This is a genomic window from Curtobacterium sp. MWU13-2055, assembly GCF_023242305.1.
Lineage (GTDB): Bacteria > Actinomycetota > Actinomycetes > Actinomycetales > Microbacteriaceae > Curtobacterium.
In genome coordinates this window covers 57672-114606 of record NZ_JALLIO010000001.1, presented here as the reverse complement: position 1 = coordinate 114606, position 56935 = coordinate 57672, and the positions used below count along the sequence as shown (strand labels likewise).

53 protein-coding genes (2 of these 53 only partly in view) are annotated in these 56935 nt (G+C 72.0%); 30 read left to right on the top strand and 23 right to left on the bottom strand.

Annotated features, from left to right (window positions below):
• On the top strand, positions 1 to 632 hold the 3' end of the coding sequence (locus M4960_RS00520) for an extracellular solute-binding protein (RefSeq protein ID WP_248703220.1). Its footprint begins 1024 nt before the window's first position; the window shows 632 of its 1656 coding nt (coding positions 1025–1656); its start codon lies off the left edge, out of view; the stop codon is at positions 630 to 632.
• A gap of 86 nt (positions 633 to 718) precedes the next feature.
• Here the strand turns inward: M4960_RS00520 and M4960_RS00515 are convergent, their stop codons facing one another.
• Both M4960_RS00515 and M4960_RS00510 read right to left on the bottom strand, forming a co-directional pair.
• On the bottom strand, positions 719 to 2164 hold the full coding sequence (locus tag M4960_RS00515; protein WP_123294245.1) for an amidase: 1446 nt from the start codon (positions 2162 to 2164) through the stop codon (positions 719 to 721).
• Positions 2165 to 2219: 55 nt separating this feature from the next.
• Positions 2220 to 3086 carry a 3-hydroxyacyl-CoA dehydrogenase family protein gene (locus M4960_RS00510; RefSeq protein WP_248703219.1) on the bottom strand — a complete coding sequence of 289 codons (867 nt, stop codon included), beginning with the start codon at positions 3084 to 3086 and terminating at the stop codon, positions 2220 to 2222.
• 80 nt (positions 3087 to 3166) lie between these two features.
• Between M4960_RS00510 and M4960_RS00505 the strand changes: the two genes are divergently transcribed.
• From M4960_RS00505 to M4960_RS00495, 3 genes are read left to right on the top strand one after another with little or no spacing between them, the layout of a single operon-like run.
• Positions 3167 to 3931: an acetoacetate decarboxylase gene (locus tag M4960_RS00505; protein WP_111086964.1), complete on the top strand. Its 765-nt coding sequence runs from the start codon at positions 3167 to 3169 to the stop codon at positions 3929 to 3931.
• A 9-nt stretch (positions 3932 to 3940) separates the two neighbouring features.
• Complete coding sequence (locus M4960_RS00500) at positions 3941 to 4624, top strand: TetR/AcrR family transcriptional regulator (protein ID WP_248703218.1); 684 nt, start codon at positions 3941 to 3943, stop codon at positions 4622 to 4624.
• Positions 4621 to 5508, top strand: a complete 888-nt coding sequence (locus M4960_RS00495; RefSeq protein ID WP_248703217.1) for an alpha/beta hydrolase fold domain-containing protein — start codon at positions 4621 to 4623, stop codon at positions 5506 to 5508. The genes M4960_RS00500 and M4960_RS00495 overlap by 4 nt, the downstream gene beginning before the upstream one ends.
• A gap of 104 nt (positions 5509 to 5612) precedes the next feature.
• Here M4960_RS00495 and M4960_RS00490 read toward each other — a convergent pair whose 3' ends face one another.
• Positions 5613 to 6512 carry an NmrA family NAD(P)-binding protein gene (locus M4960_RS00490; RefSeq protein WP_248703216.1) on the bottom strand — a complete coding sequence of 300 codons (900 nt, stop codon included), beginning with the start codon at positions 6510 to 6512 and terminating at the stop codon, positions 5613 to 5615.
• A gap of 98 nt (positions 6513 to 6610) precedes the next feature.
• Here M4960_RS00490 and M4960_RS00485 point away from each other — a divergent pair, with 98 nt between their 5' ends.
• Positions 6611 to 6949 carry a hypothetical protein gene (locus M4960_RS00485; protein WP_248703215.1) on the top strand — a complete coding sequence of 113 codons (339 nt, stop codon included), beginning with the start codon at positions 6611 to 6613 and terminating at the stop codon, positions 6947 to 6949.
• Between the two features lie 97 nt (positions 6950 to 7046).
• Here M4960_RS00485 and M4960_RS00480 read toward each other — a convergent pair whose 3' ends face one another.
• Both M4960_RS00480 and M4960_RS00475 read right to left on the bottom strand, forming a co-directional pair.
• Positions 7047 to 7352 (bottom strand): EthD family reductase, encoded by a 306-nt coding sequence (locus M4960_RS00480; RefSeq protein WP_248703214.1) that lies wholly within the window; start codon positions 7350 to 7352, stop codon positions 7047 to 7049.
• Between the two features lie 84 nt (positions 7353 to 7436).
• On the bottom strand, positions 7437 to 7853 hold the full coding sequence (locus M4960_RS00475; RefSeq protein WP_123937737.1) for an HIT family protein: 417 nt from the start codon (positions 7851 to 7853) through the stop codon (positions 7437 to 7439).
• An 81-nt stretch (positions 7854 to 7934) separates the two neighbouring features.
• On the opposite strand from M4960_RS00475, the gene M4960_RS00470 reads away from it, so the two are divergent.
• Together M4960_RS00470 and M4960_RS00465 are read left to right on the top strand one after the other, a co-directional pair.
• Positions 7935 to 9599 carry an ABC-F family ATP-binding cassette domain-containing protein gene (locus tag M4960_RS00470; RefSeq protein WP_248703213.1) on the top strand — a complete coding sequence of 555 codons (1665 nt, stop codon included), beginning with the start codon at positions 7935 to 7937 and terminating at the stop codon, positions 9597 to 9599.
• 27 nt (positions 9600 to 9626) lie between these two features.
• Complete coding sequence (locus M4960_RS00465; protein WP_248703212.1) at positions 9627 to 10547, top strand: L,D-transpeptidase; 921 nt, start codon at positions 9627 to 9629, stop codon at positions 10545 to 10547.
• On the opposite strand, the gene M4960_RS00460 is transcribed toward M4960_RS00465, so the two are convergent.
• Both M4960_RS00460 and M4960_RS00455 read right to left on the bottom strand, forming a co-directional pair.
• Positions 10544 to 11071, bottom strand: coding sequence for a gluconokinase (locus M4960_RS00460; protein ID WP_248703211.1), 528 nt, complete (start codon positions 11069 to 11071; stop codon positions 10544 to 10546). The two genes, M4960_RS00465 and M4960_RS00460, sit on opposite strands and share 4 nt — an antisense overlap.
• Positions 11068 to 12618: a GntP family permease gene (locus M4960_RS00455; RefSeq protein ID WP_248703210.1), complete on the bottom strand. Its 1551-nt coding sequence runs from the start codon at positions 12616 to 12618 to the stop codon at positions 11068 to 11070. Before M4960_RS00455 ends, M4960_RS00460 begins: the two co-directional genes overlap by 4 nt.
• 206 nt (positions 12619 to 12824) lie before the next feature.
• Here M4960_RS00455 and M4960_RS00450 point away from each other — a divergent pair, with 206 nt between their 5' ends.
• Entirely contained in the window at positions 12825 to 13523 is a 699-nt protein-coding gene (locus tag M4960_RS00450) for a FadR/GntR family transcriptional regulator (protein ID WP_131846445.1), read from the top strand.
• A gap of 356 nt (positions 13524 to 13879) precedes the next feature.
• Here M4960_RS00450 and M4960_RS00445 read toward each other — a convergent pair whose 3' ends face one another.
• From M4960_RS00445 to M4960_RS00425, 5 genes are all read right to left on the bottom strand, one after another.
• Positions 13880 to 14482 carry a GNAT family N-acetyltransferase gene (locus M4960_RS00445; RefSeq protein WP_123294233.1) on the bottom strand — a complete coding sequence of 201 codons (603 nt, stop codon included), beginning with the start codon at positions 14480 to 14482 and terminating at the stop codon, positions 13880 to 13882.
• Between the two features lie 9 nt (positions 14483 to 14491).
• A complete protein-coding gene (locus tag M4960_RS00440; protein ID WP_248703209.1) occupies positions 14492 to 15175 on the bottom strand; it encodes a uracil-DNA glycosylase in 684 nt (227 codons plus the stop codon).
• A 5-nt stretch (positions 15176 to 15180) separates the two neighbouring features.
• Complete coding sequence (locus M4960_RS00435) at positions 15181 to 15900, bottom strand: Type 1 glutamine amidotransferase-like domain-containing protein (RefSeq protein WP_248703208.1); 720 nt, start codon at positions 15898 to 15900, stop codon at positions 15181 to 15183.
• Complete coding sequence (locus tag M4960_RS00430; protein WP_173168683.1) at positions 15897 to 16430, bottom strand: phosphoribosyltransferase; 534 nt, start codon at positions 16428 to 16430, stop codon at positions 15897 to 15899. Before M4960_RS00430 ends, M4960_RS00435 begins: the two co-directional genes overlap by 4 nt.
• A 69-nt stretch (positions 16431 to 16499) precedes the next feature.
• Positions 16500 to 17273 carry an SDR family oxidoreductase gene (locus M4960_RS00425; RefSeq protein ID WP_248703207.1) on the bottom strand — a complete coding sequence of 258 codons (774 nt, stop codon included), beginning with the start codon at positions 17271 to 17273 and terminating at the stop codon, positions 16500 to 16502.
• A 118-nt stretch (positions 17274 to 17391) separates the two neighbouring features.
• Here M4960_RS00425 and M4960_RS00420 point away from each other — a divergent pair, with 118 nt between their 5' ends.
• The 6 genes from M4960_RS00420 to M4960_RS00395 all read left to right on the top strand — a co-directional run bounded on the left by M4960_RS00420 (position 17392) and on the right by M4960_RS00395 (position 25012).
• On the top strand, positions 17392 to 18480 hold the full coding sequence (locus M4960_RS00420; RefSeq protein ID WP_123294229.1) for an acyltransferase family protein: 1089 nt from the start codon (positions 17392 to 17394) through the stop codon (positions 18478 to 18480).
• Positions 18481 to 18759: 279 nt separating this feature from the next.
• Positions 18760 to 20091, top strand: coding sequence for a bifunctional o-acetylhomoserine/o-acetylserine sulfhydrylase (locus M4960_RS00415; RefSeq protein ID WP_111086406.1), 1332 nt, complete (start codon positions 18760 to 18762; stop codon positions 20089 to 20091).
• Positions 20092 to 20372: 281 nt separating this feature from the next.
• Positions 20373 to 21575 carry a homoserine O-acetyltransferase gene (locus tag M4960_RS00410; protein ID WP_248703206.1) on the top strand — a complete coding sequence of 401 codons (1203 nt, stop codon included), beginning with the start codon at positions 20373 to 20375 and terminating at the stop codon, positions 21573 to 21575.
• Between the two features lie 198 nt (positions 21576 to 21773).
• Complete coding sequence (locus tag M4960_RS00405; RefSeq protein ID WP_131879752.1) at positions 21774 to 22931, top strand: sensor histidine kinase; 1158 nt, start codon at positions 21774 to 21776, stop codon at positions 22929 to 22931.
• Positions 22928 to 24253 (top strand): hypothetical protein, encoded by a 1326-nt coding sequence (locus tag M4960_RS00400; RefSeq protein ID WP_248703205.1) that lies wholly within the window; start codon positions 22928 to 22930, stop codon positions 24251 to 24253. Before M4960_RS00405 ends, M4960_RS00400 begins: the two co-directional genes overlap by 4 nt.
• 87 nt (positions 24254 to 24340) lie before the next feature.
• A complete protein-coding gene (locus M4960_RS00395) occupies positions 24341 to 25012 on the top strand; it encodes a response regulator transcription factor (protein WP_111086410.1) in 672 nt (223 codons plus the stop codon).
• Positions 25013 to 25343: 331 nt separating this feature from the next.
• Here the strand turns inward: M4960_RS00395 and M4960_RS00390 are convergent, their stop codons facing one another.
• Together M4960_RS00390 and M4960_RS00385 are read right to left on the bottom strand one after the other, a co-directional pair.
• Positions 25344 to 26609: an MFS transporter gene (locus M4960_RS00390; RefSeq protein WP_248703204.1), complete on the bottom strand. Its 1266-nt coding sequence runs from the start codon at positions 26607 to 26609 to the stop codon at positions 25344 to 25346.
• A 306-nt stretch (positions 26610 to 26915) separates the two neighbouring features.
• Positions 26916 to 27101, bottom strand: coding sequence for a hypothetical protein (locus M4960_RS00385; RefSeq protein ID WP_173168690.1), 186 nt, complete (start codon positions 27099 to 27101; stop codon positions 26916 to 26918).
• A gap of 124 nt (positions 27102 to 27225) precedes the next feature.
• On the opposite strand from M4960_RS00385, the gene M4960_RS00380 reads away from it, so the two are divergent.
• Positions 27226 to 27420, top strand: a complete 195-nt coding sequence (locus M4960_RS00380) for a hypothetical protein (protein WP_173168691.1) — start codon at positions 27226 to 27228, stop codon at positions 27418 to 27420.
• A gap of 89 nt (positions 27421 to 27509) precedes the next feature.
• On the opposite strand, the gene M4960_RS00375 is transcribed toward M4960_RS00380, so the two are convergent.
• A complete protein-coding gene (locus tag M4960_RS00375; RefSeq protein ID WP_123294222.1) occupies positions 27510 to 27818 on the bottom strand; it encodes a thiamine-binding protein in 309 nt (102 codons plus the stop codon).
• Positions 27815 to 29080 (bottom strand): hypothetical protein, encoded by a 1266-nt coding sequence (locus tag M4960_RS00370; protein ID WP_248703203.1) that lies wholly within the window; start codon positions 29078 to 29080, stop codon positions 27815 to 27817. Before M4960_RS00370 ends, M4960_RS00375 begins: the two co-directional genes overlap by 4 nt.
• 84 nt (positions 29081 to 29164) lie before the next feature.
• On the opposite strand from M4960_RS00370, the gene M4960_RS00365 reads away from it, so the two are divergent.
• Positions 29165 to 29875, top strand: coding sequence for a YceI family protein (locus M4960_RS00365; protein ID WP_248703202.1), 711 nt, complete (start codon positions 29165 to 29167; stop codon positions 29873 to 29875).
• A gap of 264 nt (positions 29876 to 30139) precedes the next feature.
• Here M4960_RS00365 and M4960_RS00360 read toward each other — a convergent pair whose 3' ends face one another.
• Positions 30140 to 31000 carry an ADP/ATP-dependent (S)-NAD(P)H-hydrate dehydratase gene (locus M4960_RS00360; RefSeq protein WP_248703201.1) on the bottom strand — a complete coding sequence of 287 codons (861 nt, stop codon included), beginning with the start codon at positions 30998 to 31000 and terminating at the stop codon, positions 30140 to 30142.
• A gap of 24 nt (positions 31001 to 31024) precedes the next feature.
• Here M4960_RS00360 and M4960_RS00355 point away from each other — a divergent pair, with 24 nt between their 5' ends.
• The 4 genes from M4960_RS00355 to M4960_RS00340 all read left to right on the top strand — a co-directional run bounded on the left by M4960_RS00355 (position 31025) and on the right by M4960_RS00340 (position 35336).
• The gene (locus M4960_RS00355; protein ID WP_173168694.1) at positions 31025 to 31657 is read left to right on the top strand and encodes an HAD family phosphatase; all 633 of its coding nucleotides are present in this window, start codon (positions 31025 to 31027) and stop codon (positions 31655 to 31657) included.
• 10 nt (positions 31658 to 31667) lie between these two features.
• Positions 31668 to 32750 (top strand): NADH:flavin oxidoreductase/NADH oxidase, encoded by a 1083-nt coding sequence (locus M4960_RS00350; RefSeq protein WP_248703200.1) that lies wholly within the window; start codon positions 31668 to 31670, stop codon positions 32748 to 32750.
• A gap of 157 nt (positions 32751 to 32907) precedes the next feature.
• Positions 32908 to 34302, top strand: coding sequence for a hemolysin family protein (locus M4960_RS00345; protein WP_123294217.1), 1395 nt, complete (start codon positions 32908 to 32910; stop codon positions 34300 to 34302).
• On the top strand, positions 34299 to 35336 hold the full coding sequence (locus tag M4960_RS00340) for a hemolysin family protein (protein ID WP_123294216.1): 1038 nt from the start codon (positions 34299 to 34301) through the stop codon (positions 35334 to 35336). The genes M4960_RS00345 and M4960_RS00340 overlap by 4 nt, the downstream gene beginning before the upstream one ends.
• 351 nt (positions 35337 to 35687) lie before the next feature.
• Here the strand turns inward: M4960_RS00340 and M4960_RS00335 are convergent, their stop codons facing one another.
• Positions 35688 to 37127 (bottom strand): GuaB1 family IMP dehydrogenase-related protein, encoded by a 1440-nt coding sequence (locus M4960_RS00335; RefSeq protein WP_248703199.1) that lies wholly within the window; start codon positions 37125 to 37127, stop codon positions 35688 to 35690.
• Between the two features lie 166 nt (positions 37128 to 37293).
• Between M4960_RS00335 and M4960_RS00330 the strand changes: the two genes are divergently transcribed.
• Positions 37294 to 41046 (top strand): multifunctional oxoglutarate decarboxylase/oxoglutarate dehydrogenase thiamine pyrophosphate-binding subunit/dihydrolipoyllysine-residue succinyltransferase subunit, encoded by a 3753-nt coding sequence (locus M4960_RS00330; protein ID WP_248703198.1) that lies wholly within the window; start codon positions 37294 to 37296, stop codon positions 41044 to 41046.
• An 18-nt stretch (positions 41047 to 41064) separates the two neighbouring features.
• On the opposite strand, the gene M4960_RS00325 is transcribed toward M4960_RS00330, so the two are convergent.
• The 3 genes from M4960_RS00325 to M4960_RS00315 are packed head-to-tail and all read right to left on the bottom strand — an operon-like array spanning position 41065 to position 42563.
• A complete protein-coding gene (locus M4960_RS00325) occupies positions 41065 to 41505 on the bottom strand; it encodes a GNAT family N-acetyltransferase (protein ID WP_123294768.1) in 441 nt (146 codons plus the stop codon).
• Positions 41506 to 41556: 51 nt separating this feature from the next.
• Positions 41557 to 41799 (bottom strand): zf-HC2 domain-containing protein, encoded by a 243-nt coding sequence (locus M4960_RS00320; protein WP_111086426.1) that lies wholly within the window; start codon positions 41797 to 41799, stop codon positions 41557 to 41559.
• Positions 41796 to 42563 carry a sigma-70 family RNA polymerase sigma factor gene (locus tag M4960_RS00315; protein ID WP_123294769.1) on the bottom strand — a complete coding sequence of 256 codons (768 nt, stop codon included), beginning with the start codon at positions 42561 to 42563 and terminating at the stop codon, positions 41796 to 41798. Before M4960_RS00315 ends, M4960_RS00320 begins: the two co-directional genes overlap by 4 nt.
• Positions 42564 to 42674: 111 nt before the next feature.
• On the opposite strand from M4960_RS00315, the gene aroA reads away from it, so the two are divergent.
• From aroA to hisN, 4 genes are all read left to right on the top strand, one after another.
• Complete coding sequence (gene aroA, locus M4960_RS00310) at positions 42675 to 44054, top strand: 3-phosphoshikimate 1-carboxyvinyltransferase (protein WP_248703197.1); 1380 nt, start codon at positions 42675 to 42677, stop codon at positions 44052 to 44054.
• A gap of 3 nt (positions 44055 to 44057) precedes the next feature.
• Positions 44058 to 45131: a ribosome small subunit-dependent GTPase A gene (gene rsgA, locus M4960_RS00305; RefSeq protein ID WP_248703196.1), complete on the top strand. Its 1074-nt coding sequence runs from the start codon at positions 44058 to 44060 to the stop codon at positions 45129 to 45131.
• A 360-nt stretch (positions 45132 to 45491) separates the two neighbouring features.
• Positions 45492 to 46664, top strand: coding sequence for a hypothetical protein (locus M4960_RS00300; protein ID WP_248703195.1), 1173 nt, complete (start codon positions 45492 to 45494; stop codon positions 46662 to 46664).
• 18 nt (positions 46665 to 46682) lie between these two features.
• Entirely contained in the window at positions 46683 to 47465 is a 783-nt protein-coding gene (gene hisN, locus M4960_RS00295; RefSeq protein WP_123294773.1) for a histidinol-phosphatase, read from the top strand.
• Positions 47466 to 47524: 59 nt separating this feature from the next.
• Here the strand turns inward: hisN and M4960_RS00290 are convergent, their stop codons facing one another.
• Entirely contained in the window at positions 47525 to 49015 is a 1491-nt protein-coding gene (locus M4960_RS00290; protein ID WP_248703194.1) for an MFS transporter, read from the bottom strand.
• 487 nt (positions 49016 to 49502) lie between these two features.
• On the opposite strand from M4960_RS00290, the gene M4960_RS00285 reads away from it, so the two are divergent.
• The 5 genes from M4960_RS00285 to M4960_RS00265 all read left to right on the top strand — a co-directional run bounded on the left by M4960_RS00285 (position 49503) and on the right by M4960_RS00265 (position 56116).
• Positions 49503 to 52199: a LuxR family transcriptional regulator gene (locus tag M4960_RS00285; protein ID WP_248703193.1), complete on the top strand. Its 2697-nt coding sequence runs from the start codon at positions 49503 to 49505 to the stop codon at positions 52197 to 52199.
• Positions 52200 to 52677: 478 nt separating this feature from the next.
• Positions 52678 to 54492: a glutamine--fructose-6-phosphate transaminase (isomerizing) gene (gene glmS / locus M4960_RS00280; protein WP_123294776.1), complete on the top strand. Its 1815-nt coding sequence runs from the start codon at positions 52678 to 52680 to the stop codon at positions 54490 to 54492.
• A complete protein-coding gene (locus M4960_RS00275) occupies positions 54492 to 54605 on the top strand; it encodes a Rax2 family protein (protein ID WP_240347339.1) in 114 nt (37 codons plus the stop codon). Before glmS ends, M4960_RS00275 begins: the two co-directional genes overlap by 1 nt.
• A gap of 131 nt (positions 54606 to 54736) precedes the next feature.
• On the top strand, positions 54737 to 55450 hold the full coding sequence (locus M4960_RS00270; RefSeq protein ID WP_185021100.1) for a M50 family metallopeptidase: 714 nt from the start codon (positions 54737 to 54739) through the stop codon (positions 55448 to 55450).
• Positions 55451 to 55582: 132 nt separating this feature from the next.
• Complete coding sequence (locus M4960_RS00265) at positions 55583 to 56116, top strand: NUDIX hydrolase (protein ID WP_123294778.1); 534 nt, start codon at positions 55583 to 55585, stop codon at positions 56114 to 56116.
• Between the two features lie 91 nt (positions 56117 to 56207).
• On the opposite strand, the gene M4960_RS00260 is transcribed toward M4960_RS00265, so the two are convergent.
• On the bottom strand, positions 56208 to 56935 hold the 3' portion of the coding sequence (locus M4960_RS00260) for an amidohydrolase family protein (RefSeq protein WP_248703192.1). The gene runs 583 nt beyond the window's last position; only the last 728 of its 1311 coding nucleotides appear in the window; its start codon lies off the right edge, out of view; it ends in the stop codon at positions 56208 to 56210.

The following is a 56935-nucleotide window of genomic DNA, read 5'->3' as shown; positions in this document are numbered from 1 at the left end:
TCATGCACCTCGACGGCATCTCCGCCCTGCTCGACGTGTCCATGCCGAAGGGCATCGTCACGGGCGGCATCGTGCCCTTCGGTGCGACGGGCGGCCCCGGTGCGAACTACCAGGGCACGTCGAGCTTCTCGTTCGCCGCTCTGAAGAAGACGACGCCCGAACGCATCAAGGCCCAGCTCCGGCTCATCGACTACCTCTCCGCGCCGTTCGGGTCGAAGGAGGCGTTCACGCTGACCCACGGCGAGAAGGGCGTCCACCACACCGGCAGCGGCCCGGACGCGACGCTGACGAAGGTCGGCGAGCAGACCATCAACGCCAGCGCGCTGTACCGACTCGGCGCCGGCCCGCAGGTGCTGAACACCGCGGTCCGCATCGACGAGCAGCTGCGGCAGTCGCACCAGTACCAGACCAAGACGCAGGACATGCTCGTGAAGAACCCGGTGGACGGCTTCTACTCCCCCTCGGCCGCGGCGACGGCGTCGGCGAGCACCGCGTTCAACAGCGTGTGCAACGACTACGTGCTCGGGCGGACGAACCTGGCGAAGGTGAAGGCCGCACGGGCGACGTGGGTGTCGGCCGCCGGGGACAAGATGCGCCGCGAGTACTCCGAGGCGATCGAGAAGCAGAGCTAGCCCGGGCGGCGGCGGGTCTGGCCGACTCGGATCGACATCATCGACGTCGTACGACGACGATGATGTCGTCTCGCATCGACCCCCGGTCAGGCGGTCCAGGCAGCCGGGTGCCGCCGCTGCCAGCGCAGCCGCCGCTCGAGCTGGGCCCCGATCGCGAGCAGCACCCGCTCGCCCCCGGGACGCCCGATCAACTGGACGCCCATCGGCAGGCCGCCGCCGTCCGGGTGGTCGTCGGCGGTGACCCCGACGGGCAGGGTGATCGCGGGCAGCCCGGCCACGTTCGCCATCGAGGTCCACGGCGAGTACGCGCACTGGCGGCGGAAGTCCTCGTCCGGGTCGTCGCCGTACCAGCCGAGCGGCCGCGGGGTCAGTGCGAGGGTCGGTGACAGGACGGCGTCGAACCGGTCGAACGCACCGATCAGCGTCGCCGAGAACGTGTCCAGCACGGTCATCGCGTCGAGCACCTGCGTGCCCGTGAGCCGCTGTCCCCGCTCCACGAGCCACGCCACCAGCGGCGTGAGCGCCGTCAGGTCGATGCCGGGGACCATCGGCAGCCGCGCCGCGGAGCTCTCCCACGCCACCCGGAACGCGTCGGCGTACGGCGCCCGCGGCATCTGCACGTCCTCGACGCCGTGCCCCAGTTCGCCGAGCACCCGCACAGCGGTCTCGACGGCAGCGCGCGCCGCGGGGTCGACCACGACGTCGACGGTGTCGTCCCACGGTGAACCGTCGAGCAGCCCGACGACGAAGCGTCCCTCACCGCGGACGGCCGCCGCGGTGAACGGGCCGTCACCGCGGGACGGCGTGACCAGGGCGTACGGCGACGGTTCCGGCAGCCCGGTCGGCGCGACGAGGGCGTCGAGCAGCATCCCCGCGTCCGCGACGGACCGGGTCAGCGGCCCGGCGACGGAGAGCCCGCCGACACCGGAGCGACCGGGCATCGACGGCACCCGCCCGCGGCTCGGCTTCAGGCCGACGAGTCCGGTCGCGGCGGCCGGGATCCGGACCGATCCCCCGCCGTCGGACCCGACGGCCGCGGGCAGCAGCCCGGCCGCCACGGCGACCGCCGCCCCGCTCGACGACCCCCCGGGCGCGCGGGTCGTGTCGTAGGGGTTCCGCGTCACGCCGAACCGCGTCTCCGACGACGAGGACATCCCGAACTCCGGCGACGCCGTCTTGCCGAGGCTCACCGTGCCGGCGGCGTCGAGCGCCGCGACGAGCGGGTGGTCGGCCCCGGCAGGGCGCTCCGGCAGACTCGCGGTGCCGGAGCGCGTGGGGACCCCGGCGCGGTCGTACAGGTCCTTGTCGGCGGACGGGAGGCCCCACAACGGTCTGGACGTCGGCACCAGGTGCCCGAGACGGTCGGCTCTCGTGCGCGCGGCGTCCCCCGTGACCGTCACGAACGCACCGAGGGCCGGGTCGAGTCGCTCGATGCGGGCGAGGTAGTGCTCCGTCACCTCGAGCGCGGTCGCCTCCCCCCGGCGGATCCAGTCCCAGAGTTCCTGCGCGGCGAGGTGGTGGAGTTCGAACACGGTTCCCGAGCCTAGGCGGCGACGGTGCCGGTCGTGCGTCAGTGCTGGTCGACCGTCAGTGCTGGTCGTACGCGTAGAAGCCGCGGCCGGTCTTCACGCCCAGGTGCCCCGCGTCGACGTACTGCCGGAGCAGCTGCCGCGGACCCTCGGGCAGATGCGGGTCCTCCGCCGCGTAGTGCTCCTCGATGTCCAGGACGACGTCGAGCCCCACCTGGTCCATCATCCGGAACGGCCCCGCGGGCGAACCGGTGTTCACCGCGAACATCGCGTCGACGTCCTCCGGCGTGGAGACCCCGTCGGCGACGACGGCCAGGGACTCGCGCTTGATGGCCGCCCAGATGCGGTTGAAGATGAACCCGGTCGACTCCTTGCGGGCGACGAACGGCCGGACGCCGTAGGTCGGCAGGACCTCGAGCAGCAGGTCGATGACCGCGGGGTCGGTCTCCCCGTCACTCATCAGGTCGACGGCGTTCTGCGTAGGCGGCATGTAGAAGTGCATGTTCAGCACGCGCTCGGGGTGCTCGACCTCGTCGATCACGAGTCGGCTCGCGTACGACGACGAGTTGCTCGCCAGGATCGTGTCCGCCCCGACAGCGCGGTCGAGCTGTCCGAACACCGTCGTCTTGAGGTCGAGGCGCTCCGGGATCGCCTCGACGACGAGCCACGCACCGGCGACGGCCTCGTCCAGGTCGTCGAACGCGCGGACGGTGCCGACCGCGCCCCCGTCCCGCGCCGCGGCGAGCGCCGGGAGCTCGCGCTCGACGTACTCGACGGCGGCCCTGCGGACCGGCTCGGCGAGGTCGTACACGCGGGACTCGCCGCCGGCGCTGGCGAACACCAGGGCGATGCGACGACCGAGGGTCCCACCGCCGATCACGGTGACGGGTCGGTTGCGGATGTCGGTCGGCAGGGAGAAGCCCATGGTGTCCTTCGTTCTCGGGTGTAGGTTCGATACACAACGTACTCAGTACGGAACGTATTGCAACTCGACAAGGAGTTCCCATGCAGGCCTCGGACGTCCTCCGCCACGCCACCACACCCCTCACCGCGCCGGTCTACCCGCTGCGCCCGACGCGCTTCACCGACCGCGAGTACTTCAACGTCGTGTACCGGACCGACCCCGACGCCCTCCGCGCCGTCGTGCCGGAGCCGCTGCAGGTCGACGCGCCGCTGGTCCGGTTCGAGGTCATGAAGATGGGTGACGTCGACGGCTACGGCCCCTACGTCGAGTCCGGTCAGGCGATCCAGGTCACCCACGACGGCGAGGTCGGCGAGTACCTGCACGCCATGTACCTCGACAACTCCGCGGCGACGCTCGCCGGGCGCGAACTGAGCGCCTACCCGAAGGTGCTCGGGACCCCGGGGTTGCGCGTCGACCAGGGCGCCCTCGTCGGCACGCTCGACCGCGGTGCCGAACGCGTGGCGACGGCGACCATGGCGTACCAGTGGGAACCGATGGACCCGGTCGAGGCCGCGGCGCAGATCACGGTGCCGACCTGGATGGTGAAGCTCGTCCCCGACGTGACGACCCTGGGGCTGCGCGCCGCCGATCTCGTGCGGACCGAGATCACCGACATCGTCGTGAAGGGGGCCTGGACCGGACCTGCCCGCCTGCAGCTGTTCGAGCACGCCCTCGCGCCGATGGCCGACCTGCCGGTGCTCGAGGTCATCAGCGCCTCGCACGTCCTGACCGACCTGACGCTCGCGCCGGTGCGGTCCGTGCACGACTACCTGGCCGACCCGCGCCGGTCGGACGACGCCTCCTAGGATGAGCCGATGTCCCCACGAGTGAGCGACGACACCGCCGCACCCGCCCGCCCCACCCGGCGGCGCAGCAGCACCCGCGCGGAGCTCGTCCGCGCGGCCGAGGCGCTGTTCGACGAGACCGGCTCGGCCTCGGCCAGCGTCGAGGCGATCGTCGCACGTGCGGGGTTCACGCGCGGCGCCTTCTACTCGAACTTCGCGACGACCGACGAGCTCTTCTTCGCGGTGTACGAAGCGCAGGAGGCCGTGGTCGTCGAGCGGCTCGAAGACGGCTTCCGGGCCGCGCTCGGCACGACCGACCCGCAGTCCGTCGACGCGATCGTCTCCGCGGTCCTCGGCGGCCTGCCCCCCGAGGGCAAGTGGTACGCGATCCGCTCGGTCCTGCTGTCCCGGGCGCGACACGAACCCGAGCTCCGGGCACTGCTCCGAGCGCACACCGACGCCTTCCACGCGGCACTCGAACCGCTGCTCGTCGAGTCGGTCACGGCACAGGGCCGGCGACTGACCGTCGCCCCGGACGTCTTCACCCGGGCGGTCGTCGCCGCGCACGTCGGCGCGGTCAGCCAGACGGTGCTCTACGACGACGCCGCGACCATCCGCGTCGCCGCGGTGCGGGGCGCACTCCTCGGACTCAGCGAGCCGGCGCGCGAGCCCGACGGTGCCGACGACACCGACGACACAGGAGGTACAGCGTGATCGTCCCCGAAGCCGCGGTCCCGCTGTTCCTGCGGGCCACGCACGCGAACGCGCCGTTCGTCACCGAAGCGGGAGCGCACCGAGCCGTCCGCCGACAGGCCCTCCGCCCCGAGCCGTTCGGACCACCGAAGCGCCTCCGGCCCGACGTGCGCGTCGACGTCCACCGGCAGGGTGGCGCCCCGGTGTACACCGTGACGCCGAGCCGCCAGCCACCGCTCCGCGACGTCGTGTACGTGCACGGCGGCGGGTGGGTCCACGAGATCGCCCAGCAGCACTGGGCGCTCATCGCCCAGCTCGCCGCCGAGGCGCGCGCCACCGTGACCGTCCCGATCTACCGACTCCTGCCGGACGGCAACGCACGGCAGGCGCACGACCTGGTCCTCGACGTCGCACGCCGCGTCATCGACCGGCGCGGACGGGTGCAGCTCGCCGGCGACTCCGCCGGTGGGCAGATCGCGCTCTCCGTCGCCCAGACCTTGCGCGACCAGGGCGTCCGGACGCTCCGGACCGTCCTGGTGTCACCGGCGCTCGACCTCGGCTTCTCGAACCCGCGCATCCCCCAGGTCCAACCGAGCGACCCGTGGCTCGGTCGCGACGGGGGCCGTGTGCTCGGTCACCTGTGGGCCGACGGCCTGTCGATCGACGACCCGGTCGTCAGTCCCCTGGCCGGTTCGTTCCACGGCCTCGGCCCGATGCTCGTCCACACCGGGACCCACGACGTGCTGAACCCCGACGCGCACCTGCTCGTCGCGGCCGCCCGGTCCGCGGGCGTGGACGTCACGCTGCGCGAGCGCCCCGGCGCCCTGCACGTGTTCCCCCTGCTGCCGACGCGCAGCGGACGAGCAGCACGGCAGGAGATCGTCGCGGCCGTCCGCAGAGCCTGACGGTCAGCGCAGGACCCGGCCGCGTGCCCGAGACGGCCACGGCGGCGGACCGCCGGCCGTCCTGCGCGACGCGGGGCGGGCCTCCCGGTCGGACCGTCAGACCATCAGACGCTCAGGTGGGCGGCGAGCACGTCGCGGACGCTCGTCCAGTCGTGCGGACCGTAGCGGTCGTCGTCGACGTGGTGGAGCTCCGCCTCGCCGCTGAACATGCTCACGAAGTACTGCATGCCCTGCCAGGCCGGGAACGGTTCGGCGTCGTCCTTCGACAGCCGACGGCCGATCCGTGCCATCGCCGACAGCGTGCCGGTCGTCCCCGCCCACTGCAGCCGGAACGGGGTGCCGGTCAGCCGGGACATCGTGTCGGCGATCGACCGTGCCGTCACGCGGTCACCGGCGACCTCGACCACACGGGGTGCGTCCGCGTCGACTGCGACGAGCGCCGTCACGCGCGCGACGTCGTCCTTCGTGGTGAAGTCGAGGACCTGGTCGGCCGACGACCAGTAGAGCACCCGCTGGCGGTCGAACAGGATCAGCGGCGCCTGACCGGTGAGCATGTCCGTGAACGCCCCGTTCAGCACCGAGGTCGCACGGATCGGCGCGGCGTCGAGGGCGGCGGCGAACTCGCGGCGGAGCTCGAAGTTCCGGTTCGAGCCGGGCGTGATCGAGCGGTAGTCGGCGGCGTAGTCCGAGGGGATGAACCGCGGGACGCCGGCCTGGACCGCGGCGTCGAGCAGGGCGCGCTGGGCGTCCACGATCACCGCGCGGGTACCGCTGACCGTGGAGACGACGACGTCGACCCCGGCGAGCGCCGTGACCAGCGCCGGTGCGTCCGTGTAGTCCGCGGTGACGACGTCGACGCGGTCGTCGTCGGCGAACTGCCGCTGGGCGCCGGTGCTGGACGGGCGGGTGAGGACGCGGACGCGGGTGTCGTGCTGCAGGAGCTCGCGGACGATGCGTCCGCCGAGGTCTCCGGTGGCGCCGGCGACGAGGACGGTGGTGGTCATGGCCGCCACGCTACGGGTGCGCGGGTGCGGCGGGCACAGGTGCGCTGGCGGCGGCGCCGGTGCGCTGGCGCCGGGTTCTGTGGCCCTATCCTGCGGAGGTGGACACGACTCTCCCCTCCGGCACGACGAAGCGCCGGATCGAGCTCCGGCTCGCTCGCCCCCTGCTCACCTGGTTCGCCCGCCCGACCGTCACGATCGACGGAGTCGGGCACCCGGCGCAGTGGGGCACCGGCACGTGGGCCGTGGCCGACGACGGCCGGACCGTGATCGGGGTGTACCTGTTCAACCGGGCATGGCGCTTCGGCACGGCGACGGTGACCGTCGGCGATGCCGAGGTGCTCGAGTACCGCGCGGGTGTGCTGCCCGTCGGAGCGGGGCGGTTGGCGCCGGTGCCGGTGCCGGGCCTGCCGGGCCTGCCGGGCCGAGATTCGCGCTGAGCGACACTCCACGCGGCGCGGGACCCGAGGAGTGTCGCTGAGGCCGAGACCCGGGCTCGGCCCCAGGCCGAGCTCAGCGCCGGCGCTGGCGCCGGTGCTACTCGTGCTCGATGTCGGAGAACAGGCCGGTGAACGTGGCGCCGGTCCCGCCGAGCTGCTGGAAGAACGCGCCGGCCTCGGCGGTCGCCACCGCGTCGGAGGCGTCCCCGTACGAGGGGAAGTACAGGTCGAGCGTGCGGTGCGCCGGTGTGGGCGTGCCGTCCTCCTTCGGCCAGACCTTCGCCGCCTCGAGCCGCTGCAGGCCGGGCAGCTTCGCGGCGAGTGCCTCGAGCTCCACGTAGGACTGCTCGAACGCGGACGGGTCGGCCGGGTTGTCGATGATCAGGGTGATCTTCGTGGTCATGGTGTGCTCCTGCGGGTGTCGGTGGGACGGGTGATGGTGCAGCGCCCACTCCACTCCGTTCCGCGCACCACTGCCCGGGATCGGCTACTCGAACATCTCGGCGAGGAGTGCGTGCGGGTCACCGTCGACGACGTGTGCCGAGGGCGGCTCCGGCCAGTGCGTCGTGCCGTCGTCCGGCCAGCACGGCACGACGTGGAAGTGCAGGTGCCGCACGCTCTGCCCGGCGTCGGCGCCGGAGGCCTGCAGCACGACGGTGCCGGTGGCGCCGAGTGCGCCCCGCATCGCCCGTGCGACACGCTGCGCGAGCGCGACGGTGGCGGCCAGTGCCACCGGGGCGGCACCGAGCAGGTCGTCGGCGTGCTCGACCGGTGCGACGAGGGTGTGCCCGGGCGCGAGCGCCGACCCGGGCAGCGGCGCGAACGCGACGGCGTGGTCCTCGCGCTCGACCCACACGGCCGGTTCGTCGCCGGCGATGATCGCGCAGAAGACGCAGGATGCCATCCGTCCAGTGTGCTGCACCCGGAGCACCGGGCGCTCCGAGGGCGGTGCCGTGCGCGCGCCGCCGCGTGGGACGATTGGCGCATGACCGCCACGCTCGTCGCCAAGGGCCTGTCCGGCGGGTACGCCGCTCGCACGCTGTTCGACTCCCTCGACCTCACGGTGGCACCGGGCGACGTGATCGGCGTCGTCGGCGTGAACGGTGCCGGCAAGTCCACCCTGCTCCGACTGCTGGCGGGTGTCGACGAGCCCCTGGCGGGCACGGTGTCGCTCGCACCGACCGACGCGTTCGTCGGCTGGCTCCCCCAGGAGCACGAACGGATCGCGGGCGAGACCGTCGCCGCGTACATCGCCCGACGGACCGGCTCGGCCGAGGCGACCGAGGCCATGGACGCCGCGGCTGCCGCGCTCGGCGACCCGGACGCCGGCGACGCTGCCGCGGACCGCTACTCGACGGCGCTCGACCGCTGGCTCGCCGCGGGCGCCGCCGACCTGGAGGACAGGATCCCCGCCGTCCTGGCCGACCTCGGCCTCGAGACCGGACCCGATGACGACGGCGTCGGGCCGGACTCGCTCATGACCGCGCTGTCCGGTGGGCAGGCCGCTCGGGTCGGGCTGGCGGCGCTCCTGCTGTCGCGGTTCGACATCGTCCTGCTCGACGAGCCCACCAACGACCTCGACCTCGACGGGTTGGACCGGCTCGAGGGGTTCGTCCGGGGCCTCCGCGGCGGGGTCGTGCTCGTCAGCCACGACCGGGAGTTCCTGGCACGGTCGGTGACGAGCGTGCTCGAGCTCGACCTGGCGCAGTCGTCCAACCGGCTGTTCGGCGGCGGCTACGACTCGTTCCTCGAGGAGCGCGAGATCGCCCGGCAGCACAAGCGCGACGCGTACGAGGACTACGCCTCCACCAAGGCCGACCTGGTCTCCCGCGCCCGAACACAGCGCGAGTGGTCGAGCCAGGGCGTGCGCAACGCCATGAAGAAGGCCCCGGACAACGACAAGATCCGGCGCAAGGCCGCCTCGGAGTCGAGCGAGAAGCAGGCGCAGAAGGTCCGCCAGATGGAGTCCCGCATCGCGCGGCTCGACGAGGTCGAGGAGCCCCGCAAGGAGTGGCAGCTCGAGTTCACGATCGGCAGCGCGCCCCGGTCCTCGGCCGTCGTGGCCACCCTGTCCGACGCCACCTTCACGCAGGGCGACTTCACGCTCGGCCCGGTGTCGTTGCAGGTCGACGGCGGCGACCGCATCGGCATCACCGGACCGAACGGCGCCGGCAAGTCCACATTGCTCCGGGCACTGCTCGGCAAGCAGGCGCCGACGACCGGCACCGCCTCGCTCGGGTCGAGCGTCGCCGTCGGCGAGGTCGACCAGGCCCGTGCGGCCTTCACCGGCGACCAGTCGCTCGCCGCGGCGTTCGAGGCGATCGTGCCCGAGTACACCACCGCCGACGTCCGGACGCTGCTCGCGAAGTTCGGGTTGAAGGCCGACCACGTCGGACGGCCCGCGTCGGCGCTCTCCCCCGGCGAACGGACCCGCGCCGGACTCGCGCTGCTGCAGGCCCGCGGGGTGAACGTGCTCGTGCTCGACGAACCGACAAACCACCTCGACCTGGTGGCCATCGAGCAGCTCGAACAGGCGCTGGAGTCGTACGACGGCACCCTGCTGCTCGTCACGCACGACCGGCGCATGCTGGAGACCGTCCGCCTCGACCGGCAGTGGCACGTCGACGCCGGCCGGGTCACCGAACGCTGACGACACCAGGAGCACAGGGGGATGCCGATGCGACGCAGGGGCTGGATCGCCGTGGTCGGGGGTGCAGCGGCGCTCGCCGTCGCGGCCGCCGTCGTCGTCGGGGTGACAGCCGACCGTCCGGACACCGACCCGACCCACGTCGCACGGGCCACACCCACCGCGACGCCGACGCCGACGCCGACGCCCACCCCGACGCTCGCGGCCGTCCCCCGAGCGCTGTCGGCCGCCACCCTCGCCGCCCTGCCGTTGGCGTTCCACGACGGCGTCGTCCCCGAACTGCTCGACGGCGGGGACGTCCGCCCCGCGGACACCTGGCAGATCGCCACCCCGCGGCACGACCTCGTGGCCCTGTACGCCAGCCCGTCCAGCCGCGCCCGCCCGGTGGCCACGCTGTCGCACCTCGTGTCGACGATCGACCTGCCCGCCGCCACCGCTGTCTGGGGCCGGTCGCCCGGCGTCGACGGCGGCATGCTCCTCGTCTCGACCCCGGCCCGGAACCGCACCCCGGGCGTCGGCGGCGAGCCGGAGGCGCCGAGCGCCACGTTCGCCTGGGCACGGGCCGCCGACTTCACGGTCGCCGACACCGACCGGATGATCCGCGTCGACGTCGCCCGGAGCACGGTGTCGGTCGTCACCCGGAGCGGCCAGGTCACCGCGACCGAGGCGGCTCGGCTCGGCACCCCCGAGGACCCCACGCCGTCCGACACCGCCACCTACGTCGAAGCGGCGTACGTGGACACCCGCGTGACCTACACGCAGGGCAACCCGATCATCCTGACCGGCGCGCACTCGTCGCGGATCCCGTCGTACGGCGGCAACGCGGCACTGACGGCGCTGCACTACTACCCCGACCCGACCGGCAGTTCGCACGGCTGCGTGCGGATCTCGGCGGAGATGACCCGCACCCTCGCCGCCCTGCCCGTCGGCACCCCGATCCGGTTCAGCTAGCGGCCGCCGCCGAGCCCGAGCCGCTCGACGACCTCGGCGCTCTCCTCCTCCGGAGTGCGGTCGGCCGCGATCGTCAGGTGCGCCTCGTCGTCCTGCGGCGGCTCGAGCGTCGCGAGCTGGGACTGCAGCAGCGACGTCGGCATGAAGTGGCCCGACCGCTGCGACATGCGCTGTTCGATCAGCGCGCCGTCACCGGCCACGTGCACGAACACCACGCCGGGCGCCCGCAGCACGTCGCGGTACGACCGCTTCAGCGCCGAGCAGGTCACGACACCGTGCGTGCCGGCGTCGAGGTGCCCGCGGATCCAGCTGGCGACGACGTCGAGCCACGGCCAGCGGTCCTCGTCCGTCAGTGGCGTACCGGCGTGCATCTTGTCGACGTTGGCCTGCGGGTGCATGGCGTCGCCCTCGGCGAAGTCCCACCCGAGCTGCTCGGCGACCATCGCGGCGACGGTCGACTTGCCGGAACCGGAGACCCCCATGACGACCAGGACACGCGCATCCAGAGCGGAGCCGCCGCTCATCGGATGAACACCCCGGCCAGCAGCACCCCGAGCAGACCGAGCACCGAGATGAGGCACTCGAGCACCGTCCACGTCTTGAAGGTCTGTCCCACGGTGGTGTTGAGGTAGCCCTTGACGAGCCAGAACCCGGCGTCGTTGACGTGCGACAGGAACACCGAGCCCGCACCGATCGCCAGCACGAGCAGCGAGGTCATCGGCGTGGACAGGTCGGCGGCGATCGGGGCCATGATGCCCGCCGCGGTGACGGTGGCGACCGTGGCCGACCCGGTGGCGACACGCACCAGGGCCGACACGACCCAGGCGACGAGGAGCACCGAGACGCCGGAGTCCTTCACGGCGTCGGCGATCACCCCGCCGATGCCCGTGTCGATGAGCACCTGCTTGAACCCACCGCCGGCACCGACGATGAGCAGTACCCCGGCGACCGGGGGCACCGCGCTCTCGAGCGACTTCGCCACGGCGGACCGGTCCATGCCGCCGCCGATCGCGAAGAAGACCATCGCGTAGATCGCGGCGATGCCGATCGCGATCATCGGCGACCCGAGGAAGTCGAGCAGGCTCACCCACGAGCCAGCGGCGTCGGGCATCGTGGCCTCGCGGACGGCCTGGGCGAGCATGAGGACGACGGGCAGCAGGATGCCGATGAGCGCGACGGTGAACGACGGGCTGCGGGGCTCGCTGATGACGCGCGTGAAGTCGCTCTTGCCGTTGGGAAGGGACGCGGTGTCCTGCGTGGCGGGGCCGCGCCGGGCCTCCCGTCCGCCCGAAGCGGGGTCCTGCGGACCGGACGCCGACCCGGAGTCCGACCCACGCGACCCGAACATGTCGGGCGCGGGGATGTCGACCCAGCGGGCCGCGAACTGGGCGAACACCGGACCGGCCAGGATGATGACCGGGATCGCCAGCACGATGCCGAAGGCGAGCGTGGTGCCGAGGTTCGCGCCGACGGTCGAGATCGCGACGAGCGGGCCGGGGTGCGGCGGGACGAACGCGTGCATCGTCGACAGGCCGACCAGGGCGGGCACGGCGATCTTCATGATCGGCACGGAGCTGCGCTTCGCGACGAGCACGATGATCGGGATGAGGAGCACGAGGCCGACCTCGAAGAACATCGGCAGGCCGATCAGCGCACCGATCAGGGCCATCGTCCACGGCAGCGCGGCCTTCGACGACCTGCGCACCAGGGTGTCGACCACGCGGTCGGCGGCGCCGGAGTCGACGAGCATCTTGCCGAACATCGACCCGAGCCCGACCAGGATGCCGACGCTCGTCATCGTCGCACCGAAGCCGTTGCCGAAGCTCACGACGGCCTTGTCCGGCGCGAGCCCCGCACCGATGCCGACGCCCAGGGCTCCGATCACGAGCGCGATGAACGGGTGCACCTTGAGCCAGGTGATGAGCGCGATGATCACGACGATGCCGACGAGGGCCGCGATGATCAGCTGCGGGATCGGCCCGGACGGGTCGACCGTCTCGGTGCCGCCGCCCTCGGCCGCGAGGACCGTGCCCACGGGGTGGGCGAGCAGGTGGACTGGAGCGTGAGGCATCGGTGCCCCTTCCTGGAGCCGCTGCCGCGCGGCTCCGTCGCCTTCGTGTCGAGGGGCGGCTGGCGCTTCGCGCACCGACCCTCAATAATCTGATTAATCAGACTATACGACGATCCGCCGCGCGCCATCCGCCCTCGGACGCAGTCTGCCGTTTCGATGGGACCGACGTCACGCCGACCGCGCGACCCGTACTGCACGGAGGAACGATGCCCCCAGCCCGCGGACTCCACGCCCACGTGCTCGACACCCTCGGGCAGCGCATCGTCGACGGTGCGCTCGACCCCGGCACGGTGGTCCGCCCCGAGCTCGTGGCGGACGAGTTCGGCGTGTCCCGGTCGGTCGTGCGCGAGGCGCTCCGCGTCCTGCAGTCGCTCGGACTCGTCGAGCCCCGGCAGCGCGTCGGCACGCAGGTGCTCGGCATCGGGTCGTGGGAACTGCTCGCCCCGACGGTCATCCGGTGGCGTGGCGCCTCGCCCGCCTACTTCGTGCAGCAGCGGGAACTCCTCGAACTGCGGCTCGGCGTCGAACCCGTCGCAGCGTCGCTCACCGCCGGCGGCTCCGGGGCGTCCGCCGTCCTCGACGCCGCGCAGGACATGCTCGCCGCCTGCGCGCGCGAGGACAGCCGCGCGTACCTCGAGGCCGACGTCCGCTTCCACCGCGCCCTGCTCACCGGCTCCGGCAACGCCGTCTTCGCGCACTTCGCCGGCACCGTCGAGGCGCTGCTGCGCACCCGCACGTCGGAGTCGCGCGACACCATCACGCGCTGGACGCGCGAGGCAGCACTCCGCCACGAGGCCGTCGGGCACGCGCTCGTCGCGGGTGACGGGGCCGCCGCGGCGGCCGCGACGACGGCGCTCGTCGGCGTCACGCGCGACGAGTTCATCGCGGAGGCCCCGCGGCCCTGACGGGGTGTGCGGGGTGCGGGGGCGGGCGCGGGCCGGCACGCCGTGCGCTGACCGCCGAGGTTCCACAACGCGCCGTGCGCTGGTCGTCGAAGTTCCACAACGCGCGCAATCGCACGTCGAGATGCGCAGATCTCGGAACCTCGGCGCGGCCCACCGCGACCGAACGACGGACGGGAGGCCCGTGGCGACGCGCCCACGGGCCTCCCGTCCGACAGCCGCCCGGGTTCCACAACACGCCGTGCGCTGGTCGTCGAGGTTCCACAGCACGCGCGATCGCACGCCGAGATGCGCAGATCTCGGAACCTCGGCGCGGCCCACCGCGACCGAACGACGACGGACAACGGACGACGGCCCGACTACTTGCGCGCGAAGAGGCGGGGACCGCGCAACCGCAGGCGCATCGTCACCGTGCCGAGCCACCGGTCGTACTTGTAGCCGACCTTGCCCATCCGGCCGACCTCCTCGAAGCCGAGCCGCTCGTGCAGGCGGATCGAGGCCTCGGCCTGCCGGTCGGCGATCACGGCGACGACCTCGCGGACCCCGGCGGACCGGCACTCGTCGAGCAGAGCCTCCATGAGCGCACGGCCGAGACCCTTGCCACCCGAGGCCGCTCCGAGGTAGATCGAGTCCTCGACCACCCGGTTCGAGCGGTCGCGCGGGTTCCAGGCGTCCACGAGCGCGTAGCCGAGGATCTGCCCGGCGGGGTTCTCGGCCACCAGGAAGGGCAGCTTGCGCTTCCGGATGTCGTCGTAGCGCTGCTTCCACCGGGCGAAGGTGAACGCCGACGGGTCGAAGGTCACCGACGAGTTGCGGACGTAGTGCGTGTGGATCTCACGGACGTCGGGCAGGTCGCTCGCCTCGGCGGCACGGATCCGGTACTCGAACGCGGTCTCGCTCGCCGGCCGGGCACGCAGGTGTCGCGGCAGGACCCGCCGTCGCTGGTATTCCTCCTCGAGCACGTGCCGAGCCTACTGAGCGGGCAGCGACCAGTCGACCGGTGCCGCGCCCTGTTCCTGCAGCAGCGCGTTGACCTGCGAGAACGGCCGGCTGCCGAAGAAGCCCCGCGACGCACTCAACGGGCTCGGGTGCGCCGACGCCACCACCGGGGTGTCGGCGAGCAGCGGCCGGACGGACGCGGCCTGCGCGCCCCACAACACGGCGACGAGCGGGGTCCCCCGGGCGACGAGTGCGCGGACGGCCTGGTCGGTGACGGCTTCCCAGCCCTTGCCGCGGTGACTGCCGGCGTCGCCCGCACGGACCGTGAGCACGCGGTTGAGCAGCAGCACGCCCTGGTCCGACCACGCGCGCAGGTCACCGTGCGCCGGCGGGGCCACGCCGACGTCGGCGCTGAGCTCCTTGTAGATGTTCGCCAGGCTGCGCGGCACCGGACGAACTGCCGGGTCGACGGCGAACGACAGCCCGATCGGGTTGCCCGGCGTCGGGTAGGGGTCCTGCCCCACCACGAGCACCTTCACGGCGTCGAACGGCGTGGTGAAGGCCCGGAGCACGTCGGCGCCGGCCGGCAGGTAGGTGCGGCCGGCCGCTGTCTCGTCACGCAGCCAGGCACCCATGCGGTGCACGTCGGCCTCCACCGGAGCGAGCGCCGACGCCCAGCCCGGGTCGACCAGGTCGGCGAGCGGTCGTGGTTCCACGACTGCTACGCACCCATCGTGGCGACGGCCACCGACTCCTCGCCGGCCATGACCCGCCAGACGCTGCCGCTGCCCCGGACCTCGAGCGCGCCCTCGCCGACGACGAGGGCGGTGTCCTCGTCGATCGCCAGGCCGGCGGTGACGAACTCGGCCTCGGCGCTCGCGATCAGGCGAGCGAGGGTGCCGGCCTGCACCGCGTGGACGTCGATGGTCAGGTCGACCAGGCCGAGCCCTTCGCGGAGTTCGACCTCGTCGAGGCCTTCAGAGGCTGCCTCGGGGCAGATCTCGACGCCGCCGATGCGCCAGCCGCCCACGAGCGCGCGGTCGGCGGCGATCATCGCACCGGCCGAGTAGCCCAGGTAGGGCAGGCCGTCGGCGACGAGCAACCGGAGCTGGTCGACGAGTGGGGCGATCGCGCCCAGGTAGTCGGGGGTGACGCCGCCGCCGACGACGAGCGCGTCGACGTCGCTCAGGACGGTCGTGTCGAACACCTGGCCGGCCGCGACCTCGGTGACGACGACCTCGGCCGCGCGGGCACCACCGAGCACCTCGGCGATGTCGGCGGTCGACGACGGACTGCCGCCGTCCGGACCGGCGACGGAGAGCAGGGCGATGCGCGGGACCGTCCGGCCGACGGCGGCCGAGCGTGCGGTGGCCTCGGCGAGGAAGGGCGCTGCGGCGTCCGAGGCGGCGAAGAGTCCGCCGCCGACGAGGTGGATGCTCACGACTCGGCCGTCACCGGTGCGAGGGCGCTCCACGGGAACGTGATCCAGCCGTCGACCCGGCGCCACACGTGGTCGGGCTCGAGGACGGTGCCGGGCTTCGAGTACAGGCAGGCGCTGCGGACGTCGGCACCGGCGTTCCGGATGATGTCGACCACCAGGCGCAGGGTCCGACCGGAGTCCGACACGTCGTCGACGACGAGCACGCGCTTGCCGGCGAGGCTCGGGGCGTCGAGCGCGGGTGCGAGCACGACGGGCTCGTCCAGGCGCTGCTCGACGTCGGTGTAGAACTCGACGTTGATCGAGCCGCACTCCTTGGTGCCGAGCGCGTAGGCCACGGCACCGGCGATGATCAGCCCGCCGCGGGCGACGGCGACGACGACCTCGGGCTCGAAGCCGGAGGACAGCACGTCCTTCGCGAGCAGGCGTGCGGCGTCACCGAACTCCAGCCATCCGAGCACCTCGGGCCCGCTCGTCACGGTCACGGTCGACTGAGCCGGGGCCGTGGGCTCGGGTTCGCTGCTGATCGGCATCCGTCCACGGTACCGGCAGGGACCCCGCGCCCGCGACCCGTGGCCACCGCCCGGGCGCTGCGCAGGCGATCAGCGCGGCGAGAGCGTCCCGCGCGCGAGCTTGTGCTGCGCCGACTGCGCGACCGGTCGGATCGTGACGAGGTCGAGGTTCACGTGCGGCGGCAGTTCCACCGCGTGCACGATCGCCTCGGCGACGTCGTCGGCCACGAGCGGGTCCGGCACGTCGTCGTAGACCGCAGCGGCCTTCTGCTCGTCGCCTCGGAAGCGGGTGAGCGCGAACTCGTCGGTCTTCACCAGGCCGGGGGCGATCTCGACGACGCGGATCGGTTCGCCGTTCAGCTCGAGCCGGAGCGCGCCGACCAGGGCGTGCTCGGCGAACTTCGCGGCGTTGTAGCCGCCGCCGTTCTCGTACGCCACGAACCCGGCCGTGCTCGTCACCGTGACGATGTCCGCTCCCCCGGTGTCGCGTGCACGGTCCCGCAGGTGCGGCAGCAGCGCGGCGACGACGCGCTTCGTGCCGATCACGTTCACCTCGAACATGGCCCGCCAGTCGTCGACGTCGGACTCCTCGACGCTGGCCGAGCCGAACGCGCCACCGGCGTTGTTGACGAGGACGTCGGCGCCGCCGAGCACGGCGACGCGGGCGGCGAGCGCCTCGACGTCGGCAGCGCTCGTGATGTCCGCCACCAGGACCTCGGCCCCGGTCTCCGCGGCGAGCGCCTCGAGCTTGGACGCCCGGCGGGCGACGGCGAGCACGTCCCAGCCCCGCGAGCGGAACAGTCGGACGGTGGCCGCCCCGATGCCCGAGCTCGCTCCGGTGACGACTGCGCGCCGTGCTGCCATGTGATCTGCCTCCTCCGTCGGTGTCGGGGCAACGATCGCCCCGGTGTCGGGACGACTGCTCGCCCCGGTCCCCACCGTACCGACCCTCCCAGGTCACGATCCGGTAACGTGACCGACGATGACGACGGATGCCGCCCCTCCCGCACCCTCGGCCCCGGCGACGCAGCTCGAACCCGGCCGGGCACCGCGCCGTATCCCGATGTGGGACACCGCGCGGTTCGTCGCGGTGACCCTCGTCGTGATCGGCCACGCGATCCAGCGCCAGACGACGGCGAGCGAGCACGCCCTGGCGCTCTACACGTTCATCTACGCGTTCCACATGCCCGCGTTCGGTGTGATCAGCGGATACTTCTCGTCGGCCGACACCCCGACGGCGAAGCGCATGCGCCGGACGATCACCGACATCGTCGTGCCGTACATCATCATGCAGACGATCTGGACGGTGGTGCAGGGCATCGTCGAGGGCGGCAAGGACTTCAACCCGACGCAGCCGACCTGGACCCTGTGGTTCCTGCTGGCCCTCGGCATCTTCAAGCTGATCCTGCCGTACCTGGCGCAGCTGCGGTGGCCGTTGTTCTGGGCCGTCGTGTTCAGCATCGGCGTCGGCTACTTCGACAACGTCGACTCCACGCTCTCGTTGTCCCGTGCGATCAGCCTGCTGCCGTTCTTCCTGCTCGGGTGGCAGGTCAAGCAGTGGGGGCTCTTCGACCGCTGGTACGAGGCCTCGCGCCGCACCGTGGTCCGGGTGCGCGTCGCCGCCGGCGTCGTGTTCGCCGCGTGGGCCGTGTCGTGCGCGGTGTGGATCCCGCAGTTCAAGGAGTTCGACCTGCACCACTGGTTCTTCTACGACGACTCGTACTCGGGTCTCGGCGAGGACGCGTGGTGGGCCGGCGCCGTCCGCTTCGGCCTGATGCTGCTCGCGACACTGCTCACCGCGTCGTTCCTGGTGCTCATCCCCCGCCGGAACATCTGGCTCACGCAGTTCGGTGCGGCGACGATGTACGTGTACCTGCTGCACACGTTCGTGCTCTACCCGATCCGCGAGTCCGGCGTGCTCGCCGGTCCGCACTCCGCGTGGCCGTTCGTGCTCCTGATGGTCGCGATCGCCTGCGCGGTCAGCCTCTTCCTGGCGCAGCCCTTCGTGCGGCGCGGGATGCGCTGGCTGCTCGAACCGAACGTCGGTTGGCTGTTCCGTCGCGACAATTGACATTTCCGCGCAAGCAGTCGTCTTCGCTGCGCTCAGTCGGCAGCGCGCGACGTCGCGGCAGGCCGCGACCGATCCCCGTGGTCGCCGCCGTCAGACGAGCGCGCAGGCTCGACCGGGAGGCCCGTGGCGCGTCGGGCGTGCGCGTTACGTCCCGAGGCGGGTGCGCTGGTACCAGCGCGACCACCTGCGTACCGTGACACCCGACGCACAGACGCGCCGCGCCTCCAGGCCGAGCGCAAGGCGACCCGACGACCAGCCGCACCGGACAGGAGCACCAAGATGACCGAGCACGACGCCGCGCAGTGGCGGTTCGAGACCACGCAGGTCCACGCCGGCGCACAGCCGGACCCGACCACGGGCGCCCGCGCCACCCCGATCTACAAGACGACCTCGTACGTCTTCGCGAACTCGGACGAGGCCCGCGACCTGTTCGCCCTCGCCAAGCCGGGCAACATCTACTCCCGCATCATGAACCCGACGAACGACGTCGTGGAGCAGCGCATCGCGGCACTCGAGGGCGGCAGCGGCGCACTCCTCGTGGCGTCCGGCCAGGCGGCGGAGACCTACGCCGTGCTGAACATCGCGGGTGCGGGCGACCACATCGTGTCGTCGTCGTCGATCTACGGCGGCACGTACAACCTGTTCAAGTACACGCTGGCGAAGCTCGGCATCGAGACCACGTTCGTCGAGGACCAGGACGACCTCGAGGAGTGGCGACGCGCCGTCCGCCCGAACACGAAGCTCTTCTTCGCCGAGACCATCGGCAACCCGCGGATCAACGTCCTCGACATCACCGGCGTCAGCGACGTCGCGCACGAGTCCGGCGTCCCGCTGATCGTCGACAACACGATCGCGACGCCGTACCTCATCCGTCCGTTCGAGCACGGGGCCGACATCGTCGTGCACTCGGCGACGAAGTTCCTCGGCGGCCACGGCACCGTCATCGGCGGCATCATCGTCGACGGCGGGAAGTTCGCCTGGTCCCAGCACCCGGACAAGTTCCCGGAGTTCAACACGCCCGACCCGTCGTACCACGGCGCGGTCTTCGCCGAGGCCGTCGGCAACGAGCTCGCCTACATCGTGAAGGCCCGCGTGCAGCTGCTCCGCGACCTCGGCGCGTCGAACTCGGCGGACACCGCGTTCGCACTCCTGCAGGGCATCGAGACCCTGTCGCTCCGCATCGAGCGCCACGTGTCGAACGCCCAGGAGATCGCCGAGTGGCTCGACCAGCACCCGGACGTCGCGACCGTCGCCTACGCCGGCCTGCCGACGTCGCCGTGGTACGCCGCGGCGAACCGGTACGCGCCGAAGGGCGTCGGCGCCGTGCTGTCGTTCGAGCTCAAGGGCGGGGTGCCCGCGGGCAAGGCGTTCGTCGACAACCTGCAGCTGTTCTCGCACCTGGCGAACATCGGCGACGTGCGCTCGCTCGTGATCCACCCGGCGTCGACCACGCACTCGCAGCTCACGCCCGAGCAGCAGCTCACCACCGGGGTCACGCCGGGCCTGGTGCGACTGTCGGTCGGCATCGAGAACATCGAGGACCTGAAGGCCGACCTCGAGGCCGGGCTCGCCGCGGCCCGTGCGGTCTCGCAGGAGGGGCAGCGCGCCTAGCGTTTCCCCGCCCGGGGCACCGACTCGGAACGACAAGGTCGACGTCGCACGACGTCGACCTTGTCGTCTCCCCACCCGTGCAACAGTTGCCGACGCGGCGGTGCGACTTCCTCGATGTCGTACGACGTCGACGTTGTCGCACCCGCCCGCGCACCCACCCGCGCACCCACCGCAGACGCCCGGACCAGGACGACGCGAGCGCGGCCTGCGACCCGGCCACGGGGCGGGCGTGACGTAACACGGCGGCGGCGACCCGCGCCTCCCGGCAGACTGGACGCACCATGGACTGGCAGACGACCCCCGAGGACTCCGTGCCGTCCACCCTGGTGCCCGGCGCCGAACTCGGCACCATCGGCAAGCCGCCGGTCACCGGCGCCTGGCGCCCCGGCGACCACCCGGGTGCGCGCCACTTCGCATCCCTCGGCGAGCAGTGGGTGCGCGGCGGGCGACTGCCGGCCGTGCGGGTGGCGTACGAGTCGTGGGGCACGCTCAACGCGGCGCGCGACAACGCCGTCCTGCTCTTCCACGCGCTGACCGGCGACTCGCACGTCGCGGGCGCACCCGGTCCGGGCCACCGCACCGCCGGCTGGTGGGGCGACGTCGTCGGACCCGGCCTGGCGATCGACACCGACCGCTGGTTCGTGATCGCACCCAACATGCTCGGCGGGTGCCAGGGCACCACCGGGCCGTCGTCGGTGGCACCCACCGGGGTCGAGTGGGGCTCGCGCTTCCCGTTCGTCACCGTGCGCGACCAGGTCGAGGTGCAGCGCCAGCTCGCCGACCGGCTCGGCATCGACGTGTTCGCGGCCGTCGTCGGCGGGTCGATGGGCGGGATGCACGCCCTCGAGTTCGCGGTGTCGCACCCCGCACGCGTCCAGCGGCTGGCGGTGCTGGCCTCGACGGCGCAGACCACGGCGGACCAGATCGCGGCGAACTCCCTGCAGCGCTCGGCGATCCAGATGGACCCGGCGTTCGCGGGCGGCGACTACTACGAGGCCGACGCCGGCGAGGGCCCGCACCGCGGGCTGGCGCTCGCGCGGCGGATGGCGTTGATGACCTACCGGGCGTCGGACGAGCTGAACGGCCGGTTCGCCCGGTCGTGGCAGAGCGACGTGTCCCCGCTCGGCGACGACGGGCGGTTCTCGGTCGAGAGCTACCTCGACTTCCACGGCAACAAGTTCACCCGGCGCTTCGACGCGTCGTCGTACATCACCCTCACGCACGCGATGGACTCCCACGACGTCGGGGCCGGGCGGGGCGGTGTCGCTGCCGCGCTCGAACTCGTGACGGCCCGCGCGCTCGTCGTGGGGATCTCGAGCGACCGGCTGTTCCCGATCGAGGACCAGCACCGGATCGCCGCCGGGGTGCCGGACACGCTCGACGGGGACACGGCCGCGGTGATCGAGAGCGAGTTCGGGCACGACGGGTTCCTCATCGAGCACGAGCAGGTCGGCGCGCACCTGCGGCGGTTGCTCGACGGCTGAGCGCGACACGGCGCGCGCCGAGGCCGCGGCAAGCGCCGGGGCGGCGGCACGCACCGGTGTGACGGCACGCGCGGCACGGCGCGCCGAACACCCCCCAACGGGTGTCGCCCGTGGTTGGATGGCTGCGAGCCCGGACTGAACGAGGCTCGGTTTCCCCGCACGACCCGTCACACCAGCTCGTCACCAACCAGGACATCGATGGAATTCATCGCACAGGAACGCGACCGCTTGCTGCGGGCGACGACCCGTGTCGTGGGCATCGTCTGCGCGCTCATCAGCGTCGTCGGCGTGGTCTCCGCCGCCGCGGTCTCCGCCCTGCCGCTCGTGGGCGCCCTGCTGTGCATCGCCGCGATGGTCGCCGCGTTCGTGTTCTTCGGGCGCAGTGGCAGCGTGTGGTGGACCGCCGCGATCCTCGTCACGGGGCTCGCCTCGCTCGCGCTGCTGTTCTCCGGCGTGGACGAGTCGGTCCGCCCGCTCGTCGCCAGCGCCGTCATGCCGCTCGCGGGCGGCTCGCTGTCCGCCCCGCTGATGGCGCAGCGCGGCCAGCCGTTCGGCCTCGGACTCACGATCGGCACCGGCGCGATCGTCGTCGTCGTGATGGTGTGGGCCACCGGCGGGCTCCTGTCGACGCCCGTCAGCGGCGCCCTGCTCGGCTGGGTGCTCATCGCGGTCGTGGCCGTCTGGATCTCGCGCAGCATCCCCCGCGTCGCCCGACGGATCTACAGCATCGGCACCGCGCACCGCGCTGAACGCCAGGCCAGCGAGACCGAGGCGCAGCGGCGGCAGGGTGCGCGGCTGCTGCACGACACGGTCCTCGCGACGCTCACGCTCCTCGCGCACTCCGGCGTCGGGGTCTCCGAGCAGGCCATGCGCGAGCAGGCCGCCGAGGACGCCAGACTCCTGCGCCACCTGCGACTCGGCGCGACCCCGCAGCCGTCGCAGTCGGGCGACTACTCGCTCACCCGCGAAGAGGAGTCGCCGCTCGGCCAGACCCTCGAGTCGGTGAAGCAGCGCTTCGGGCGGATGGGCCTCGAGGTCAGCTGGCACGGCACCGGTCAGGTGCTGCTGCCGTCGCACGTGCTCGACGCCTTCCTGCTCGCGCTCGGCGAGTGCCTCGAGAACGTCCGCCGGCACGCCGGTGTCGGCGAGGCACACGTCACGATCGTCCACGACAACGACATGGTGCGGGCCATGGTCACGGACTCCGGCGTCGGGTTCGACCTGACCACCGTCAGCGCCGAACGACTCGGCTTCAAGGAGAGCGTCGTGAGCCGCCTGCGCGAGGTCGGCGGCGACGCCAAGCTGTTCTCCGCGCCGGGCTCCGGCACCACCGTCGTCCTGGAGGCACCGCGATGACCCGGGTCCCCGAGGACACCATCAGCCGTGGCCTGCCCGGCGAGTCGACCGGCCAGCAGCCGCCCCGCACCCGCCGCGAGGCGCGCGAGCGCTACCGCACCAGCGAGCGTCGGCAGGCCCGCGGGCTCCCCTCGACCTCGACCGGCGCACGGTCGCTCCGCCAGGCGGCCAAGCCCGGCGCCTCGCTCGGAGCCGGGTACCTCGGCCTCGGCGCCGCGGTGCTCACCGCCATCGAGGCCGTCTCCGGCATCGTGTACTTCCTGGTCCGCTGGTCCGACTTCTCCGACCCGTGGCTGCCCGCGGCCGCCTGGATGCTCTACATCGTCGCCGCGGTCGGTGTCGGCCTGAGCGTGCTGACCTACGGCGAGCGGTTGACCGGGCTGGCCTTCGTGCTGATCTGCGTCGTGCTGGCGTGCGTCGTGACCCTGGACTTCATCGGCATCTGGCCCGAGCACGACATCGCCCACACGGCGTCGGCCTCGATCGCCGCGGGCTTCGCGCTCCTGCCGATCGCCACGCTCCGACCCGCCCGCGAGGTCGCCGCCGCCATCGCGGTGCTCGGCCTGGCGTTCGTCGTCATGAGCGTCGCCTCGACCCCGATCACCAACGACACGCTGCCGGGCATCGTGTCCCTGCTGGCCCTCGTCGTCGTGCCGCCGTCGATCGCCCTGTACGTCGTGCAGCGGTTCCGGCAGCTCGTGCAGCGGGAACTCGACCGGGTGCTCGTGCAGAGCAACGTGCAGGCGCCGCAGTTCGCCGTCGGCATGCTCGCCTCGGACGAGCTCGCCCGACTCGACCTGGCCGCCGAGAAGCTGCTCGACGCCGTCGCGAACGGCACCGATCCCCTGCCGCTGTCGGACGCCTCGAGCTCCGTCGCCGCCTCGCTCGCGACCGAGCTCCGCCTGCACCTCATCGAGGGACGGCGCGAGACCTGGCTGTACCACGCGATCACGGAGTCCGACCACCTCGGCCGTTCGGTGAGCGTCGCCGACCCGGGCGCCCTCGCCGGACACCTCTCGCCCGCCCAGCGCGACGGACTGCTGCAGGCCCTGTGGCAGATGGTCGGCGACGGCCGCACCGCCACCCCTGGCCTGCCGGTCGTCTCGGTCACGCTCGGCCCGGTCGGGTCCGACGGCCACCCCGTCACCGACGAGCGGATGGACGTGCCGGTCGTGATCGAGTCCCGCGGCGTCCAGCGCCGACGCCTCGGCCCCACCGCCTGGAGCGCCCTGCAACGCATCGGTCCGTACACCGAGACCGTCCGCGACGGCGCGCTCCACATCGTCGCCCACTGCGTCGTGGACCGACATCCGTCGATGTAGCTGCCGGACACCCGGACAGCCTGCCCGTGCCACGTGCCCCTCCCTCCTAGGATCGGGCACGAACTGCCCCCGAGAAAGGACGCCCGCATGGCGACTCCAGAGGAACCCATCCGACTCGCACTCGTCGACGACCACAGGATGCTCCTCGGCGCGCTCACGGAGTGGATCCGGAGCGCCGCCGACGACATCACGCTGGTGGCCGCGGTCACGACCTGGCCCGAGCTCCTGACGAGCCCGGCGTTCCCGGTGGACGTGGTGCTGCTCGACCTGGACCTCAAGGACTCCATCCCGGTGTCGCTGAAGATCTCGACGCTCAAGACCGCCGGTGTGAAGACCGTCGTGATGAGCACCTACTCGGAGCCGAACGTCGTGCGCGAGGCCCTGGCGGCCGGCGCACTCGGCTACCTGGTGAAGAGCGAGGACGCCGACATGATCGTCGAGGCGATCCGCTCCGCCCAGCGCGGCGAGCAGTACGTCTCCGCCGAGCTCGACCTGGCCATCAACAGCGGCGACGTCGGTGGCGTCCCGAAGCTCAGCGCCCAGGAGCGTCGCGTGATGGCCCTGTACGGCGGTGGCGAGCCCGTGAAGAGCGTCGCGTACCAGCTCGGCATCTCCGAGGAGACGGCGAAGAGCTACCTCAAGCGCATCCGCGAGAAGTACCGCGTTGCAGGCTTCGACGTGGGCACGAAGGTGGCGCTCCGGAAGCGGGCGATCACCGACGGCATCATCGTGCAGGACGGCGGCCCGCTGGGCCTGTAGCGCGCGGCGCACGTGGGCGCTTGCTCGCTTCGTGAGCACAAATGGTCGGGTCCCATCACGGGACCCGACCATTTCTGCTCACCATGGGCGGTCTGCCGCACTCACATCGGACGGGAGGCCCGTGGCGGCGTCGCCACGGGCCTCCCGTCCGGTGCGTGGGCACGCCCACCGCGCGCGGTCAGTGGATGGGGACCGGCCTGCGGTCTGTCCCGCCACAGCGACACGGTGCCGCCGATGCCGGCGGTCCGTTCCACGAAAGCGACACTCTGCCGCGAAAAGTTCGCGGCAGACTGTCGCTTTCGCGAACCGCGCTGGCGGCGCCCGCGCGCGGTCAGTGGATCGGGACGGGCGCGGTGATCGGGCCGGTGCTCGGCGACGGGGAGCGCAGCGCGGCACGCCGCGTGGTGCGACGCTCGACCGAGTAGCTGAACATCGTGACGAGGACACCGAGCAGCGCGAGGACGATGCCGAGCCAGCCCGGTGCGACGAACCCGAAGCCGGCAGCGATGACCGCACCGCCGAGTGCAGCGCCGAGCGAGTTGCCGATGTTGAACGCGGAGTGGTTGAGCGCCGCGGCGATCGTCCGGGCGTCGCCGGCGACGTCCATCAGGCGGGACTGCACCGCCGGCGGGATCGCCGACGAGGTCGCACCGAGCAGGAACGCGCCGAGCAGCATCCCCCAGAGCCACTGCGCGGTCAGCACCGTGAGCAGCAGCGCGCCGATGAGCGAGAACATGCCGAAGTAGATCGTGCGCTTCACGCTGTGGTCGGCGAGGTGTCCACCGAGCACACCGCCGACGACCATGCCGATGCCCACGACCACCAGGACGATCGGCACGAACGACTCCGGCATGCCCGTGACGTGCTGCACGAGCGGGGAGATGTACGAGTAGACGGCGAAGAACCCACCGAACCCGACGGCGCCGAGGCCCATCACGATCCAGACCTGTGGCACGCGGAAGGCGCGGAGCTCCCGGCCGATCGTCGCGTGCTCGTCACGGGCGCTCTTCGGCACGAAGGCCGCGACGGCGAGGAACGTGAGCGCGAACAGTGCGGCGACGACGCCGTAGGCGATCCGCCAGCCGGCGAGCTGGCCGACCCAGGTGATCGCGGGGACACCGACGACGTTCGCGACGGACAGGCCGAGCAGCACCATCGCGATGCCCTTGCCGCGCTTGCCCGGGCCCATCATGTCGCCGGCGACGATCGAGGCGATGCCGAAGTACGCGCCGTGCGGCAGGCCGGCGACGAACCGGGCGACGAGCACCAGGCCGAACGACGGCAGGAGCGCGCTCGCGATCGTCGCGAGGACGAACCCGATGAGCAGCACGAGGATCAGGCCCTTGCGCGGGAACTTCGCCGACATGGCCGCGATGGTGGGAGCACCGACGACGACCCCGAGGGCGTAGGCGCTGACGAGCCAGCCCGCGTGCGCGATGCCGGCATCCGGGTCGAGGCCGTACTGCTGCGGCAGCAGCGCCTGCGCGATGTTCGGCAGCAGACCCATCGCGACGAACTCGGTCGACCCGATGGCGAAGCCGCCGAGGGCGAGCGAGATGAGCGCGGCGGTGCGACGCGCAGGCGTGAGCTGTGACATGGGGCCTGTTCTCGGACGACGTCCTGCACGGGCGGCGTCGGATCGGGGTGTCGGCTGGACGGTGTCGCCTGGGCGACGGTGGTGACGGAGGCGTCCCGCGGTCGTCGCGGCGCACGTGCCGATCGGCAACGCGGCCACGCCCGAGCGGGGTGCCGGTCCGGGTTCAGCAGCGAACGGGACGGTCCGGGTGGCGACGACCATCCGGTCCGAGCAGTGTAGACCGCTCCAAAGGCCGAACGGAAGTCGCCGTGCGCGGCCAGCACGGGTCGCACCGGGCTGGCCCGGTCGTACCCGAGGAGAACCGGGTCAGGCCGCCTGACGCTCCGTGTGGGCGGGACGCGTCGACGCGGGTGCGAGATCGGGCAGCTCGTCGCGGTGCGTCCAGCCGGAGCCGCACTCGGCGCACGTGGCCCAGGCGTTCTCGCCCTGTTCGTCCGTGTCGATGACGACCGTTCGCAGGTCGCAGTCGGGGCACCAGCCGTCGTGGGTCATCACGCGCTCCTCGTCGTCTCGGGGCCACCGGATGTGGCTCGACAGGGGCCATGAGACACCCGACCACCGACATCCGCGGGAGGGCGTCGGCGTGTCGCGCGGGCCCTCGTTGTTCAATGAGCACGTGACCCTCGCCACCACCGTGCTCGCATCGTGCCGCGCCGGCGCGCCCGTGAACTGCGAGGACGCCACCGACCCGATGGGCATGGTCATCGTGCTCATCGCGGTGCTCGCCGGCATCGCGCTGCTGACGGTGTTCGTGGTGCTCGGACCGGACCCCCGCCGTCGGACCCGGGCGCGGCGACGCGACAAGCGCTGAGCGCTGAGCGCTGAGCGCTGAGCGCGAGCGCGAGCGCCGAACGACAGCGCCGAAGGCGAGCGCCGAGCAACAGCGCCGGCCGCTGAGCGCTACTCGCCGAGCGCCGCTTCGAGCCGCTCGAGCTTGCCGTCGATCTCGCCGGTGTGCCCCGGTCGGATGTCGGCCTTGAGCACGAGCGACACCCGCGTGCCGTAGACGCCGACGGCCTCGGTGGCGCGCTTGACGACGTCCATGACCTCGTCCCACTCCCCCTCGAGCTCGGTGAACATCGACGACGTGCGGTTCGGCAGGCCGCTCTCACGGACCACCCGCACGGCTGCGGCGACGGCGTCGTGCACGGAGCCGTCCGCCTGTTCGGAGGGACCACCGGACGGAGCAACGGAGAAGGCGACGATCATGCGTCCATCCTGCCCGCGCCCCGGCCCATCCGCACCAGCTCGACCACGGTCCACGCCAGGATCGCCACCTCGAGCACGTTCCGCAGCGTCAGCACCACGAGCATCCACGGCTGCAGCGTGAGCACCTGGTCGTAGTAGGCCGGGTAGATCAGCTGCGTCAACACGGCGGTGGGGAGCGCGGCGATCGCGATCGGCACGAACCGGCGCACACTCGGCGTCCCGGCGGCCAGTCCCCACACGATCGGCACGGCGAGCCATCCGATGTACTGCGGCGACCCGACCTTGTTGGTGGCGATGAGCGTGGCGACGAACAGCAGCGCGAGCACGGGCGCGAGCTCGGCCCGACGGGCGCCACGGCGTGCGGCCCACAGCGCGAGGACGACACCGGCGACGACGACGATGGCCATCAGCGGCGTCGAGACCGCGGCCGCGGCGTGCGTGCCGGCGCCGGAGACCTCGAACGTCAGGATCTGCTGGTTGTAGAACACGGCCGCACCAGGAGCCCCGAACGCTGCCGACCACATGAACGGCGTCGCGAGCGGTGACTCGATCTGCAGCGCCCGACCGGTCTGCTCCCCGATGAACGACAGCAGGTACGGCGCTCCGCCCCAGAGCACGTCGACGAGCACGATGAGCGCACTGAGCACGAGGGCGCCCGCCAGCACACCGCGGCGGTGCCCCTTCCGCAGGAGCAGCAGCACGCCGACGAGGGCGGCCGGCCAGACCTTCGTCCACGCACCGGCGGTGAACAGCGCCGAGGCGACCGCCGGCCGCGAGGCGACGAAGGCCACCCCGACCAGCGCGAACACCGTCGCCACCGTGTCGATGCGGCCGAGCGCGATCGGCCCGAGTGCGAGCAGGAAGGCGAGCCACCACCACACGACCCGCACGCCACGCGACGACGAGCCGTCCGCACGCGAGCCGAACCCGCCGCGCGCCCGGAACCGCCACAGGAAGGCACACGCGACGGCGTCGAGCAGCACCATCAGCAGCAGCCACCCGGAGCCGATCGACGCGATCCCACCGAGTGCTGCGGCGGCCATCGGCACGATCGCCAGGATCGGGTAGACCCACTCGCCGTCGATGCCGACCCAGAAGTCCGCGCTCCGCCCGGTCTCGATCCACCGGCTGTAGGTGATGGTGACGTCGCCGAGGGGCAGGTTCGCCGAGATCGCGGTCAGCCACCACAGCGCCGCGTGCACGGCGGCGAACGCCAGGACGAACCCGACGCGTTCGATCCACGGGTTCCCGGTCCTGCGCACCGGACGAGCGTACCGGCAGCGAGCACACCGGAACCGGCTGAGAATCCCAGGCTCCCCCAACCATGACGTGTCACCGTCTTGCTCGTGACCACCGAAACCCCGCGCGGGCGCCGCAAGGCCGTCATCTGGATCTCCGTCATCGCCGCCGTCGTCGTGCTCGGCGTCATCGGGGCGATCGTCGCGACGAACGTCTACACGAGCAACGAGAACGCGAAGGCATCGGCGGCACCGTCCGTGGCCGCCAGCCGCGAGGCCTCCACCCTCGACGACTCCGACCTGTCCGGCGCGTGGACGGTCGGCGGCGACTCGGAGGCCGGCTACCGCCTGCACGAGGTCCTGAACGGCTCCGACGTCACCGTCACCGGCCGCACCGACAGCGTCTCCGGCAGCGCCACCGTCGACGGCACGAGCATCACGAAGGCGACGATCACGGTGCAGGTCGCCGACATCGCCACCGACTCGGACCAGCGCGACTCCTACTTCCGCGACTCCGCGATGGACACCTCCGCCTTCCCCGAGGCCACGTTCGAACTCACCGAGCCGATCGCCGACGCGGTCCCGAGCGGCTCGGACACGACGAAGGTCACCGCTGCCGGCAAGCTCACGCTGCACGGCGTCACGAAGGACGTCACCGCCGACCTGCAGGTCGGCCTGAACGGCGATGGCGTCGACATCTCCGGCTCGATCCCGGTCACCTTCTCGGACTACGGCGTGCAGGCGCCGAGCCTCGGCTTCGTGAAGGTCGACGACTCCGGCACGGTCGAGTTCCTGGTGCACGCGACCCCCGCGAGCTGACGTCCGCGACGCGCGTCACGCCCGTGACGTGCGCGACAGACGGACGGGAGGACCGGTGCGAGCTGGCACCGGGCCTCCCGTCCGTCCCCGCTCGCGTTCCAGGCCGCGCCCCCTCGCGCATGCGTGCGCATGTTGCGACCTTCCACCTGTCGAACCCGCGGTGTTTCGTCGGAACATGCGCACGAACCCATTGCGTGCGCATCCTGCGACAGAACACGCGTCGATCACCTCGTGGTTCGTCGGAAGGTGCGCGCGCACCGACCCCTACCCGCGCGCGTCGCCGTCGACGACCAGGTCCCGCACGACCCCGGGCAGCTCGGCGATGAGCCCCGTCATCGGGAACGGCCCGCCACCGGACGCCCGCCGCGCCGCGAGCCCGTGCACCACCGCGGCCGACGCGGCCAGGTGCGCGAGGTCCGACGGCGTCAGCGACGAACCAGCAGCCTCGACGGAGCCCTGCCGCGCGGCCACGACCGCGCCGAGCACCCCGCCGAGCACGTCCCCGGCACCGGCGGCGGCGAGCCACGGCGTCGCCGACGACGCCACCAACCGGACCGACCCGTCGGGCGTGACCACGTGCGTGCGCTCGCCCTTGAGCAGGACGACGCTGCCGGTCTGCGCGGCGGCACGGAGCGCTGCGGCGGCGGGATCCTGCTCGATCGACTCGCGGGAGACGCCGAGCAACGACGCGAGTTCGCCCGCGTGCGGGGTCAGGACGGCGAGCGGGCCGAGGTCGACGAGCGGGATCGCGCCCGCGTCGACCACGACCGGGACACCGTCGTCCGAGGCGTGCCTGAAGCCCGAGGCGGTCGTGGCGTCCAGGTCACCGAGCGACGACGCCGAGATGCCCGAGCCGACGAGCCAGGCCTGCACCCGACCGACGCCGGCGACGGACTCGGGGCGACGCGCCAGGACGCGGTCCGACGCCCGCGACGGCCCGACGTACCGGACCATGCCGACACCGGTGTGGACCGCGGCGTCGACCCCGAGCACCGCGGCACCCGGGTACTGGTCGGAGCCGGTCGCGATGCCGAGCACCCCACGGCGGTACTTGGTGGACTCCCCCGTCGGCGCGGTGACCCACGCGGCGGCATCGGACGGCTGGACGGGCACGAAGTCGTTCACCGGCCCCACGTTACGGTGGAGCGCATGAGCCTGTTCCTGCCTGGTCGCGTGGTGGTCTTCGACTACGGCGAGGTGATCAGCCGGACGCCGCACGCGTCACGCGATGCCCTCGTCGAGCTGACGGGGGTGCCGGCCGACGAGCTGTTCCCCGTCTACCAGGAGCTCCGCCACGACCTCGACCGCGGCGACCTGTCCGTCGTGGCGTACTGGCGGGCGATCGGCGAGCGCGTCGGGCGGAACTGGAGCATCACGGACATCCACCGGTTCTGGGCCGTCGACTTCACCGGGTGGTTCGAGGTCGAACCGGAGACCCTGGCGATCGTCGAGGAGCTGCACGACGCGGGGACCCGGGTGGCGCTGCTGTCGAACGCCGGCTTCGACTTCGGTGACCCGTACCGACGCTCCCCGATGGGCTCGCTGTTCGAGACGGTGGTGGTGAGCGCCGAGGAGCACGTCCTGAAGCCCGACGCATCCATCTACCGCGACACGTGCGCGCGTCTGGGAATCGAGCCGCAGCAGATGGTGTTCGTGGACAACAGGGCCGAGAACGCCACCGGCGCGGAAGCGATCGGGGCGGTCGGCCACCACTACACGTCGTCGGCGTCACTGCGGTCGTTCCTGACGGAACTCGCGGCCGAGCCGGCGCCCGTCCCCTGAGGAGTCCCGCGTGACGCACGCCCTGTTCGAGCCGATCACCATCCGCGACCTGACGGTCCGCAACCGCATCTGGGTCTCCCCGATGTGCCAGTACTCGGCCGAGGAGCAGGACGGCGTGCCGACCGCGTGGCACCTCGTCCACCTGGGCGGCTTCGCCAAGGGCGGTGCCGGTGCGGTGGTCGTCGAGGCGACCGGCGTGGTGCCGGAAGGTCGGATCAGCCCGCAGGACCTCGGGCTCTGGAACGACCAGCAGCGCGACGCCTTCAAGCCGATCGTCGACTTCCTGCACGCGCAGGGTGCTGCCGCCGGTGTCCAGCTCGCACACGCGGGCCGCAAGGCGTCGACGTTCCGCCCGTGGGAGTCCACGCACGGTTCGGTCCCCGCCGACCAGGGCGGCTGGTCCACCGTCGCCCCGTCCGCCGTGGCCTTCGACGGCTACGCGGTCCCGCGCGAGCTCGAGGCCGAGGACATCCGGGTCGTCGCGCTGGCGTTCGCGCAGTCCGCTCGCCGCGCCGTCGAGGCCGGGTTCGACCTGGTCGAGATCCACGCCGCCCACGGGTACCTGCTGCACCAGTTCCTCTCGCCGCTGAGCAACCACCGCGCGGACCAGTACGGCGGGTCGCTCGAGAACCGCGCCCGGGCACTGCTCGAGGTCCTCGACGCCGTCCGTGCCGAGGTCGGCGAGGGCTTCCCGATCGTCGTGCGGTTCTCGGCGACCGACTGGGTGGACGGCGGGCTCACGCTCGACGAGACCACGGAGGTCGCTCGGTGGGCTGCGGAGCACGGCGCGGACCTGGCTGACGTCTCGTCCGGCGGCAACGTCGCGAGCGCGCCGATCCCGGTCGGCCCCGGCTACCAGGTGCCGCACGCCGCGGCGATCAAGCGCGACGCCGGCATCGGCACCATCGCGGTCGGCATGATCTCCGAGGGCTTCCAGGCCGAGCAGATCGTCGCGACCGGACAGGCCGACGTGGTGATGGTGGGCCGCGAGTTCCTGCGCGACCCGGGGTTCCCGCTGCGCGTGGCCGTCGAGCTCGGCGTGACCGTCGACTACGAGCCGCAGCAGTACCACCGCGCGCGGGTCACGGCGTAGACGCGCGGCCTTCCTGAACGGATCCTCGGTCGGCCCCTCGGGCAGGCAGTACGATTGGCAGCACTGTGGACGATCCCCCGAATAGTTCTTCGCCTCACTCATCCGCCGCTCACTCGGTGAGCTGCACGTCATCCCCGTGCGCGGACGGGGGTGAATCATGAGTCCGATCGACATCGTCATGCTCGTCGGCGGCATCCTGCTGACACTCGGCACCGGCGTCTTCGTCGCGTCCGAGTTCGCGCTGGTCAACCTCGACCGCGCCGACGTCGAAGCCCGTCGCGACCGCGGTGAGCCGGGCCTGGCACCCGTCATCGGGGCGTTGAAGGTCACCTCGACGCACCTGTCGAGTGCGCAGCTCGGCATCACGCTGACCACGCTGCTCACCGGCTACCTGCTCGAGCCGTCCATCGCGAAGCTGCTCGAAGCGCCGTTCCTGGCGATGAACCTGCCCGAGGGCATCGTCGAGACCGTCGGATCGATCATCGCGCTCGTCATCGCGACCCTGCTGTCGATGATCCTCGGCGAGCTCGTGCCGAAGAACTTCGCGCTCGCGCTGCCGCTGCAGACCGCGAAGCTCGTCGTGCCGTTGCAGATCGCCTTCACGACCGTGTTCAAGCCGGCGGTCGCGGTGCTCAACGGCACCGCGAACGCCGTGCTGCGGTCGATCGGCATCGAGCCGCAAGAGGAACTGTCCGGTGCTCGCAGCGCCGAGGAGCTCACCTCGCTGCTCCGCCGTTCGGCGTCCGAGGGGTCGCTCGAGCAGGACACCGCGACGCTGCTCCAGCGGACGATCTCGTTCTCGGAGCTCAGCGCCAGCGACGTGATGACGCCGCGCCCGCGGCTCTCCACCATCCGGGTGTCCGAGTCCGCGCAGGACGTCATCGCCCTCGCCCGCAAGACCGGCTTCAGCCGCTTCCCCGTCATCGAGGAGGACGCGGACGACGTCGTCGGCATCGTGCACGTCAAGCAGGCCGTCGCCGTCCCCCGCGAGAAGCGCCCGGAGGTCCCCGTCGGAGCGCTCATGACCGACGCCGAACGCGTGCCCGAGACGATGCCGGGCGACACCCTGCTCGCCGAGGTCCGCGGCCGCGGCTACCAGATGGTCATCGTGGTCGACGAGTACGGCGGCACCGCCGGGGTCGTCACGCTCGAGGACCTCATCGAGGAGATCGTCGGCGAGGTCTCCGACGAGCACGACCGCGCGCGCATCGACGTGGTCCGTTCCCGCGACTGGCTGACCTTCCCCGGCCTGCTGCGTCCCGACGAGCTCGAGGACCGCGCCGGCGTGAAGGTGCCGGAGGACGGCCCGTACGAGACCGTCGGCGGCTTCCTCATGTCGACGCTCGGCCGCCTGCCCGTCGTCGGTGACGAGGTCCCGCTCGACAGCGGTGTCTTCCGGGTCGAACGTCTGGACGGCCGTCGGATCGACCGCATCCGCTGGACCCCGACGCCCCCGCCGACGGACACCGCGGCGACCGCCATCATCATCCCGGCCACGAAGACCGGCACCAAGACCGCGAAGCGGTCCGAGACGAAGGAGAGCACCCGATGAGCTCCGACTGGTGGGGGATCTTCTGGCTCTTCGTGCTGCTGCTCGGCAACGCGTACTTCGTCGCCGCCGAGTTCGCCGTCATCTCCGCCCGCCGCTCCCAGATCGAACCGCGCGCAGAAGAAGGCTCGAAGGCCGCGCAGATGACCCTGTGGGCCATGGAGCACGCCACCCGCATGCTCGCGACCACGCAGCTCGGCATCACGGTCTGCTCGCTGCTCATCCTGAACGTCTCCGAGCCGGCGATCCACCACCTGCTCGAGGTCCCGCTGCACCTGACGGGCTGGAGCGTCGAGGTCATCGGCACCGTGGCGTTCGTGGTCACGCTGCTGCTCGTCTCGTTCCTGCACGTGGTGTTCGGCGAGATGGTCCCGAAGAACATCTCGTTCTCGATGCCAGATCGCGCAGCGCTGCTGCTCGTGCCGACGCTCTGGTACATCGGCCACGGCCTGCACTGGGTCATCGTCGGCCTGAACGAGGTCGCGAACGCCGTGCTGCGCCTGTTCCGCGTCGAGCCCAAGGACGAAGCCGTCAGCGCCTTCACGGTGGAAGAGGTGCAGACCATCGTGGAGCAGTCCCGCCGCGAGGGCACCCTGACCGACGACGGCAAGCTCGCCCTGGCGTTCGAGTTCACCGAGAAGAAGGTCCGCGACGTCGCCGTGCCGATGGCCGAGCTCGTCACCCTGCCCGAGGACGCCACCCCGGCGGACGTCGAGCGTGCGGTGGCGCAGCGCGGGTTCTCGCGGTACGTGCTCGTCGGCGAGGACGGCTCCCCCACGGGCTACGTGCACGTGAAGGACGTCATCGACCTGCGGCCGGACGAGTTCGACGACCCGGTGCCGCCGAAGCGCATCCGCCAGCTCATCTCGCTCTACACGGAGATGGACCTGGAGGACGCCCTGGCCACCATGCGGGCCGCGGGCCGCCACGTCGCGCGGGCGTTCGACGCCGATGGCCGGACCCTCGGCGTGCTCTTCCTCGAGGACATCCTCGAGGAGCTCGTCGGCGAGGTCGAGGACGCGACCCGACGCCGGTAGCCGCACCGCCAGTTCCGCCGAAGCGACAGATTCCCGCGAACGTTCCGCAGGGATCTGTCGCTTTCGCGATGGCGGACGGGAGGCCCGTGGCGGTCTCGCCACGGGCCTCCCGTCCGCCCCGCGGCCGGCCGCGAGACCCGGCGTGAGCGACCGATCTCACGGTTGGCGCTACAGATTCGGTCGCCCAGCCCGAGACTCCGCACCGCCAGTTCCGCCAAAGCGACAGATTCCCGCGAACGTTCCGCAGGGATCTGTCGCTTTCGCGATGGCGGACGAGAGGCACGTGGCGGTCTCGCCACGGGCCTCCCGTCCGTTCGTGGTCGCGACCAGGGCCGCGCCCGCCGGCGCGCGCTACCAGCTGACGGGGAGCGGCTTGCCCTCTTCGTAGCCGGCGGCGGACTGGATGCCGACCAGAGCGCGCTCGGAGAACTCGGCGAGCGACGCGGCGCCCGCGTAGGTGGCGGAGCTCCGGACGCCCGTGGTGATCATGTCGATCAGGTCCTCGACGCTCGGACGCTCCGGGTCGAGGAAGATCGTCGACGACGAGATCCCCTCGGCGAAGAGCTCCTTGCGGGCCCGCTCGTACGGGTCGAGCCGCTCGAAGCGCTCGCGGACGGCCTTCGCGGACGCCATCCCCCAGCTCTCCTTGTAGGCCTTGCCGGCGGCGTCGCGACGGAGCACGCCCGGCGCTTCGAGGGTGCCGGCGAACCACGAGCCGATCATCACGGCCGAGGCGCCGGCCGCCAGTGCGAGCGCGACGTCGCGGGGGTACCGGACCCCGCCGTCGGCCCAGACGTGCGCGCCGAGGGACCGTGCGGCGGCGGCGGTCTCGAGGACGGCGGAGAACTGCGGCCGACCGACGGCGGTCATCATGCGCGTGGTGCACATGGCGCCGGGTCCGACACCGACCTTGATGATGTCCGCGCCCGCGTCGACGAGGTGGGCGACGGCGTCGGCGGTGACGACGTTGCCGGCGACGAGCGGGATGCCGAGCCGGAGCCCCGCGACGGTGCGGAGCGCGCGGAGCATGCTCTCCTGGTGGCCGTGCGCCGTGTCGAGCACGAGGACGTCGACCCCGGCGGCGGCGAGAGCCTGCGCCTTGGATGCGACGTCGCCGTTGATGCCGATCGCGGCCGCGACGCGCAGACGTCCCGAGGCGTCGACGGCCGGTGTGTAGATGTCGGAGCGGATGGCGCTGGTCCGGCTCGTGGTGCCGACGACCTTGCCGTGCCGCACGACGGGTGCGAAGTCGACCTCGGCGCCGCTCAGGACGTCGTAGACGTGGCGGGGCGTGCCGGCGTCCTCGGCGTCGATCGCGGTCGAGGCGCCGTGCAGCAGGTCGCCGAGCGTCGCGTCGGGACCGGCGTCGCCGAGCCGGCTGGCGGGGACGCACCCGAGGTACTCCCCGGCGGCGTCGCGGACCACCACGCCCCGACCGGCGACGGGCAGCAGCTGCTCGAGCGCCTCGGCGACGGTGGTGGACGAGCCCATGTCGTAGGCGGTGTCGTAGTCGACCGGCTGGTCCTTCACCCAGCGGATCGCGGCGTCGAGGTCCTGCAGGTGCATGTCCTGCGGCAGGACGCCGAGGCCCCCGCGCCGGGCCAGGGTCGCGGCGAGGCGCGGACCCGTGACCGAGTTCATGTTGGCGCTCACGATCGGGATCGTCGCACCGCTGCCGTCGTTCGACGCGAGGTCGACGTCGAAGCGGCTCGTCACGCCGGATCGGCTCGGGACGAGGAAGACGTCGGAGTAGGTCAGGTCGTGTGTCGGCCGCGTCTCGTAGAACCTCATGGGCCCCACTGTACGGCTCCGCCCGGAGGCCGGACCGGGCCCCGACTCGCGCCACGGCTGACACCGAACGGACATGTGCGAGCGGCTAGGCTTGGCACCTGTGCGGGGCAGGGTTGCACCGCACGACACACACGAGCATCTATCGACGGAGAGTGGGCGATCGGCTGTGTCGAGCCATCTGACCGGAACGGACGAGACCGCGGGCGAATTCGGGGCGAACGAGTGGCTCGTCGACGAGCTCTACGAGCAGTTCGTCGCGGACAAGGAGTCGGTCGACAAGTCCTGGTGGCCGGTCCTCGAGAGCTACCACCGCACGCAGGTCGGCGGCGCTCCGGCAGCTGACCAGCAGTCCTCGACGCCCGCGCAGTCGACCACGCAGCAGCCCGCGACCGGTGACGCGACGGCCCCGCAGCAGGCGGCAGCGCAGCAGGCGTCGGCGCAGGGTGGTCCGATCCAGGCGAAGACCACGTCGCGCCAGCCGACCCCGCCGCCGATCCCGGCCGAGGCCAACGACGCCGCCGACGACCACGAGGAGACCCACGAGGACGTGGCGACCCCGCTCCGGGGCATGGCGAAGACCCTGGCGTCGAACATGGACGCCTCGCTGACCGTCCCGACGGCCACGAGCGTCCGGACGATCCCGGCGAAGCTGATGATCGACAACCGGATCGTCATCAACAACCACCTGCGCCGTGCCCGCGGCGGCAAGATCTCCTTCACCCACCTCATCGGGTGGGCGATGGTGCAGGCGCTCAAGGACTTCCCGAGCCAGAACGTGTTCTACGAGGAGCGCGACGGCAAGCCGTTCGTCGTCGCCCCGGCGCACGTGGGCCTCGGCATCGCGATCGACGTCCCGAAGAAGGACGGCACCCGGTCGCTCCTCGTGCCGAGCATCAAGCGTGCGGAGACCCTGACCTTCGGCCAGTTCCTGTCGGCCTACGAAGACCTCGTCAAGCGGGCCCGCGACAACAAGCTGACGCCGGCCGACTTCCAGGGCACCACGATCTCGCTCACGAACCCGGGCGGCATCGGCACCGTGCACTCGGTCCCCCGCCTGACCAAGGGGCAGGGCGCGATCATCGGCGCCGGAGCCCTCGAGTACCCGGCGCAGTTCCAGGGCTCGGCCTCGAAGACCCTCGTCGAGCTCGGCATCGGCAAGACCATCACCCTGACGAGCACCTACGACCACCGGGTGATCCAGGGCGCCGGCTCGGGCGAGTACCTCAAGCACGTGCACGAACGCCTCATCGGCGAGCACGGCTTCTACGACGGCATCTTCGCGGCGCTCCGGATCCCGTACAAGCCGATCCAGTGGGCGAACGACATCAACGTCGACCTGGCACACCGGGTCAACAAGACCGCACGCGTGCAGGAGCTCATCAACAGCTACCGCGTCCGCGGGCACCTGATGGCCGACATCGACCCGCTCGAGTACCGCCAGCGCACGCACCCCGACCTCGAGATCGAGAGCCACGGGCTGACGTTCTGGGACCTCGACCGCGAGTTCGTCACGGGCGGGCTGGCCGGCACGACGAGTGCTCCGCTGCGCGACGTCCTCGGGATCCTGCGCGACGCCTACTGCCGCACCGTCGGCATCGAGTACATGCACATCCAGGACCCGGAGCAGCGCCGCTGGGTGCAGGAACGCATCGAGGTCCCCTACTCGAAGCCGTCGAAGGACGAGCAGCTGCGCGTCCTCGGCAAGCTCAACGAGGCCGAGGCGTTCGAGACCTTCCTGCAGACCAAGTACGTCGGGCAGAAGCGCTTCTCGCTCGAGGGCGGCGAGTCCACCATCGCCTTCCTCGACACGCTCATCCAGCACGCCGCCGGTGTCGGCCTTGCCGAGGTCGCGATCGGCATGGCCCACCGCGGTCGCTTGAACGTCCTGACGAACATCGCCGGCAAGACCTACGGCCAGATCTTCCGTGAGTTCGAGGGCTCGTCCCTGCCGGGCTCGGTGTCCGGTCAGGGTTCCGGCGACGTGAAGTACCACGTCGGCACCGAGGGGCTGTTCCGCACCTCGGACGGCTCGAGCATCCCCGTGACGATCGCGGCGAACCCGTCCCACCTCGAGGCCGTCGACGGCGTGCTCGAGGGCATCGTCCGGGCCAAGCAGGACAAGCAGGGCCCCGGTTCGACGAACGTCCTACCGGTGCTCGTGCACGGCGACGCGGCGATGGCCGGTCAGGGCGTGGTCGTCGAGACGCTGCAGATGTCGCAGCTCCGCGGCTACCGCACGGGCGGCACCGTGCACCTGGTCATCAACAACCAGGTCGGGTTCACCACCCCGCCCGAGTCGGCGCGCAGCTCGGTGTACTCCACCGACGTCGCCAAGACGATCCAGGCGCCGATCTTCCACGTGAACGGCGACGACCCCGAAGCCGTCGCACGCGTCGCCGACCTGGCGTTCGCGTACCGCGAGGCGTTCCACCGTGACGTCGTCATCGACCTCATCTGCTACCGCCGCCGTGGCCACAACGAGGGCGACGACCCCTCGATGACCCAGCCGCTCATGTACAACCTGATCGAGGCGAAGCGGTCCGTCCGCACGCTGTACACCGAGGCCCTCGTCGGCCGCGGTGACATCACGCAGGAAGAGTACGACGAGGCCCACCGCGACTTCCAGGACCGCCTGGAGCGGGCCTTCGCCGAGACGCACGAGGCGCAGACCGGCACCATCCCGGTGATCCAGGTCGACGACGACGGTGCCGTGCAGGGGCTCGAACGCCCGGCGGCGCAGCAGGACGACACCGAGGTCGAGGTCCGCGAGACCGCAGTGTCCGAAGAGCTCGTCCGCTCCATCGGTGACGCGCACAGCAACCCGCCCGCCGGCTTCTCGATCCACCCGAAGCTGCAGCAGTTGCTGTCGAAGCGCACCGACATGACGCGCAACGGCGGTGTGGACTGGGCGATGGCCGAGCTCATGGCGATCGGGTCGCTGCTGGTGGAGGGCAAGCCCGTCCGGTTCGCCGGCCAGGACGCCCGCCGCGGCACCTTCGTCCAGCGCCAGGCGGTGTTCCACGACCGGTCGAACGGCCAGGAGTGGCTGCCGCTGTCGAACCTCACCGAGGACCAGGCCCGGTTCACCATCTACGACTCGCTGCTCAGCGAGTACGCGGCGATGGCGTTCGAGTACGGCTACTCGGTCGAGCGGCCCGAGGCACTCGTGCTGTGGGAGGCGCAGTTCGGCGACTTCGCGAACGGTGCCCAGACCGTCATCGACGAATTCATCTCGTCGGCCGAGCAGAAGTGGGGACAGCGCTCCGGCCTCGTCCTGCTGCTGCCGCATGGCTACGAGGGCCAGGGACCGGACCACTCGTCCGCCCGCATCGAGCGCTACCTGCAGCTGTGCGCCGAGGACAACATGGTCGTCGCCCGCCCGTCCACTCCGGCGTCGTACTTCCACCTGCTGCGCCGCCAGGCGTGGGAGCGTCCGCAGAAGCCGCTGATCGTGTTCTCCCCGAAGGCCATGCTCCGCCTGCGCCAGGCGACGAGCGCGGTCGAGGCCTTCACGAACGGCACCTTCCAGGAAGTGATCGACGACGACCGCGTGGCCGACAAGGCGACGGTGCGTCGCGTGGTCCTGCACTCCGGCAAGGTGCACCACGACCTGCGCGCCGAGGTGGACAAGCGCGGGGTCACCGACGTCGCCCTCGTCCGGCTCGAGCAGCTCGCGCCGCTCCCCCTCGAGCGCATCCTCGAGGTGCTGGCGAGCTACCCGGACGCCGACGTCGTGTGGGCGCAGGAGGAGCCGGAGAACCAGGGCGCCTGGCCGTTCGTCTGCATGAACCTGTCGCCGCACCTCGACGGTCGACCGCTGTCGGTCGCCGCCCGTGCCGCGAGTGCCGCGCCGGCCACCGGGTCGTCGAAGCGCTCCGCGCAGGAAGCCACCGAGGTCATCGAGAAGGCGCTCGGCTAGACCCCACGCCGGGGTGCGCTACGCGATCTTCGTGTAGCGCACACCCGCGTCGTGGTACCCGCGCTTCTGGTAGAACCGGTGCGCGCTGTCCGTCGCGGCCGCACTGACGGCGCTCAGGCGACGCGCGCCCTGCTCGACGGCCCACGCTTCGAAGGTGCCGATGAGCGCCGAACCGGTGCCGAGCCTCCTGGCCGTGTCGTCGACCACCAGCAGCAGGAGCTGCGCCGTCGGCTCGTCGCTCGCGTACGCCCAGGTGACCTGCGCGCCGGCGACGGCGACCGCGCGACCGTCGTCGCCACGCACCACCCAGGTGCGGTGTCCGGCCTCGGGCGTGAGCCGCTCGAGGCGTGCGCGCATCGCCGCGTCGTCGACCTCGTGGCCGAGCAGGCGGACGAGGGCAGCGACGTCGGAGACGTCCGTGTCGGACCAGGTGGTGATCGACTCGACGAGGAGGGTCATGTCCGTGACACTACCGACCCGACCCGCCGTGTGACGACGGAGCCGCGGACCTCAGTGGGTCGACTGCTCCAGCCGGATGCGCGCGAGGATCTCGCCGCGCAGTTCTTCCGGAGCGGTCTCCTTGCACGCGCGGCGCACGGTCTCGATCAGGACGACGCCGACGCGGTGTTCGGTCGTGCAGTCCTCGCAGTCGTCCATGTGCTCACGGATGTCCGCCGCGTCCTCGCGGCAGAGCTCCCCGTGCAGGAACTCCTCGAGCTCGGCCTTCGCCTTGGAGCAGTCGCAGCCGCTCATCGTGCTTCCTTCCCATCGACGCGACCCTCGGTCGCGGCAGTCTTCCGACCTCGTCCGCGCATCGTCGCCGTCGACGCTGCGTCCGGGACGATGCCGGTCTCACGGGCGTGGTCCGCCAAGAGCCCCCGGAGGAGCCGGCGACCACGGTGCAGACGGCTCATGACCGTCCCCACGGGGGTCTTCATGATGTCGGCGATCTCCTGGTACGAGAAGCCCTCGACATCGGCGAAGTACACGGCCATCCGGAAGTCCTCGGGGATGGCCTGCAGGGCGTCCTTGACGGCGGACGACGGCAGGTGGTCGATCGCGTCGGCCTCGGCGGACCGTGCGGAGATCGACTGGGTGACGCTCTCGGCGCCGCCGAGCTGCCAGTCCTCGAGCTCGTCGATGGTGCCCTGGTACGGGTTCCGCTGGTTCTTGCGGTACGTGTTGATGAACGTGTTCGTCAGGATCCGGTACAGCCAGGCCTTCAGGTTCGTGCCCTGCTTGAACTGGCGGAACGCGGCGAACGCCTTGACGAAGGTCTCCTGCACCAGGTCCGAGGCGTCGGCCGGGTTGCGGGTCATCCGCATCGCCGCGCCGTACAGCTGGTCCATGAAGGGCAGTGCCTGGGTCTCGAAGAGGGCGCGGAGTTCGTCGGCCGACACGGTCTTGGCGTCGACGAAGGACTCGTCGTCCGCTTCTTCCGCCTCGACCGCGTCGAGCTGCTCCTCGGTCTCCTCGACCAGGTCGTGCGGTGCTGCCTGCGGCTCGTCGGTCGTCATCGCGGGCCAGTCTAGAGCGAGCGACGTGGACACGCCGGGCAGGCGCGTCCGCGAGGGTGCGAGTGCTGTCGCCAAGGGTCCTCCCGATCGTTTCAGTAGTCTTGTGAACCGATGGCAGACACGACGCATTCCCAGAGCGGTGCACAGGCCGCCGCGGACCCAGCCCCCTGGATCGCCCCGCTCGCGCGCGGTCCCCTGCGTGGCGACGTCGCGCTGCCCGGCTCGAAGTCGCTGACGAACCGCGAGCTCGTGCTCGCCGCCCTCGCCGACGGCCCCTCCGTCATCCGCCTGCCGCTGCACTCGCGCGACTCGGCGCTCATGATCGCGGCGCTCCGGCAGCTCGGCGTCGGGATCGACGAGGTCGAGCCGGTACCGGGCACGCAGCCGAACCCCTACGGGCCCGACCTCCGGATCACCCCGGCACCGATGCACGGCGACGTCCGCGTCGACTGCGGCCTCGCCGGCACCGTGATGCGGTTCCTGCCGCCGCTGGCCGCCCTGGCGGTCGGCCCGGTCGTCGTCGACGGCGACCCCTACGCCCGCAAGCGTCCGATGCACGCGATCATCGGGGCGCTCGTCGACCTGGGCGTCGACGTCACCGACGACGGCGACGGCTCGATGCCGTTCGCGTTCACCGGCACCGGGTCGGTGCGCGGTGGCGCCCTGTCGATCGATGCATCGGCGTCGTCGCAGTTCGTGTCGGGCCTGCTGCTCTCCGCGCCGCGCTTCGACGAGGGCCTGCACCTCACCCACGTCGGGGAGCGCCTGCCGAGCCTGCCGCACATCGAGATGACCGTCGCCGCGCTCCGTGCCCGCGGCGTGACCGTCGACGAACCCGCGGTCGGCGAGTGGGTCGTCCACCCCGGTCCGATCGCCGCGCGCGACGTCACCATCGAGCCCGACCTGTCGAACGCCGCGCCGTTCGCGGTCGCCGCGCTCGTCGCCGGCGGCACCGTCCGCATCCGCACCTGGCCGCGCGAGACCACGCAGGTCGGCGCCGACCTCGAGACGCTCCTGCCCCTGTGGGGCGCGACCGTGGCCCGAGACGGCGACGACCTGGTCGTCGACGGCGGCGTCGGGATCCGGGGCGGGGCCTCCTTGCCGGGTCTCGACCTGGACCTCAGCCGCGGCGGTGAACTCGCACCGGCGCTCGTCGCGCTGGCCGCGCTGGCCGGCGGGCCGACCGAGATCACCGGGATCGGCCACCTGCGTGGGCACGAGACGGATCGTCTCGCCGCGCTCGCGGCGGACGTGAACCGGTCGGGAGGCGCGGTGCACGAACTCGACGACGGCCTGCGCATCGAGCCTGCCGCGCTCCACGGCGGCGACTGGGCCGCGTACGACGACCACCGGATGGCGACGGCCGGCGCCGTCGTGGGCCTCGTCGTCGACGGCGTCGCCGTCGACGACATCGGGTGCACGGCCAAGACGCTGCCGCAGTTCCCCGAGCTGTGGGCGGCGTTGGTCTCGACCGGGGACGCGGGGGCCTGACGCATGAGCTGGTGGGACGACGTCGACGGTGACGACTCCGACGCGGACGAACCGTACGGACAGTACGACGAGTCGAGCGTGCGGGTGCGTCCGAACCCGAAGGGCAACCGGCCCCGCACGAAGACCCGGCCGACGTACGACGACGCGCCTGTGGGGTGGGTCACGAACGTCGACCGTGGGCGCTTCGGCGTGCTGGTGGGGACGGGCTCCGGCTCCGATTCCGGATCCGAGCACGTCATCACGGCGACGAAGGCCCGCGAGCTCGGCAAGAAGTCGGTCGTCACCGGCGACCACGTGTCACTCGTCGGCGACGTCTCGGGTGACCCCGGGTCACTGGCGCGCATCGTGAAGGTCGCCGAGCGCACCACGCTGCTCCGCCGCAGTGCCGACGACTCCGACGAGGTCGAGCGCGTCATCGTGGCGAACGCCGACCAGATGCTCATCGTCGTGGCGGCCGCCGACCCCGAGCCCCGCACCCGGCTCATCGACCGGTACCTGGTCGCCGCGTTCGACGCCGGGCTCGACCCGATCCTCTGCATCACGAAGACCGACCTCGCCGACCCGGCACCGTTCCTGGCGCACTTCGCGTGCCTCTCCTTGCGGATCGTGACGAGCCGGTCCGACGACGTCCCGTTCGAGGCCCTGCACGACCTGCTCGACGACAAGGTCACCGTGACCGTGGGGCACTCCGGTGTCGGCAAGTCGACGCTCGTGAACGCCCTGACCGGGTCGACCCGGGCGATCGGCGTCGTGAACTCGGTGACCGGGCGCGGGCGGCACACCTCGTCGTCGTCGATCGCGCTGCGGGTCCGTGACGGCGGGTGGATCATCGACACCCCCGGCGTGCGGTCGTTCGGCCTCGGGCACGTCGATCCCGCGAACGTGTTCCGCGCGTTCGCCTCGCACGCGATCCCGGTGCGCCCCGCGCGGGACGGCATCCCCCTGGCGCAGGCGCACGACTGGGAGATCGTCGACCGGGTGCAGGACGGCGAGCTCGGTGCCACCGGCGTCGAACGGCTCGACTCGTTCCGCGCGCTCCTGACGGGCATGGGCGCCTCCGACCCCGGCCTGGAGTAGCCCGCGGCGCGCTCCCGCGCCCGCGCCCTGTCGCGCCCGCGCCCGTCGGCGTGCGCCGATGGGTCACGAACTGTCGCCTGACGGAGCTGCATTCAACGGTTCGTGGCCGCTCGAGCTCCGACGCACGGCACGTCGTGACCACTCCGGCGCCCCGACCCGCCCCGTCGAGGTTCCGAAATCTGCACATCTCGGCGGTGGTTCGGGCCGTTCGTGGAACCTCGGCGAACCGCGCGCGGCATGTTGTGGAACCTCGGCGGAGAGCGCTCGGGCGTGGCACCTCGTCCCACCGCGCCCGGCCCGACCGCACCCCCACCCAGCACGCGTCGACAAGTGTGCAGCGGTGTTGTACAGTGGACCCTCGTGTCTGAAGTTGCAAAGTACAACTTTGCGCCGACCCCCGCCGTCGACGCCCCGTCCTCGAGCACGACAACGACGTCGCACGCGCACCACTCCCCCACCCACAAGTCCTCCCGAGCACCGCGACCGCAGCGGACCGACAGCGCCCTACGCCCGGCCGGCCTCGGACGGGTGCTCCTGACCTTCGCCACGCACATCCTCGTGCCGCTGTTCCTCGCCGCCGGGATGGGCCTGGCGTACCTCGGTGCCTTCCACGCCCCCGCGCCGAAGGAACTGCCGGTCGGCATCGTCGGGCAGGCCGCCGCCACCCAGGTGTTCGCGCAGACCGTCACCGACGAGTCCGACGGCGCCCTCGTCGCCCACGTCGTCGCGTCGACCAAGGACGCCGAGCGGCAGATCCGCGACCGCGACCTGGCCGCCGTGTACGCCCCGACCACCACGGGCGCGACGCTCTACGTCTCGACCGCGGCATCGGAGACGACCGCGAGCGCCGCGCAGAAGGTCTTCCTGCCGATCGCCTACGAACAGCACGTGCCGTTCCGGGTCGTCGACGTCGTCCCCACGGGCGAGCAGGACAGCACCGGGCAGGGGCTGTTCTTCCTGCTCGTCGCCCTGAGCGTCGGCGGCTACGCATCGGCCATCGCTGTGGCGTCCGTCGCGACGAAGCTCCGCGCGGTGTGGACCGCGGTGGTCGGCCTCGCCACCGCCGGGGTCGTCGCCGGCATCGGCATCATCGTCGCCGGCCCGATCTACGGCGTCACCACCACGCACCACTGGCAGGTGTTCCTGTTCGCCTGGCTGTACGACGCGATCATCGTCGCGATCGGCGTCGGTCTGCACCCGGTCCTCGGGCGGTGGACGACGCCCGTGCTCACGATGCTGTTCGTGATGCTCAACTTCACGTCGTCCGGCGGCATCTTCCAGGCGTCGTTCGTGCCCGGGTTCTTCTCGGCACTCCACTCCTTCTGGAGCGGCGCCGCGTGGCTGCAGGCGGCACAGGACCTGCAGTACTTCCCGGACGCCTCGCTCGGCCGGTCGTCCCTGGTGCTCGCGCTCTGGCTCGCCGCAGCCGTCCTGCTCTGCGTGGTCGTGCACGGTCTCGTCGCCCGCCGCACCCGCATCGCCCGCGAGCGTGAGGTCACCCGGCTCGAAGAGGAAGAGGTCGTCGCCGCGTAGCCCCGCTACGCTCGACCCGTGGACCTCAGCGCCGACCTGGACTTCGCCCGCTCGCTCGCCGACATCGCCGACACGATCAGCCTCGAGCGGTTCCGCGCCGCCGACCTGCACGTGTCGAAGAAGGCCGACAGCACGCACGTGACCGACGCCGACCAGGCCGTCGAACACGCCCTGCGCGAGCGGATCGCGACGGAACGCCCCGACGACGCGTTCCTCGGCGAGGAGACCACGGCGGACACCGGTGCCGAGGCGACCAGCGAGGGGCACCGTCAGTGGGTCATCGACCCGATCGACGGCACCGCGAACTACCTGCGCGGCGTGCCGGTGTGGGCGACGCTCATCGCCCTGGCGGTCGACGGCCGCCCCGTGCTCGGCGTCGTGAGCGCCCCCGCGCTCGGCAAGCGCTGGTGGGCGGCCGAGGGCCTCGGCGCGCACTCGTTCGACGGCGACCTCCGCGTCTCCGGTGTCGCGGACCTGTCCGACGCGAGCCTGAGCTACAACAGCATCCAGCAGTGGGACGACGACGACCGGCTCGAGTCCCTCGTCGACCTGTCCCGCAAGGTCTGGCGGACGCGCGCCTACGGCGACATGTGGTCGTACATGCTGGTCGCCGAGGGGGTCATCGACATCGCGGGCGAACCCGACCTGAAGCCGTGGGACATCGCGGCCCTCGTGCCCATCGTGGAGGAAGCCGGCGGGCGCTTCAGTTCGCTCGACGGCGACCCCGGGGCCTGGCACGGCAGTGCACTCGCGACGAACGGCCTGGTGCACGACGCCGTCGTCGAGGTCATCCGCCGCTAGCACGACCCCGAACGACACGCTCGACGTCGGATGACGTCGCGGGTGTCGTTCCGAGTCGATCAGGCGGCCGCAGCCGCCGCCTCACGCCGAGCCGCACGCCGCCGCACCATAAGGTCCCCGACCGCCAGCACGAGCGCGAGGGCCATCAGCGAGACCGTGAACGTCGTGCCGCTCCGGAACGCGTCGTGGTACGCATCGAGCCGACTCCCGCCGGAGTCGCCGGCAGCAGCACCCCGCACGATCCCGTAAAAGATGCTCGTCGCCACCGCGGTCCCGATCGCGGTCCCGACGCGCTGCCCGAGCTGCTGCATCGACCCGGCGACCCCGGACTGCTCCACGGGGATCTCGGCCAGGGTGAGCGTCTGGTTCGGCGACACCACGAACCCGCCGCCGAGCCCGCCGACCAGGAACGCCCCGGCCATCGCCCACGGCGTGACCTCCGGCGGGGTCAGCACCGCGGCGAGCATGAGGAGCACGAAGCCGACGACGACCATGAACAGCCCGAAGACCACCAGGGCCCGTCCGACCCGGTCGACGATCCGTCCGCCGATGTAGGACCCCACGGCGCTCGTGGCCGCGAACGGGATGCTCACCATGCCGGCGAACAGCGGTGACAGCCCGAGCCCCTCCTGCAGGAACAGCGTCACCATCAGGAAGGACGCCGGGATCGCCGCGAAGTAGACGGCCACGATCGACAGCCCGTTGCGGTACGACGACAGCCGGAACAGCTCGAAGTGCACCACCGGTGACTTGCCCTGCTGCTTGTACCGGACCTCCCAGAGCACGAACAGACCGAGGAACACGACGAAGGCGATCAGCCAGAGCCACCGGGCACCGGAGTCGCCGGCACCCGTGGTGAGCACGAACGGCAGCATCAGCGTGATGATGGCGGCGCCGAGCAGCAGGATGCCGACGATGTCCAGCTCGCGGTCCTTCGCCTGTCCCTGCGCCCCCTTGGGCAGCAGCCGCATCGCGAAGAACAGCGCGACGAGTCCGAGCGGCACGTTCATCCAGAACAGCAGCCGCCACCCGTTCTCCTCGCCGCCGATCGCGATGAGGCCACCGCCGATCGTCGGGCCGAGCGCCGTCGAGATGCCGATCATGGCGCCGAACAGCCCGAAGGCCCGTCCGCGCTCCGGGCCCCGGAACAACTGCTGCACGAGCCCGATCACCTGCGGCATCTGGGTGCCGGCGGCGAAGCCCTGCAGGATCCGCGTGACCATGAGCACCTCGATGGTCGGCGCCACGGCGCAGAGCAGGCTCGACACGGTGAACGCCACGAGTCCGATGATGAACAGGGCACGGCGGCTCTTCAGGTCGCCGAGCCGGCCGGCGGGCACGAGGGCGAGGCCGAACGCCAGCGCGTACCCCGCCACGATGAGCTGCAGCGACGAGCTGGTGGCGCCGAGGGACTTCTCGATCGACGGCAGACCGACGTTGACCTTCGACAGGTCGAGGATCGTCAGGGCGGCCACCGCGACGCACACGGCGAAGGCCCTCCAACGCGTGCGGTCGTCGAGGCGGGCGTCGGTCGGGTCAGCGCTGGACATCACCATCGTTCGTACACCGACCGGCCTCCGGGCGGGCGAGACCCACCCCCCGGGTGGGTGACACCCCCTCGTCGTGGCCCCCCGGACTGGGGGCACCGTTGCCGGATACGCGGTGCGCGGGGCGGCTCAGATGGTCAGGACCTGAGTTATCGTGCTCGTACGGAAGGTCACGCAAGCACCTGGATTCCCTAGATCCGAGTGCACGTGCAAGGCCTCCCGTGTTCGTCCGAAGACCCTAACCCGAGGGGTGATACAGACGATGACATCATCGTTCCCGAGCGGAACCGAGTGCACCCTCACTCGTCGACCGCATTCAATCCACGACAGCTCCGGCGCGCGCGCAGTCGCCGCCATCCGTCCGCACGCCGACACGGCCACCCACCGTGCAGCAGTCCGGTCCGCCTCACGGCGCCCCGTCGCAGCGCTCGCAGCGTTCGCCGACGACCTCTCCGCAGGATCCGCTTCCGGGCCCGGAGGCCGGTGAGTCATGGCACTCACCGGTCGACGTCTCGAGGTCGACCGGATCGCGACCCTCGCTGTACTCCCTCGGGAGTCCGCGATGGTCGTGGTCGGCGACCCTGGTTCCGGACGCAGCAGCGTCCTCGACGCGGTCTCGAACCGCGTTTCCCTCCCCGTCGTGCGGGTCGGTGTCAACGGGAGTGAATCCCGTTGGCCGCTGGCCGGCGTGACCTCCTTGTTCACCGCGCTCGACGACCCTCGTGCGACGGCCCACATCGCCCATCTCCTGCAGACGGGTGAGACGGCGGTCCCCGTGACCGCCGGACTGGCGGCGGCGCACGACTTCCTCGACGCCGTGCACGCCCTCACCCTGCCGCCGACGCTCGTGCTGATCGACGACCTCGACCGCATGGACGTCGAGAGCCAGGAGCTCATCGCGTTCCTCGCCGGCCGACTCGCAGGCACCGCCCTGCGCGTCGTGGCGACGGTCCGTTCGGTGCCGTCGGACGGTCCGCTCGCGGCCCTGCCGGCGCTCCGCATCGAGCCGCTGCCGTCCGACGAGGCACTCATCCTCGCCCGGACCATGGCACCGGAAGAAGCGAACGACGGCGTCCTCGCCGTCCTCGCCGCGGAGACCGGTGGCAACCCCGGCGCGCTCCGCGAACAACTCGCGGTGCTCAGCCGCGAGCAGCTCACCGGCGCGGAGCCGATCGTGCTCCCGCTCCGACCCACTCCGACGACCGAGGCCCTCGCAGCCCTCGCACTCGGGTCCGCCGCGGGACGAGATCTGGACGTCCTCGCGAAACTCGCCCTGGTGCCGGTCGCGAAGACCACGGCCTGGGACCGCGACGAGTTGGACGACCTGGTCGGAGCGGGCCTCGCCACCGTGCGGGGCCAGAGCGTGACGGTCCGCGACCCCCTGGTCCGGTCCGCGCTGTACTGGCGGATGCCCGCCCGTGACCGCCGCGCGGCGCACGCCGCGCTGGCCACGGCGAGCGCCGAGTCCGACCCGCGGGCAGCCGCGTGGCACCGGAGCTTCGTCGACGACGTCCCCGACGTGGTCGCGCTGCTCAGCGCCGCACGGTCCTACGTGGTGGACGGCAACGTGCACGCCGCGATCGCCCTCACCGAGCGTGCCCTGCACGTCGGTGGCGGCACCGAGGATGAGCTCGTCGCGCTGCTCGGGGTCGCTGAGGCCCTGCTCGGCAACCGGCTGCTCGGCTTCGCCGCGCGCTACCTCGCCGCGCTCCGTCCGTTCCGGACGACGGCGCACGAGGTCCGCCGGCTGCGCCTGCAGTACTCGGCGCAGTACCTCAGCGGCGACGCCGTGCACGCGGACGAACTCCTCGTGTCGGTGGACGCGACCGAGCCGGCCGACGTGGACGCGGTCGCCGGGCTGATGGCCATGGTGGCGTGCTTCCGTGCCGAGGCGTGGGAGCTCGACCAGGCGAAGGACCTGCTGCACCGCGTCGAGCCCCTCGAGGCGTCGGCGTCTCCGCACACGTTGGAGATCACGACGACCGCGCGGGAGCTCATCGCCGCGATCAACGGCACCCTGCCGTCGGACACCGACCTGCACGACGGACTCGCGACGTCGGTGCTGCTGGCGATGTCCGACCCGGCCCTGCTGCTCCTCGCCCACGCGCTGAGCATCGCCGAGCGGTACCGGAGCGCGCGTCGGGTGTTCGCACTCGTCCTCGCCCGTGGCCCGCAGACGGCGCCGGTGTGGACCGAGGCGGCCCGCTACCTGACCGCCGAGAACGAGGTGCGCTCCGGGAACTTCCGGCAGGCGCTCCGCGCGATCGACGTGTGGGAGGCCGGTTCCTCGGTGGTCGAACGGCTCCGTGAGCCGTCGCGGGCCATCGCGATCGCCTGGCGGCACTTCGCCGAGGGGCGCTCCGCCGATGCCCTGGCGGTCGTGGACCGGTGCCTCGAGCACCGTTCGACGAGCCGCCTGTGGGGTGCGACGGCGAAGCTGCACGCGCTCCGCGGTCGGGTCCTGCTGCTCGACGGCCGACTGGAGGAGGCAGCCGCCGCACTCGAAGCGGCGGACGCCATCGGCCGGTCCCTGCGGAACCCCGCGGTGCTCCGGCACCTCGGCGACCTGGTCGAGGCGTACGCACGCCTCGGACGGATCGACGACGCCCGCACCATCACCGCGCGGCTCGCTGCGGACCACCACGCCCGACCGGGTCGCTGGGGTGCGCTCGTGCTGGCGAGGAGCCTCGCGCTCGTCGCCGACGACACCACCCGGGACAGCGCCCGTCGCCGCGCGTTGGAGCTGTTCCAGCCGCACGACTCGCAGTTCGAGCGGGCACGGACGTTCGCGGCCCTCGCGACGGTCGGCAACCCCGCCGAGCGTCCGCGTCTCGGTGCGGCAGCAGCAGCGGCGTACGAGGCGGCCGGCATGCGCCGTCCCCTCGTCACCCCCGCACCGGCAGCGGCCATGCCGCCGTTCGGCACGGGGCCGTCGCTCCGGTCCGCACCGGTGCTGTCCGCGTCGATGCCGGGGACGCCCCGGAGCGCTCCGGACGCCTCCGCGGTGCTCACCTCGCTCACGGCCGAGGAGCGCGCCGTGGTGCAGAAGGTGACGGAGGGCTACCGCAACCGCGAGATCGCGTCGTCGCTGTTCATGTCGCAGCGCACGGTGGAGCTGCGGCTCACGCAGATCTACCGCAAGGTGGGCGCGCGGTCGCGCTCCCACCTGGTCGCGCTGCTCACGTAGTCGACGCGAGCACAAGGCGGACGGGAGGCCCGGTACCAGCTGGTACCGGGCCTCCCGTCCGCCTTTTCCCTGTTTTCACGCAACCGGCCTCGCAGGCTCGGTCGGCGCTGGCGCCGCGCGCCGCTGGCGCGTCGCTTCATGCGGAGCGCGCGCGCGTTGCGGGAGTCCGCACGCGACCGCACCGCGGCGTCCCCCGCACGCGGGGAACCGCAAGAGCAGTCGACGACTGTTGCCGTGGCGGCGTCGCCGGGTGAGGCTTCTCATGCACCGACCGCCGTGCCCCTCCCGAGGGGCCAGACCGCGGTACCCCGTCCGGTACCCGAACCTCGTGGCCCACCCACTCCGTCGTCCGTCCTCGCCTGATCCGAGGACGGGCGCCGGTCAGGACCGCGAGGGCCCGGACGCGCGGCAGACCCGACGGCGGTCGGTGCCGAACCCCGCTCCACTCCCCCACCCCGTTCCCCCGAAGGGACAGCCGATGTGCGGCATCATCGCGGCCCGCGTGTCTGACGACGCGACGCCCTACCTGCTCGACGGACTCGAACGACTTGAGTACCGCGGCTACGACTCCGCCGGCATCGCCGTCCGGACCGCCGCCGGACGCACCGAGACGATCCGCTCGGTCTCCCGCGTCGGGGACCTGCGCACGCTCGTCGCCGCCCGGTCCGGCGACGCCCTGACCGGCGTCGGCATCGGTCACACCCGCTGGGCCACGCACGGTGCCGTGCGCGAGGCGAACGCCCACCCGCACGCCGACTGCTCGCGCCGGATCAGCATCGTGCACAACGGCATCATCGAGAACGCCGACCGCCTGCGTGACATGCTCACGGCGCAGGGCCACCGGTTCCGCTCCGAGGTCGACTCCGAGGTCATCGCGCACCTCGTCGAGCGTGCCCTGGCCGTCGACCCGGACCTGATGCTCGCCGTGCAGATCGCGACCGCGCAGCTCGAGGGGTCGTGGGCGATCGTCGTCCTCGACGCCCGCGACGGCCGGATGGTCGTGGCCGCGGACCGTTCCCCGCTCGTCGTCGCCCGGTCCGCCCGCGGCGACTTCGTGGCGAGCGACATCGGTGCGATCGCCGAGTGGTGCGAGACCTTCGTGGCGCTCCGCGACGGTGACGTCGTCGAGCTCGGCGAGGCCTGGACCTGGTCGTCGAACGGGATCACCGTCCCCGTGCCGTTCCCCACCCCGTCGCCGTTCGCCGCCACCGCGCTGGACCTCGGCGACCACCCCGACCACATGGCGAAGGAGATCGGCGAGCAGGCCGACGTCGTCAGCACGATCCTGGACCGCATCGCCCGCCGCACCGCGGACGGCAGCATGTGGGTCGGCCTCGGGCTGCCCGCCTTCCAGCGCCTGGCGATCGTCGCCTGCGGCACCTCGCTCAACGCCGGCCAGGTGATCGCCACCGCGCTGCGCGGCATCGGCGGCGTCCCCACCGACATCGTCGTCGCCAGCGAGGCCGACCAGGCCGTCCTCGGCCCCGACACCCTGGTCGTCGCGATCAGCCAGTCCGGCGAGACCGCCGACGTCCTCCGCGCGCTCGACCGCTTCGAGGACCGCCACCCGGTGCTCGCGCTCACGAACAACATGCACTCCTCGCTCGCCCGTCGCGCCGACGCCGTGCTCGACTGCCACGCCGGTCCGGAGATCGGCGTCGCCGCGACGAAGACGTTCACCGCGCAGGTCGTCGTCGGAGTCGCCGCGGTGATCTCCGCGCTCGTGGCGTCCGGCCGCATCGAGGTCGCACGTGCCCACGCGCTCGTCGACGAACTGCTCGACCTGCCGGCACGCATCGAGCACGCCACGCAGGTGTCCGCCGACCGGATGCCGCTCCTGGTGTCGAGCGTGAAGGAGGCCACCGGCTTCCTGTTCCTCGGCCGCGGTGCGGGCCTGCCGTACGCCGCCGAGGGCGCACTCAAGCTCAAGGAGCTCAGCTACCGCTGGGCCGAGGCGTACCCCGCGGGCGAGCTGAAGCACGGCCCGCTCGCCCTCGTCGACGAGGGCACCCCCGTCGTCGTGATCGACCACGGCGAGCCGAAGATCCAGTCGGCGATCGCCGAGGTCCGGGCCCGCGGCGGGTTCGTCATCACCATCGGCGGCGAAGGCTCCGACATCCCGGCGCTCGGCAGCCGCGGCACCGGCGGACTCGCCTGGGGCGCCATGGCGGCGCCCTGGGGTCCGCTCGAGGCCGTCGTGCCGCTGCAGATGCTCGCCCGCGAACTCGCGCTGCAGCTCGGCTGCGACGTCGACAAGCCGCGCAACCTGGCGAAGTCGGTGACGGTCGAGTGATGCGCGGTCGGATGAACCACCTGACGACGTTCCTGGTCGTGCTCACGGCGTTCGCGATCGCCATGACGACGGTGCTCGTCGTCGTGGTGGCGGGGCCGACCGTCCTGGGCTGAGCCGGGCGCGCGGGCGGGCGCCGACTCGGATCGACGTTCTCGATGTCGTACGACGTCGAGGGTGTCGTTCCACATCGTCCTCGACGCCGGGTCTCGGGCAGTTCGCGGGACACGGCTGCGATGCTGGTCCCTTGACCACCGCAGCCCCGCCCCTCGTGTTCGTCGCGCTCGTCGTCGGCGCGCTCCTGCCGTTCCTGCCGCTCGTCGGACGCGTCGCACGGATCGCCGCGACCATCGCGCACGAGGTCGGGCACTGCATCGTCGTCGTCCCGTTCGGCGGCCGCATCCAGCGCATCGACCTGCACCCGGACGGCTCCGGCGAGGCCTGGGTCCAGCTCGGTCGGGTCCCCGGCGGCATCCGCTGGCTCGTCCGGATCCTCAACCTCTACGCCGGGTACAGCGCGCCGCTCTGGGCCGGGGTGCTCCTGGTGACCGGGGTGCTGCACGGCTCGCGGTGGCTGCCCGTCGCCGTGCTCGGGGTCATCGGGCTCGTGGCGCTGGTGTTCGTGCGGAACTGGTTCGGGCTGCTCGTCGTCCTCGGGTTCGACGTCCTGGCGCTGTGGGTGGCACTGCGTCCGTCCGAGACCACGGTGCTCGTGGTCGCCGCCGTCGGGGCGTTCTTCGTCGTCGACGGACTGCGGTCCGTCGTGCAGGTCGCACGGTGGCTGCTCACCGGCGCCCGCGTGCAGACGGACTTCCACATCGCCGCAGCCGAGACGCGGGTGCCGGCCGGGGTCTGGTTCGTGCTGTTCGTGCTGGTGAACGGCCTGGCGGTGTGGCTCGCACGGGTCCCGTTGCTCGAGGTCTGGGACACCGTGGTGGCGGGCGTGCGCGCGCTCTTCTGACAGGGTGCCGTGGTCGACCCGGAACGACGCCCTCGATGTCGTACGACGTCGACCTCGTCGTTCCGCGTCGTCGCCACCACCGCGTCGTCGCCACCACCGCGTCCCCCTCACCACACCTGGGAGGATGGTGCGGTGCTGCTCGACACCGTCACCACCGCCCTCGCCACCGCTGACGATCGGCACCGCGATGGGTTCGCCGCGTTCGTCGCCGCCCGACGGGACGCCTCCCTGTGGCGTGACGGCGGCCCGGAGCACCTCACCGCGTCGTGCTTCGTGTTCTCGCCCGACCTGGTCCGGGTGCTGCTCTGCCTGCACCGCAAGGGCGGCTTCTGGGTGCAGTTCGGCGGGCACCTCGAGCCGTCGGATGCCTCGTTGGCCGACGCCGCTCGTCGCGAGGCGCGCGAGGAGTCCGGCATCACCGACCTCGAGCTCGTCGACGACCGCATCGCGGACCTGGACCGGCACGAGCTCGGCGCCGGGTTCGCCTGCGCGGCGCACTGGGACGTCGGCTTCGTCGCCCTCGCCGACCCGTCGGCGGTGACGGCCGTCAGCGACGAGAGTGACGACGTCCGCTGGTTCGCGCTCGACGACCTGCCGGCCGAGATCCCGCCGGGGCTGCCGGGCCGGCTGTCGGCGGCCGTCGCATCGGTCAGTTACCGCGGCTGACGCCTCGCGCATCCTGCTCGCACCACGTCCGCGACGATCCACACGGTGATCGACTGGTGCAATGTCGCAGAACGGGTGCGCAGCCCCGCGCCTACTCCCAGGGGCGCTGCGCGAGCTCGGCGGGGTCGAACACCCGGCCGCCGGCGACGACGAGCGACCGCGGCACCCGTCGCACCAGGGCGTCCATCGGGTTCTCGGCGTCGAGCAGCACCACGTCGGCACGCGCCCCCGCCACGAGGTCGTGCGCCTCGTCGGTGACGAACCGGGCACCGTCGCGCGTGGCGAGCTCCACCACGCGGGTCAGGTCCTCGTCCCGCACCACACCGCCGGCCCGCGCGTACTGCCACGCGATGCCGAGCAGGTCGCCGTCGCCGTAGGGGCTCCACAGGTCACGGATGCCGTCGGTGCCGAAGCCGAACCGCACGCCGGCCTCGTCGAACTCGTGCAGGGGAAGCTGTCGCATCCGCACCGGGGCGACGGTGGTCATCGTGACGCCGAGCGACGCCATCCGGGCGAGCAGGTCGCGGCGACGCACGGGATCGACGTCGACGATCGCGAACCCGTGGGCGATGTTGACCCTGCCCGGTGCGATGCCGAGCCGCTCCACCCGGTCGAGCACCAGGTCGAACGCGAACGCACCGAGCTCGGCGGGCTCGTGCAGGTGGATGTCGATGCCGCACCCGGTGTCGGCGGCGATGGCGAACAGGCCGTCGAGCTGCCCGACCGGGTCGCGGTCGATGAGCGACGGGTCGAGCCCGCCGATGTGGTCCGCTCCGGCCGTCGCCGCCTGCCGCAGCAGGTCGAGCACACCGGGCCGCC

Excerpts from the sequence above, each read along its gene's own strand:
- M4960_RS00510 (WP_248703219.1), bottom strand. The coding sequence starts at position 3,086 with ATGGGCTTCTCCCTGCCGACCGACATCCGCAACCGACCCGTCACCGTG.
- M4960_RS00505 (WP_111086964.1), top strand. The coding sequence starts at position 3,167 with ATGCAGGCCTCGGACGTCCTCCGCCACGCCACCACACCCCTCACCGCG.
- M4960_RS00500 (WP_248703218.1), top strand. The coding sequence starts at position 3,941 with ATGTCCCCACGAGTGAGCGACGACACCGCCGCACCCGCCCGCCCCACC.
- M4960_RS00490 (WP_248703216.1), bottom strand. The coding sequence starts at position 6,512 with ATGACCACCACCGTCCTCGTCGCCGGCGCCACCGGAGACCTCGGCGGA.
- M4960_RS00480 (WP_248703214.1), bottom strand. The coding sequence starts at position 7,352 with ATGACCACGAAGATCACCCTGATCATCGACAACCCGGCCGACCCGTCC.
- M4960_RS00475 (WP_123937737.1), bottom strand. The coding sequence starts at position 7,853 with ATGGCATCCTGCGTCTTCTGCGCGATCATCGCCGGCGACGAACCGGCC.
- M4960_RS00470 (WP_248703213.1), top strand. The coding sequence starts at position 7,935 with ATGACCGCCACGCTCGTCGCCAAGGGCCTGTCCGGCGGGTACGCCGCT.
- M4960_RS00465 (WP_248703212.1), top strand. The coding sequence starts at position 9,627 with ATGCGACGCAGGGGCTGGATCGCCGTGGTCGGGGGTGCAGCGGCGCTC.
- M4960_RS00460 (WP_248703211.1), bottom strand. The coding sequence starts at position 11,071 with ATGAGCGGCGGCTCCGCTCTGGATGCGCGTGTCCTGGTCGTCATGGGG.
- M4960_RS00455 (WP_248703210.1), bottom strand. The coding sequence starts at position 12,618 with ATGCCTCACGCTCCAGTCCACCTGCTCGCCCACCCCGTGGGCACGGTC.
- M4960_RS00450 (WP_131846445.1), top strand. The coding sequence starts at position 12,825 with ATGCCCCCAGCCCGCGGACTCCACGCCCACGTGCTCGACACCCTCGGG.
- M4960_RS00430 (WP_173168683.1), bottom strand. The coding sequence starts at position 16,430 with ATGCCGATCAGCAGCGAACCCGAGCCCACGGCCCCGGCTCAGTCGACC.
- M4960_RS00425 (WP_248703207.1), bottom strand. The coding sequence starts at position 17,273 with ATGGCAGCACGGCGCGCAGTCGTCACCGGAGCGAGCTCGGGCATCGGG.
- M4960_RS00420 (WP_123294229.1), top strand. The coding sequence starts at position 17,392 with ATGACGACGGATGCCGCCCCTCCCGCACCCTCGGCCCCGGCGACGCAG.
- M4960_RS00415 (WP_111086406.1), top strand. The coding sequence starts at position 18,760 with ATGACCGAGCACGACGCCGCGCAGTGGCGGTTCGAGACCACGCAGGTC.
- M4960_RS00410 (WP_248703206.1), top strand. The coding sequence starts at position 20,373 with ATGGACTGGCAGACGACCCCCGAGGACTCCGTGCCGTCCACCCTGGTG.
- M4960_RS00405 (WP_131879752.1), top strand. The coding sequence starts at position 21,774 with ATGGAATTCATCGCACAGGAACGCGACCGCTTGCTGCGGGCGACGACC.
- M4960_RS00400 (WP_248703205.1), top strand. The coding sequence starts at position 22,928 with ATGACCCGGGTCCCCGAGGACACCATCAGCCGTGGCCTGCCCGGCGAG.
- M4960_RS00395 (WP_111086410.1), top strand. The coding sequence starts at position 24,341 with ATGGCGACTCCAGAGGAACCCATCCGACTCGCACTCGTCGACGACCAC.
- M4960_RS00390 (WP_248703204.1), bottom strand. The coding sequence starts at position 26,609 with ATGTCACAGCTCACGCCTGCGCGTCGCACCGCCGCGCTCATCTCGCTC.
- M4960_RS00385 (WP_173168690.1), bottom strand. The coding sequence starts at position 27,101 with ATGACCCACGACGGCTGGTGCCCCGACTGCGACCTGCGAACGGTCGTC.
- M4960_RS00375 (WP_123294222.1), bottom strand. The coding sequence starts at position 27,818 with ATGATCGTCGCCTTCTCCGTTGCTCCGTCCGGTGGTCCCTCCGAACAG.
- M4960_RS00355 (WP_173168694.1), top strand. The coding sequence starts at position 31,025 with ATGAGCCTGTTCCTGCCTGGTCGCGTGGTGGTCTTCGACTACGGCGAG.
- M4960_RS00345 (WP_123294217.1), top strand. The coding sequence starts at position 32,908 with ATGAGTCCGATCGACATCGTCATGCTCGTCGGCGGCATCCTGCTGACA.
- M4960_RS00340 (WP_123294216.1), top strand. The coding sequence starts at position 34,299 with ATGAGCTCCGACTGGTGGGGGATCTTCTGGCTCTTCGTGCTGCTGCTC.
- M4960_RS00335 (WP_248703199.1), bottom strand. The coding sequence starts at position 37,127 with ATGAGGTTCTACGAGACGCGGCCGACACACGACCTGACCTACTCCGAC.
- M4960_RS00325 (WP_123294768.1), bottom strand. The coding sequence starts at position 41,505 with ATGACCCTCCTCGTCGAGTCGATCACCACCTGGTCCGACACGGACGTC.
- M4960_RS00320 (WP_111086426.1), bottom strand. The coding sequence starts at position 41,799 with ATGAGCGGCTGCGACTGCTCCAAGGCGAAGGCCGAGCTCGAGGAGTTC.
- M4960_RS00315 (WP_123294769.1), bottom strand. The coding sequence starts at position 42,563 with ATGACGACCGACGAGCCGCAGGCAGCACCGCACGACCTGGTCGAGGAG.
- aroA (WP_248703197.1), top strand. The coding sequence starts at position 42,675 with ATGGCAGACACGACGCATTCCCAGAGCGGTGCACAGGCCGCCGCGGAC.
- rsgA (WP_248703196.1), top strand. The coding sequence starts at position 44,058 with ATGAGCTGGTGGGACGACGTCGACGGTGACGACTCCGACGCGGACGAA.
- M4960_RS00290 (WP_248703194.1), bottom strand. The coding sequence starts at position 49,015 with ATGTCCAGCGCTGACCCGACCGACGCCCGCCTCGACGACCGCACGCGT.
- M4960_RS00285 (WP_248703193.1), top strand. The coding sequence starts at position 49,503 with ATGGCACTCACCGGTCGACGTCTCGAGGTCGACCGGATCGCGACCCTC.
- glmS (WP_123294776.1), top strand. The coding sequence starts at position 52,678 with ATGTGCGGCATCATCGCGGCCCGCGTGTCTGACGACGCGACGCCCTAC.
- M4960_RS00275 (WP_240347339.1), top strand. The coding sequence starts at position 54,492 with ATGCGCGGTCGGATGAACCACCTGACGACGTTCCTGGTCGTGCTCACG.